At 59.0% G+C, this 57,147-nt stretch carries 51 protein-coding genes and 2 tRNA genes (1 of these 53 only partly in view); 27 read left to right on the plus strand and 26 right to left on the minus strand.

The window, feature by feature from the left end:
• The first annotated feature begins 2 nt into the window (after window positions 1-2).
• A tRNA-Pro gene (locus AOA61_RS02775) sits at window positions 3-79 on the plus strand.
• A 177-nt stretch (window positions 80-256) separates the two neighbouring features.
• Here the strand turns inward: AOA61_RS02775 and AOA61_RS02780 are convergent.
• Genes AOA61_RS02780 through AOA61_RS02790 form a run of 3 tightly spaced genes read right to left on the minus strand, consistent with a single transcriptional unit; the run spans window position 257 to window position 2,476 of the window.
• Window positions 257-1,555 (minus strand): NAD(P)/FAD-dependent oxidoreductase, encoded by a 1,299-nt coding sequence (locus AOA61_RS02780; protein WP_032886187.1) that lies wholly within the window; start codon window positions 1,553-1,555, stop codon window positions 257-259.
• 60 nt (window positions 1,556-1,615) lie between these two features.
• A complete protein-coding gene (locus AOA61_RS02785; protein ID WP_032886188.1) occupies window positions 1,616-1,789 on the minus strand; it encodes a DUF3094 family protein in 174 nt (57 codons plus the stop codon).
• A gap of 57 nt (window positions 1,790-1,846) precedes the next feature.
• Window positions 1,847-2,476, minus strand: coding sequence for a DUF1780 domain-containing protein (locus tag AOA61_RS02790; protein ID WP_032886189.1), 630 nt, complete (start codon window positions 2,474-2,476; stop codon window positions 1,847-1,849).
• A gap of 104 nt (window positions 2,477-2,580) precedes the next feature.
• Here AOA61_RS02790 and AOA61_RS02795 point away from each other — a divergent pair, with 104 nt between their 5' ends.
• The 3 genes from AOA61_RS02795 (at window position 2,581) to AOA61_RS02805 (ending at window position 4,026) form a co-directional block, all read left to right on the plus strand.
• A complete protein-coding gene (locus AOA61_RS02795; protein WP_099601096.1) occupies window positions 2,581-3,048 on the plus strand; it encodes an FAD/FMN-containing dehydrogenase in 468 nt (155 codons plus the stop codon).
• A complete protein-coding gene (locus AOA61_RS02800; protein WP_032886191.1) occupies window positions 3,045-3,734 on the plus strand; it encodes an energy-coupling factor ABC transporter permease in 690 nt (229 codons plus the stop codon). Before AOA61_RS02795 ends, AOA61_RS02800 begins: the two co-directional genes overlap by 4 nt.
• Before the next feature lie 76 nt (window positions 3,735-3,810).
• Window positions 3,811-4,026 (plus strand): hypothetical protein, encoded by a 216-nt coding sequence (locus AOA61_RS02805; RefSeq protein ID WP_032886192.1) that lies wholly within the window; start codon window positions 3,811-3,813, stop codon window positions 4,024-4,026.
• Here AOA61_RS02805 and yacG read toward each other — a convergent pair.
• The 4 genes from yacG to AOA61_RS02825 are packed head-to-tail and all read right to left on the minus strand — an operon-like array spanning window position 4,023 to window position 6,911.
• Window positions 4,023-4,223 carry a DNA gyrase inhibitor YacG gene (gene yacG / locus AOA61_RS02810; RefSeq protein WP_032886193.1) on the minus strand — a complete coding sequence of 67 codons (201 nt, stop codon included), beginning with the start codon at window positions 4,221-4,223 and terminating at the stop codon, window positions 4,023-4,025. The genes AOA61_RS02805 and yacG overlap by 4 nt on opposite strands.
• Complete coding sequence (coaE, locus tag AOA61_RS02815; protein ID WP_099601097.1) at window positions 4,220-4,843, minus strand: dephospho-CoA kinase; 624 nt, start codon at window positions 4,841-4,843, stop codon at window positions 4,220-4,222. The genes yacG and coaE overlap by 4 nt, the downstream gene beginning before the upstream one ends.
• Window positions 4,840-5,706, minus strand: a complete 867-nt coding sequence (locus AOA61_RS02820) for an A24 family peptidase (protein WP_032886195.1) — start codon at window positions 5,704-5,706, stop codon at window positions 4,840-4,842. The genes coaE and AOA61_RS02820 overlap by 4 nt, the downstream gene beginning before the upstream one ends.
• On the minus strand, window positions 5,703-6,911 hold the full coding sequence (locus tag AOA61_RS02825; protein WP_099601098.1) for a type II secretion system F family protein: 1,209 nt from the start codon (window positions 6,909-6,911) through the stop codon (window positions 5,703-5,705). Before AOA61_RS02825 ends, AOA61_RS02820 begins: the two co-directional genes overlap by 4 nt.
• A gap of 202 nt (window positions 6,912-7,113) precedes the next feature.
• Between AOA61_RS02825 and AOA61_RS02830 the strand changes: the two genes are divergently transcribed.
• The 4 genes from AOA61_RS02830 (at window position 7,114) to AOA61_RS02845 (ending at window position 9,542) form a co-directional block, all read left to right on the plus strand.
• Window positions 7,114-7,515, plus strand: coding sequence for a pilin (locus AOA61_RS02830; protein WP_032886197.1), 402 nt, complete (start codon window positions 7,114-7,116; stop codon window positions 7,513-7,515).
• Window positions 7,516-7,550: 35 nt separating this feature from the next.
• On the plus strand, window positions 7,551-8,951 hold the full coding sequence (locus tag AOA61_RS02835) for an O-antigen ligase (RefSeq protein WP_099601100.1): 1,401 nt from the start codon (window positions 7,551-7,553) through the stop codon (window positions 8,949-8,951).
• 48 nt (window positions 8,952-8,999) lie between these two features.
• A tRNA-Thr gene (locus AOA61_RS02840) sits at window positions 9,000-9,072 on the plus strand.
• Between the two features lie 164 nt (window positions 9,073-9,236).
• A complete protein-coding gene (locus AOA61_RS02845) occupies window positions 9,237-9,542 on the plus strand; it encodes a DUF6388 family protein (RefSeq protein ID WP_032886199.1) in 306 nt (101 codons plus the stop codon).
• A 65-nt stretch (window positions 9,543-9,607) separates the two neighbouring features.
• Here the strand turns inward: AOA61_RS02845 and nadC are convergent, their stop codons facing one another.
• Complete coding sequence (nadC, locus tag AOA61_RS02850; protein WP_032886200.1) at window positions 9,608-10,456, minus strand: carboxylating nicotinate-nucleotide diphosphorylase; 849 nt, start codon at window positions 10,454-10,456, stop codon at window positions 9,608-9,610.
• 244 nt (window positions 10,457-10,700) lie between these two features.
• Between nadC and AOA61_RS02855 the strand changes: the two genes are divergently transcribed.
• The 5 genes from AOA61_RS02855 to AOA61_RS02875 all read left to right on the plus strand — a co-directional run bounded on the left by AOA61_RS02855 (window position 10,701) and on the right by AOA61_RS02875 (window position 17,049).
• Window positions 10,701-12,851, plus strand: coding sequence for a DUF1631 domain-containing protein (locus AOA61_RS02855; protein WP_099601101.1), 2,151 nt, complete (start codon window positions 10,701-10,703; stop codon window positions 12,849-12,851).
• A 61-nt stretch (window positions 12,852-12,912) separates the two neighbouring features.
• Window positions 12,913-13,476, plus strand: coding sequence for a 1,6-anhydro-N-acetylmuramyl-L-alanine amidase AmpD (gene ampD, locus AOA61_RS02860; RefSeq protein WP_099601103.1), 564 nt, complete (start codon window positions 12,913-12,915; stop codon window positions 13,474-13,476).
• The gene (gene ampE, locus AOA61_RS02865) at window positions 13,473-14,309 is read left to right on the plus strand and encodes a regulatory signaling modulator protein AmpE (RefSeq protein WP_095183802.1); all 837 of its coding nucleotides are present in this window, start codon (window positions 13,473-13,475) and stop codon (window positions 14,307-14,309) included. Before ampD ends, ampE begins: the two co-directional genes overlap by 4 nt.
• A 151-nt stretch (window positions 14,310-14,460) precedes the next feature.
• Window positions 14,461-16,491 (plus strand): methyl-accepting chemotaxis protein, encoded by a 2,031-nt coding sequence (locus AOA61_RS02870; protein ID WP_099601104.1) that lies wholly within the window; start codon window positions 14,461-14,463, stop codon window positions 16,489-16,491.
• 126 nt (window positions 16,492-16,617) lie between these two features.
• Window positions 16,618-17,049 carry a hypothetical protein gene (locus AOA61_RS02875; RefSeq protein WP_032886205.1) on the plus strand — a complete coding sequence of 144 codons (432 nt, stop codon included), beginning with the start codon at window positions 16,618-16,620 and terminating at the stop codon, window positions 17,047-17,049.
• Here the strand turns inward: AOA61_RS02875 and AOA61_RS02880 are convergent.
• Window positions 16,996-17,772 (minus strand): TatD family hydrolase, encoded by a 777-nt coding sequence (locus AOA61_RS02880; RefSeq protein ID WP_099601105.1) that lies wholly within the window; start codon window positions 17,770-17,772, stop codon window positions 16,996-16,998. The two genes, AOA61_RS02875 and AOA61_RS02880, sit on opposite strands and share 54 nt — an antisense overlap.
• A 2-nt stretch (window positions 17,773-17,774) precedes the next feature.
• On the minus strand, window positions 17,775-18,770 hold the full coding sequence (gene cra, locus AOA61_RS02885) for a catabolite repressor/activator (protein ID WP_095183806.1): 996 nt from the start codon (window positions 18,768-18,770) through the stop codon (window positions 17,775-17,777).
• Between the two features lie 294 nt (window positions 18,771-19,064).
• Here cra and ptsP point away from each other — a divergent pair, with 294 nt between their 5' ends.
• Genes ptsP through AOA61_RS02905 form a run of 4 tightly spaced genes read left to right on the plus strand, consistent with a single transcriptional unit; the run spans window position 19,065 to window position 26,157 of the window.
• On the plus strand, window positions 19,065-21,923 hold the full coding sequence (gene ptsP, locus AOA61_RS02890) for a phosphoenolpyruvate--protein phosphotransferase (RefSeq protein ID WP_099601106.1): 2,859 nt from the start codon (window positions 19,065-19,067) through the stop codon (window positions 21,921-21,923).
• Window positions 21,924-22,844, plus strand: coding sequence for a 1-phosphofructokinase (pfkB, locus tag AOA61_RS02895; protein WP_099601108.1), 921 nt, complete (start codon window positions 21,924-21,926; stop codon window positions 22,842-22,844).
• Between the two features lie 11 nt (window positions 22,845-22,855).
• Entirely contained in the window at window positions 22,856-24,571 is a 1,716-nt protein-coding gene (locus tag AOA61_RS02900; protein WP_095183809.1) for a PTS fructose-like transporter subunit IIB, read from the plus strand.
• Window positions 24,572-24,615: 44 nt separating this feature from the next.
• The gene (locus tag AOA61_RS02905) at window positions 24,616-26,157 is read left to right on the plus strand and encodes an alkaline phosphatase (protein ID WP_099601109.1); all 1,542 of its coding nucleotides are present in this window, start codon (window positions 24,616-24,618) and stop codon (window positions 26,155-26,157) included.
• A gap of 56 nt (window positions 26,158-26,213) precedes the next feature.
• Here the strand turns inward: AOA61_RS02905 and AOA61_RS02910 are convergent, their stop codons facing one another.
• Both AOA61_RS02910 and AOA61_RS02915 read right to left on the minus strand, forming a co-directional pair.
• On the minus strand, window positions 26,214-28,739 hold the full coding sequence (locus AOA61_RS02910) for a sulfite reductase flavoprotein subunit alpha (protein WP_099601111.1): 2,526 nt from the start codon (window positions 28,737-28,739) through the stop codon (window positions 26,214-26,216).
• Between the two features lie 135 nt (window positions 28,740-28,874).
• Window positions 28,875-31,178 (minus strand): TonB-dependent siderophore receptor, encoded by a 2,304-nt coding sequence (locus AOA61_RS02915; protein ID WP_099601112.1) that lies wholly within the window; start codon window positions 31,176-31,178, stop codon window positions 28,875-28,877.
• 205 nt (window positions 31,179-31,383) lie between these two features.
• Here AOA61_RS02915 and AOA61_RS02920 point away from each other — a divergent pair, with 205 nt between their 5' ends.
• The 4 genes from AOA61_RS02920 (at window position 31,384) to AOA61_RS02935 (ending at window position 33,653) form a co-directional block, all read left to right on the plus strand.
• Window positions 31,384-32,064, plus strand: a complete 681-nt coding sequence (locus AOA61_RS02920) for a Fe2+-dependent dioxygenase (protein ID WP_032886214.1) — start codon at window positions 31,384-31,386, stop codon at window positions 32,062-32,064.
• 2 nt (window positions 32,065-32,066) lie between these two features.
• Window positions 32,067-32,816 (plus strand): tetratricopeptide repeat protein, encoded by a 750-nt coding sequence (locus AOA61_RS02925; RefSeq protein ID WP_099601113.1) that lies wholly within the window; start codon window positions 32,067-32,069, stop codon window positions 32,814-32,816.
• Window positions 32,817-33,013: 197 nt separating this feature from the next.
• Window positions 33,014-33,196 (plus strand): type II toxin-antitoxin system HicA family toxin, encoded by a 183-nt coding sequence (locus tag AOA61_RS02930; RefSeq protein WP_095183815.1) that lies wholly within the window; start codon window positions 33,014-33,016, stop codon window positions 33,194-33,196.
• A gap of 55 nt (window positions 33,197-33,251) precedes the next feature.
• On the plus strand, window positions 33,252-33,653 hold the full coding sequence (locus AOA61_RS02935) for a type II toxin-antitoxin system HicB family antitoxin (RefSeq protein ID WP_095183816.1): 402 nt from the start codon (window positions 33,252-33,254) through the stop codon (window positions 33,651-33,653).
• A 73-nt stretch (window positions 33,654-33,726) separates the two neighbouring features.
• Here AOA61_RS02935 and AOA61_RS02940 read toward each other — a convergent pair whose 3' ends face one another.
• The 5 genes from AOA61_RS02940 to AOA61_RS02960 form a co-directional block, all read right to left on the minus strand.
• Complete coding sequence (locus AOA61_RS02940; RefSeq protein WP_099601115.1) at window positions 33,727-34,890, minus strand: type III PLP-dependent enzyme; 1,164 nt, start codon at window positions 34,888-34,890, stop codon at window positions 33,727-33,729.
• A 471-nt stretch (window positions 34,891-35,361) separates the two neighbouring features.
• Complete coding sequence (locus AOA61_RS02945; protein ID WP_017138294.1) at window positions 35,362-36,519, minus strand: betaine/proline/choline family ABC transporter ATP-binding protein; 1,158 nt, start codon at window positions 36,517-36,519, stop codon at window positions 35,362-35,364.
• Entirely contained in the window at window positions 36,516-37,169 is a 654-nt protein-coding gene (locus AOA61_RS02950) for an ABC transporter permease (RefSeq protein ID WP_027604864.1), read from the minus strand. Before AOA61_RS02950 ends, AOA61_RS02945 begins: the two co-directional genes overlap by 4 nt.
• A gap of 12 nt (window positions 37,170-37,181) precedes the next feature.
• Window positions 37,182-38,075, minus strand: coding sequence for a glycine betaine ABC transporter substrate-binding protein (locus tag AOA61_RS02955; RefSeq protein WP_032886219.1), 894 nt, complete (start codon window positions 38,073-38,075; stop codon window positions 37,182-37,184).
• A 20-nt stretch (window positions 38,076-38,095) separates the two neighbouring features.
• Window positions 38,096-38,812: an ABC transporter permease gene (locus AOA61_RS02960; RefSeq protein ID WP_099601116.1), complete on the minus strand. Its 717-nt coding sequence runs from the start codon at window positions 38,810-38,812 to the stop codon at window positions 38,096-38,098.
• Window positions 38,813-39,143: 331 nt separating this feature from the next.
• Between AOA61_RS02960 and AOA61_RS02965 the strand changes: the two genes are divergently transcribed.
• The 6 genes from AOA61_RS02965 to AOA61_RS02990 all read left to right on the plus strand — a co-directional run bounded on the left by AOA61_RS02965 (window position 39,144) and on the right by AOA61_RS02990 (window position 45,516).
• Window positions 39,144-40,727 carry a peptide chain release factor 3 gene (locus tag AOA61_RS02965; protein ID WP_032886221.1) on the plus strand — a complete coding sequence of 528 codons (1,584 nt, stop codon included), beginning with the start codon at window positions 39,144-39,146 and terminating at the stop codon, window positions 40,725-40,727.
• 249 nt (window positions 40,728-40,976) lie between these two features.
• Entirely contained in the window at window positions 40,977-42,350 is a 1,374-nt protein-coding gene (locus tag AOA61_RS02970) for a DUF6002 family protein (protein ID WP_099601118.1), read from the plus strand.
• A 27-nt stretch (window positions 42,351-42,377) separates the two neighbouring features.
• Entirely contained in the window at window positions 42,378-43,412 is a 1,035-nt protein-coding gene (locus tag AOA61_RS02975; RefSeq protein ID WP_241150089.1) for a hypothetical protein, read from the plus strand.
• Window positions 43,405-44,604 carry an MFS transporter gene (locus AOA61_RS02980; RefSeq protein ID WP_099601120.1) on the plus strand — a complete coding sequence of 400 codons (1,200 nt, stop codon included), beginning with the start codon at window positions 43,405-43,407 and terminating at the stop codon, window positions 44,602-44,604. The genes AOA61_RS02975 and AOA61_RS02980 overlap by 8 nt, the downstream gene beginning before the upstream one ends.
• Before the next feature lie 309 nt (window positions 44,605-44,913).
• Window positions 44,914-45,159, plus strand: coding sequence for a hypothetical protein (locus AOA61_RS02985; protein ID WP_099601121.1), 246 nt, complete (start codon window positions 44,914-44,916; stop codon window positions 45,157-45,159).
• A gap of 96 nt (window positions 45,160-45,255) precedes the next feature.
• Complete coding sequence (locus tag AOA61_RS02990) at window positions 45,256-45,516, plus strand: hypothetical protein (protein ID WP_095183821.1); 261 nt, start codon at window positions 45,256-45,258, stop codon at window positions 45,514-45,516.
• A 98-nt stretch (window positions 45,517-45,614) separates the two neighbouring features.
• Here the strand turns inward: AOA61_RS02990 and AOA61_RS02995 are convergent, their stop codons facing one another.
• The 9 genes from AOA61_RS02995 to AOA61_RS03035 all read right to left on the minus strand — a co-directional run.
• Window positions 45,615-46,586, minus strand: coding sequence for a peptide ABC transporter ATP-binding protein (locus tag AOA61_RS02995; protein WP_095183822.1), 972 nt, complete (start codon window positions 46,584-46,586; stop codon window positions 45,615-45,617).
• Window positions 46,586-47,554 (minus strand): ABC transporter ATP-binding protein, encoded by a 969-nt coding sequence (locus AOA61_RS03000; protein WP_095183823.1) that lies wholly within the window; start codon window positions 47,552-47,554, stop codon window positions 46,586-46,588. The genes AOA61_RS02995 and AOA61_RS03000 overlap by 1 nt, the downstream gene beginning before the upstream one ends.
• A 10-nt stretch (window positions 47,555-47,564) precedes the next feature.
• A complete protein-coding gene (locus AOA61_RS03005; protein ID WP_032886481.1) occupies window positions 47,565-48,476 on the minus strand; it encodes an ABC transporter permease subunit in 912 nt (303 codons plus the stop codon).
• Window positions 48,477-48,486: 10 nt separating this feature from the next.
• Window positions 48,487-49,497: an ABC transporter permease subunit gene (locus AOA61_RS03010; RefSeq protein ID WP_003171721.1), complete on the minus strand. Its 1,011-nt coding sequence runs from the start codon at window positions 49,495-49,497 to the stop codon at window positions 48,487-48,489.
• Window positions 49,498-49,573: 76 nt separating this feature from the next.
• Window positions 49,574-51,172 carry an ABC transporter substrate-binding protein gene (locus AOA61_RS03015; RefSeq protein ID WP_095183824.1) on the minus strand — a complete coding sequence of 533 codons (1,599 nt, stop codon included), beginning with the start codon at window positions 51,170-51,172 and terminating at the stop codon, window positions 49,574-49,576.
• Between the two features lie 80 nt (window positions 51,173-51,252).
• Window positions 51,253-52,668, minus strand: a complete 1,416-nt coding sequence (locus AOA61_RS03020) for an OprD family outer membrane porin (protein WP_032886229.1) — start codon at window positions 52,666-52,668, stop codon at window positions 51,253-51,255.
• Window positions 52,669-52,839: 171 nt separating this feature from the next.
• On the minus strand, window positions 52,840-54,444 hold the full coding sequence (locus AOA61_RS03025) for an ABC transporter substrate-binding protein (RefSeq protein WP_032886230.1): 1,605 nt from the start codon (window positions 54,442-54,444) through the stop codon (window positions 52,840-52,842).
• Between the two features lie 304 nt (window positions 54,445-54,748).
• On the minus strand, window positions 54,749-56,377 hold the full coding sequence (locus tag AOA61_RS03030) for an ABC transporter substrate-binding protein (RefSeq protein WP_099601122.1): 1,629 nt from the start codon (window positions 56,375-56,377) through the stop codon (window positions 54,749-54,751).
• Between the two features lie 258 nt (window positions 56,378-56,635).
• Window positions 56,636-57,147 carry the final stretch of an ABC transporter substrate-binding protein gene (locus tag AOA61_RS03035; protein WP_099601124.1) on the minus strand. The gene runs 1,090 nt beyond the window's last position, so the window shows 512 of its 1,602 coding nt (coding positions 1,091-1,602); its start codon lies off the right edge, out of view; its stop codon occupies window positions 56,636-56,638.

A 57,147-nucleotide genomic window follows, 5' to 3' on the forward strand; every position in this document is an offset into this window, starting at 1 on the left:
ACCGGGGTATAGCGCAGTCCGGTAGCGCGCCTGCTTTGGGAGCAGGATGTCGGGAGTTCGAATCCCCCTACCCCGACCATATTAAAAATCCTCGTATCGAAAGATACGGGGATTTTTTTTGCGCACGCAAAACCTCAAAACACTGCGCATCAAACGTGAGAGGGGGCCTGATCCCGACAGCAGTCTGTCAGCCAATGAAGACATAGCTGACCCACCGCGATCGGGAGCAGGCCCCCTCCAACATTATTTTATGTTGTTAGTGAAGTTTGAGTCGCGGCTCAGTACCACGCCCAATCCTGCTGCCCAGCATCAGCATCGCCGTGCGGAAGAAGCCATAGAGCGCCATCTGGTGCATCCGGTACAGCGACACGTAGAACATCCGCGCCAGCCAGCCTTCCAGCATCACACTGCCTGTCAGATTGCCCATCAAGTTACCCACCGCTGAAAAGCGTGACAGCGAGATCAGCGATCCATAGTCGGTGTACTTGTACGACGGCAGCTCCTTGCCCTCGATGCGTAGCTTCAGCGACTTAGCCAGCAACGATGCTTGCTGGTGGGCAGCCTGGGCCCGTGGCGGTACGTTGCGGTCGGTGCCCGGTTGCGGACACGCGGCGCAGTCGCCGAACGCAAAGATATTTTCGTCGCGGGTGGTTTGCAGCGTCGGCAGCACTTGCAGCTGATTGATGCGGTTGGTTTCCAGGCCATCAATATCCTTGAGGAACCCTGGCGCGCGAATCCCCGCAGCCCACACTTTAAGACTGGCCGGAATCACCTGGCCGCTGCTGGTAATCAGTGCATCGGCAGTGACTTCGCTGACGGCCGAGTTGGTCAGCACTGTCACGCCGAGCTTCTCCAGGGTTTTATGCACCGGCCCGCCAATACGCTCCGGTAGGGCGGGCAGTACGCGTGGGCCGGCTTCGATCAGGGTGATGTGCATGTTTTCCGGCTTGATTCGGTCCAGGCCGTAGGCAGCCAGCTCATGGGCAGCGTTATGCAGCTCGGCGGCGAGTTCGACGCCGGTGGCGCCGGCGCCGACGATGGCGACACTGATCTGCTCGACGACATCAGTCTGTCCGGCATGTGCGCGCAGGTAGTGGTTGAGCAGTTGCTGGTGAAAACGTTCGGCCTGTTTGCGGGTGTCGAGAAACAGGCAGTGTTGCGCCGCGCCCTCGGTGCCGAAGTCGTTAGTGGTGCTGCCTACCGCAATCACTAGGCTGTCGTAGCTCAGAACGCGCGCAGGCACCAGTTCGCGGCCCTCTTCGTCGAGGGTGGCGGCCAACTGAATCTTCTTCTGCTCTCGGTCAAGCCCGCTCATGCGCCCCAGTTGGAACTCGAAGTGGTTCCATTTGGCCTGGGCGACGTAGTTGAGTTCGTCTTCCGAAGAGTTCAGCGACCCGGCGGCCACTTCGTGCAGCAGCGGCTTCCAGATATGGGTCAGGTTGGTGTCCACCAGCGTGATGCTGGCAGTGCCACGCTTGCCCAGAGTCTTACCCAGGCGGGTAGCCAACTCCAGACCGCCGGCGCCGCCGCCGACGATAATAATACGATGGGTCATAGGGATATCTCGCAAGGCTAAAAGAAATCGGAGCAGTTACCCTCGCGAGCGCCAGGCAGCTCATAGCGTTAGGTAACTCAAAAGGCGGCTCAGCAGACCGAGCCCGATCACCACCACCAGCACCACACCAAGGAGCAGCCACGGCCGGAAAGGCTTGCGCTCGACTCGGTTTTGGGAGAGTTGCAGATACTCTTCGACATGCTTTTGGTCGTCGGGGTTCAGGCGACTGGTCATATAAGGCCTCGTCAGGTAGACGTTGCAAAAGGGCGCCACGTTACAGTCGGGGTGGGATCAGAGGCTGATCCCCACGTCGAACACTATGCTGCGCCCCAGGTTGTTGCGCAAGAAATCCGGGGCGTCCGGGTGAGCGAACAGCACTCGCGCGAACGTTGGCCCCACCAGAGACAGCGAGCGCCAGCCTTGGCGCAAGTATTCGGTGGGGGGTGGGAAGTGGCTGTTGAGGTCGAGCACTTCGCGCTTGAGGCTGGTGAACGCGACAAGATCCAGTTCGCCCAGGTCCATCCCGCGCTCTTTGTAGTTGTGGGCCTTCTTGCGCAACGTGGGCGCCAGGCGCAGCAGGAATTCATGAGCGGGGATTCGCCGAGGCTTGGCTTCGCGCCGCACCAGTTGGCTGAGGGAGAATGCGCTACGCCGGCGCAGCAGTTCGTCTCGCCATTCGTCGTTCAGTCGCCGCCCTTCATCAAGTACGAAAAACACCTCGAAACTGGCATCGCGAAACAGCACATCCGGTGGTTCTTGACCTGCGGCATGAAACTCTTCGGCGCGGTAAGGCACGTTCAAACCTTGCAGCAGGCGCTGGCAGACCCAACGCTCACGCTCCCATTTGCGGGCATTGGACAGGAACGCATTGGCTTGTTCGGCTGCTACGGTGAGCAGGCGCAAATAATCTGAGTCATCCATGCATGCAGCTTAGCGTCCAAATGATGACCGCAGGAAGTCCTGCCGCAAAAGCCAGGGTGTAGACTGGCCTTTCAAGCGTAATTCCCCCGAATGAGGAGCGTGCAGTGAAGTTTCTGGTGGTGTTGTTGCTAAGTCTTTTACCGGTATGGGCGCAGGCTGTTGAAGTGGGCGAGCGCCTTACTCCCTGGACCTTGCTCGATCAATTCGACCAAGCCTATACCCTCGATAACCATGCGCAGATTCTGCTGGTGGCGCGCAGCATGGACGCAGCGAAGCTGGTAGATGCTGCGCTGCTAGGCCAACCTAAAGGCTACTTAGAAGCACGGCACGCAGTGTTCGTCGCCGATATCCAGCGCATGCCTCGACTGATCGCCAAACTGTTCGCGGTACCCGCCATGCAATCCTACAACTACCGGGTCATGCTGGACCGTGACGCGCGTATCGCGCCGCGTTATCCCGCAGCGGCGGATAAAGTGCTGTGGCTGCAGCTGGAAAACGGTGCGTTGGTTTCTCAGCACGAATACGGCACTGCTGCCGAATTGCGCCAGGCCCTGGAGCAGGTGAGGCCGTGATCAGCGCCGCAGTGCTGGCGCCCACAACCCTGGGCATCGGCTGGCTGTTGTACGCGCCGGTGCTGCTATGGGCGATCCTGCGCTCGCCCTGGGTCGAGTTGTTTGCCGACCGGCGGCGCCAGCATTTGCTGTTCGGTACGGTGTTCGCACTGTTCATGTTGTGGCTGGTGCGGCGGGATTTCGACACTGGTGTGTCCTACCACTTTATTGGTATGACCGCCGTAACCCTGCTGCTGGATTGGCCCCTGGCCATCGTCGGTGGTTTTGCCGCCCAGTTCGGGTTAATGCTGCTTGGGCGCCAGGACCTGGCGGCCCTTGGCGTCAACGGCCTGCTGCTGGTCGTGCTGCCGGTGCTGATCACCGAAGGCTGTGCGCTTGTGGTCGAGCGGGCGCAGCCGCGCAATCCTTTCGTGTATATCTTTTGCTCCGGTTTTTTTGCTGCCGCGCTGTCGGCCTTGCTCTGCCTGTTACTGGGGTTGGGTTTGCTATGGTTTGACGGCCGTTTTGCCATGCCGGAATGGCTGGAAGATTTCGTCGGCTACCTGTGGCTGATCATCTTCCCAGAGGCCTTTATCAACGGCATGGTCATCAGCGCTCTGGTGGTGTTTTGCCCCGAATGGCTGGAGACCTTCAACCGCACCCGCTACCTCTCTGCGCCTTGGAAGGATGACGATTCGCAGCGTTGATCCAGATCAAACCCAGGGCGAGCGAGCAGGCCCATGCTCTGCCAAATTTTAGATAAGCAGGCGGGGAGCACGGATCATGGGTGTGTATGAGTGGGCACGGCAAGAGTTGCGAAAAAGCCAGGATGCGGCGCAGGAAATCGGTTTCGACCCAGGTCTGACCCTGCGGGCCATGCTCAGTGCGGTTGTGCAGCAGAGCAAGGGCGTGCGCAGTTTTGAAGACCTGGCCGACGAGCTGCAATACCTTGCAGAGAACCTCGACGACCAGCAGGAATATGCCTTTATGCGGCCTTAATGGCGAGGCGGCAGATCTTCGGAAAACAGCTCGTCTTCTGCGTCCGGGGCTACGGGAATCTTGTGTTCTTCAGCGGCCCAGGCGCCCAGATCGATGAGTTTGCAACGGTCCGAGCAAAACGGCCGGTTGAGATTGTCGGTTTTCCATTCCACGGGGGCGCCGCAGGTTGGGCAGTCGACGGTCAAGGGTTGGCTCATGATCGGCCTCCACGCAAAGTAAGGTAAAAGTGGTGCAGTCGCTCGACCTCGCTGTGCAGCCAGGCGAGGTCCTGGTGATTGACCAGTACGTCATCGGCATGGTTCAGGCGGTCTTCACGGCTGGACTGAGCCTTTAGAATCGCCTGTACTTGCTGTTCGCTGATGCCGTCGCGCTGCAGGGTACGCTGAATCTGCACCGATTGCGGCACGTCGATCACCAGGATGCGCTGGGTCATGCTGTACTGGCCGGACTCGATCAGCAGCGGCGACACCAGAATCGCGTAAGGCGAGCGCGCGCGCGCCAGGTGGCTGCGAATCTCCTCGCCGATCAGCGGGTGTAGCAAGCCTTCCAGCCATAGGCGCTCTTCAGGTACTTCAAAGATCAGCTTGCGCAACGCGGCGCGGTCCAGTTGACCGTCGGGCTGCAGCACGTGTGCACCAAAGTGCTCGGCGATGCGTGCCAGTGCCGGCCGGCCAGGCTCGACCACCCAGCGCGCGGCGTGGTCGGCGTCGACCAGGTCCACGCCCAGGTCGATAAAGTGCTGGGCCGCCGCGCTTTTACCGCTGCCGATGCCGCCGGTGAGGCCAAGAATCCAGGGTGTTGCAACAGAAGTGGTCATCTGAAACCGACAGACTGCAAATAGAAGTCGGTTATTTGACCACCCCAGAGCAATGCAATCCAGCCGGCAATTGCCAGATACGGACCAAACGGCATCGGGGCCGAAGCCTGAGTCTTGCGCACGCGCATCAGGATCAGCCCGATAACCACTCCCACCAGCGACGACATCAACAGTGTCATCGGCAAAATCTGCCAACCACCCCAGGCGCCGAGCAGAGCCAGTAACTTGAAGTCGCCGTGGCCCATGCCGTCCTTACCGGTGACCAATTTGAACAGCCAGAACACGCTCCATAAGCTCATGTAGCCGATCACTGTGCCCCAAAGGGCGTCGGGTAAAGTCGTCAGTAATTCAAAGCTGTTGACGATCAACCCCAGCCACAGCAATGGCAGCACCAGCACATCCGGCAGTAATTGGTGGTCCGCGTCGATCAGGCTCATTGCCAGCAACCCCCAACTCAATATCAGCACTGCTGCGGCTTGCCAGCCAAAGCCGAAATGTAGGGCGACCCAGGCCGAGATCAGCCCGCACGCAAGCTCGGTGAAGGGGTAGCGTGTGCTGATGGTTGCCTGGCAGTGGGCGCAGCGGCCTCGGAGTATCAGGTAACTGAGCACCGGGATGTTTTCCCACGGCCGGATCGGATGATCACAGTGCGGGCAGCACGAGTTGGGGTGCATCAGGTTGTAGGTCGGCCCGGCAGGCTCAGCAGGTAAACCGAGCACTTCGTGGGCCTGAGCACGCCATTCCCGTTCGAGCATTTTTGGCAGGCGCCACACGAGCACATTGAGAAAACTGCCGACGATCAGCCCCAGTACCGACGCTATCGCCACAAAGGCCCATGGGTGCTCACTCAACAGCAAATTCAAAATGCGCTCCCCAGTTGGAAGACCGGCAGGTACATGGCGATGACCAGCGTCGCGACAATCCCCCCCAGAACCACCATGATCAGCGGTTCCATCAGGCTGGTGAGGCTGTCGACTTGGTCGTCCACGTCGTTCTCATAGTGGTTGGCGACTTTTTCCAGCATCTGTTCCAGCATGCCCGATTCTTCGCCGATTGCTGTCATCTGAATCGCCATACTGGGAAACAGGCCGCTGTTGGCCATGGAGTGATTCAACTGCATGCCAGTGGATACATCGTGACGCATATGTTCGATTGCCTGTTTGAACGGAGCATTGCCCACGGCGCCGGCGACTGAGTCCAAAGCCTGTACCAGTGGAACACCGGCTGCAAAGGTGGTGGACAACGTACGGGCGTAGCGGGCCACTGCGGATTTTGTCAGCAGTTTGCCTGCCAAGGGCGCATTCAACAAACCGGCGTCGAGCCAGTAGCGAAAACGCGGCGAGCTCCGATAGGCCTTACGCAATCCCATGATTCCGGCGGCAATGCCCAACACCAGAATCCACCAGGCTTGCTGCACGAATGCCGACAAGGCGATCACCTGCAAGGTAAGCGTTGGCAGCTTACCGTCAACCCCGGCGAACAGGGTCTGGAACTGCGGAACTACGTGAACCAGCAGTATGCCGGTGACCAGGCTGGCAACCACCAGGACCGCAACGGGGTAGGTCATGGCCTTTTTAATCCTGGCATTGAGTTGCTCGCTCTTTTCGCGGTGGATCGCTACCCGGTCCAGCAGGGTCTCCAGCGCACCCGCTTGTTCGCCCGCGGCCACCAGGTTGCAGTACAGCTCATCGAAGTAGCGCGGTTGTTTACGCAACGCCTCGGCCAGACTGGTGCCGGCTGCGATGTGCTGTTTCAGGTCTTGTACCAGCTCACGCACCGCGCGGTTGTCGAAGCCTTCGTTGATGATGTCGAAGGCTTGCAGAAGGGGTATTCCGGCTTTGAGCAGAGTGGCCAGTTGGCGAGTGAGCAGCGTGATGTCAGTGGCTTTAACCGAATGAGTAAGGCTTGGCAGCATCGGGGAGTGCTTGCGCACACGGCCAGGGCTGATGCCTTGCTGGCGTAGTTGTGCCTTGACCAGGGCAGGGTTGTGCCCCTTGGTTTGCCCGGACACCCTGCGCCCTTTTCGGTTGATGCCTTCCCAAGCATAAATCGTTGAAGCGTTGTTCATGTCGCGGTTCCGCATATAAACCTTCGAAGATTTATAGCGTAGTCAGGTGACGGATTCGGGCGTGTCGAGGGCGCAGGATAAAATGTCAGAATGTGCGTCTTGTGCGCGATTGCCCGCTTACGGGTGAGTACACTGGCGCCGCTGAAAAAAACGGGGTGCAGGACGCGCCTTGTCATGAGTTCTATTCTGGAGAGTGAATGTGATGAGTCAAAAAGGCTTTACCTTGATCGAGTTGTTGATCGTCGTGGCAATCATCGGCATTTTGGCCACCATCGGCCTCCCGATGTACACCACACACCAGGCCAAGGCCAAGTTCACTGCCGGCCTGGCTGAAATTACTGCCTTGAAGGCCGGCTACGAAGACACCTTCAATCAGGGCACCGTACCCACCTTGGCCTTGATTGGCGGCACGACCCCGACCGCCAACTGCAAGATCGATGTAGCAGGCGACGTCACGACGGGCGTGGGCTCCATCAGTTGCGAAATACTTGATGCGCCAGCGCCTGTGCTGGGCAAGACCATCAGCCTGACGCGCAGCGCCACCGGCTGGAAATGCACTACAACTGCTGAAGAGAAATATGCCGGCAAGGGTTGCGGCGCATAACTGCTAAACCATCCACAGGGAAGTAGAGGTGGCCGATGGCGTTATCCGTACAGCAGCGAGGCGGTGTGTTCCTGGTAGCAGTGGTGTGCTTGCTGACGATTGGGATCTGCGCACCGTTCAGTGGGCACGATCTGCAGCGCGTAGTGCAGATTGCCATCGGGGTCTGTGCGGTGCTGTATGGGCTGTCGGTTACCAGGCTTGAACCCTTGGTGGATAGGTTTACGGGCTGGGGCCTGGCGCTGGTTCTGGTGATGGGCATGGTGTCTTCGGTACTGGCCCATCAGCCGCTCTGGGCCTTCACCGAGGTGGCATTGTTTTTCAGTTGCGCTGCGATTGCCGTAGCGTTTGCCTTACTCCGGCGCCACGGCGGTGAGCCGATGGATCGTGTGCTGATACTGGTTGTGGTGCTGCTGTGCCTGATCAAAACCATCCAATATCTGTATGCCGGTGCGCTCGCATTCACCAGTGGTGCACGCACGCTGGATCCTGACCTGTTGCTGTCCGGCTTTTCCAACAAGCGCTTCTACGGTCAGTTCCAGACATTCACCCTGCCGTTACTGGCGCTTCCCCTGCTGATACCCAATATCTCCCGCGCCCTGCGAGGTGCGGCGTTTGCTTTGTTGTGCGTCTGGTGGCTGATTGCGATAAGCGGTGGTACGCGCGGTACATGGCTAGGGATGGGCGCGGCGGGTTTACTGCTGGCGCTGCTGGGGCCCTGGGGGCGACGCTGGATGGGGTGGCAGTTGGCCGCTGTCGCAGGCGGCCTGTTGTTGTACTGGCTGGTATTTACGGCGCTGGCCGACCACTTGGGGATTGTGCTTTCCAGTGGCGCCGGTGATCGCCTGACCACCTCGCTGTCTGGGCGTGGTCCAATCTGGTGGCAGGCATGGCATATGCTTGTCGAGCGGCCATGGCTCGGGTTCGGGCCGATGCATTTTGCTGATATTGCCAACGAGATCGCCGCCCATCCGCATCAGTCCGTTTTGCAATGGGCCAGCGAATGGGGTGTGCCGTCGGCACTCTGCGTGGCGGTGTTGGCGTGGCGTTCCGGATGGGCCACGCTTGGTGTGCTGCGTGAGAGGGCGCTGTCTGCCGAGCGCGTTGATCTGCTGCGCTTATGTCTGTTTGCAGCGTTGGTCGGCGCGTTGGTGCAGTCCATGGTCGACGGCGTGATCGTGATGCCCATTTCCCAAGTCTGGCTGGCACTGACAATCGGCTGGCTAATGGCGCTGCATGTGTGGGGTGCCTCGGCAACGGTTGCGCTACCGCTGGTTGGGTGGGCTTGGAAAGTACTGAGTGTGCTGGCCGTTGGTCTGTTGATTGCGATTGCACTGCGCGATGTGCCTCACATCGCGCAAGCCCAGCAGCAATACCTGAGTGACCATGGAAATCACCTGCAACCACGTTTCTGGGCCCAGGGGGTCATTGCTCGCTGAGGGGTGTAAGTTGCCGGACGCCCGATGCGGTGCTAGCTTTAGCCCACCGCCCGTGTAGCTCAGTTGGTAGAGCAGCGCACTCGTAACGCGAAGGTCGCAGGTTCGATTCCTGTCTCGGGCATAAAGGCGCTACTGTTTTAGATGCAGTGTTTAAACGGCAACGTTTTCAGATGATCCCAGAATGGTTCTGAAGGCCAGACGAGTCGGCATTCATGCCCGCTCTTTTGTATCTGCGCAACCTTGATGACCCAGATGCATCCCCATTCCTCGATCTAAGAGAACAACATGACCACGACTGAAATGACCCAGGAAGTTCGACATCAAGCAGCCCTCGAAAAATACATCGGGGAATCGCCGCAGCTCAAAGAAGAGATCAAGGACCTGAGCGCCGATGATCAGCGCGACCAGATCCAGTGGGCATTCGAGGACGAGGCCGAGAGCCAGGGCCTCCAGCCTTGGGAGTTGACCCTCAAGTACACCTCGACACCGGAAGAGTTCGAAGCCGCGCGGCTGGCCTTGCACAAAGAGGCGGCCGAGGTGCTGGGTGTGGATTGGGAAGAGTATTGCGAGATGAATAACCTGGTCGTCTGACGCCGACGTACTTGTGTGGTGTGCGGGGCAGCCCGCTCACCACAATCAAGCATCAAATATTGACCTCAGATGCTCAGTCGCATAGACAAGTCCACCGCCTTAACATCCTTGGTCATCGCGCCGATGGAGATGTAGTCCACTCCGGTTTCAGCGATGGGCAGCAGGGTGCTTTCATTGATCCCGCCACTGGCTTCCAGCTTCGCCTTGCCGCCGTTCAGGCGCACGGCTTCACGCATATCTTCCAGGCTCAATTCATCCAGCATGATGATGTCGGCGCCCGCTGCCAGTGCTTCGCGTAGTTCGTCCAAGCTTTCCACTTCGATTTCCACCGGCTTGCCGGGCGCGATTTTGTGCGCGGCGGTAATGGCTTGGGCGATACCACCGCAGGCCGCGATGTGGTTTTCCTTGATCAGGAACGCGTCATACAAGCCAATCCGGTGGTTGTGGCAGCCACCACAGGTCACGGCGTATTTCTGCGCCAGGCGCAGGCCGGGCAGGGTTTTTCGGGTATCCAGCAGCTTGACCTGGGTGCTGGCGACAAAATCTGCGAGGAACCGGGCGCGTGTAGCGACCCCGGACAGCAACTGCAGGAAGTTCAGGGCAGAGCGTTCGCCGGTGAGCAACGAGCGCGCCGGGCCTTCGAGGTGGAACAGGGCTTGGTTGGGGCTGACGCGCTCGCCGTCGGCCACTTGCCAGTGCACGGCGACCCTTGGGTCCAGTTGGCGGAAGACTGCGTCTACCCAGGCCGTACCGGCAATCACAGCGATATCGCGGGTAATGATGGTGGCGGTGGCCAGCCGTTCGGTCGGGATCAGCTGCGCGGTGATGTCGCCGCTGCCGATATCTTCCAGCAGTGCACGGCGCACGTTGGCTTCGATTTCGGCGGTGAGGTCGGCAAGACGGAGGTTCGGCATAACAGGCTCCACAAACAAAGTGTCCCGATTATAGGGGTAGCGTGCATTCGAACCCAGAGTCACCGCTGATTTACCACGCAATGTCAGAGGGTGCTGGCGCAACGGCCCTCATTTGCAAGATAATCCTGCGCCTTGCAATTGGCGTCATAGCTTTGACGTCCTGGTGATGAGCGGTTTCCACAGCGTCCAACGGGCCTGTACCCGATCTTTCCCCAACTCAATACCGCCGTTTCAGGAGGCCAGGATGCACAATGACGGAAAGGTGGTGCCAATCAACAGGGCACACGCCACGCCATCGCCGCTCGCGCGCCTGCCGGTGGTACTGCTGCAGGTTCGCGACAGAGCCGCGCAACAGTTGCAGCAGGGGCTGCAGGAATTGTTCGATAACGCTGACGACACGTTGTTCGAGATGGCCGACAAGGCCCGCAGCAACGTGGATCACCATATTTTCTTTGAAGCCATGCGCGACCTGCGCCTCAAGCGCAAGAATTTCGAGCGCGTGTTCATGGAGCGGTTATTCCAAGCCTTTGGCGGCCTGGGTCAGGCGGGGAGGGGCGAGCTTCAGATGGTGCCGGTGATGTCCTATGACACGGCGCCAAGTTCATCCAAGGATGAATTGGAAAAAGCCGTGGCACTTGAGGCTATGGTCGGCCGGGTGCGCAACCGAGACGGCCTGGCGCTTGGGCAGTTGACCGCGCGCTTGAGTGCCTTGCTGGGCAATAACCTGGATGATCGTGAAAACCCTTTGGGCCCGGCGCTACTGTGCGAATTTTTCCTGCGTGCGGGGCGCAGTTTGGGTGTGGAGATCCGCGTCAAACTGATCATGCTCAAACTGTTTGAAAAATACGTGCTCAGTGACGCCGACCAACTCTACGGGGAAGCCAACCAGTTGCTGGGCGCCACCGGCGTATTGCCGGAACTCAAGGCTGTACCCTCCCGTCGTCCCGGCGAGCGCGCCGCTCGTGATTACCAGCGTGAAGCAGCATTGCCCAGCGCGGAGCAACCCGTCGACGAGAATGGCCAGCAAGCCTTCGCCGCTTTGCAGGCGCTGTTGGCCCCCGTGCGCGGTAGCGTGTCGCCTACGCTTGAGGCCAGCGCAGAACCCCAGCCCATCGCCACCCGCGACCTGTTGCGGCTGTTGTCCCATTTGCAGCAGTACGTGCCGGAGCCGGAAGTCGAAGATGATTTCGACCTGCGTAACCAGCTTGAGCAATTGCTCACCCGTGTCAGCGTCAAAAGTGGCAAGTCGCGGGTCGTGGAGGATGCGGACGAAGATGTAATCAACCTGATCGCCTTGCTGTTCGAATTTATCCTCAACGACCGCACCGTGCCGGACGCCTTCAAGGCTTTGATCGGCCGACTGCAGATCCCACTGCTGAAAGTGGCAGTGCTGGACAAGAGTTTTTTCAGCCGTGCCAGCCACCCAGCGCGCCGCCTGTTGAATGAAATTGCCACGACCGCCATGGGCTGGAGCCCGGTCGCTGACTACCAGCGCGACAGTCTGTATCTGCGCATCGAGCAGGTGGTTCAGCGTTTGCTCAATGAGTTTGTCGAAGACCCGGCGATTTTTTCCCTGTTGCTGACTGAGTTCAATGCGTTTACCGCTGATGAGCGTCGGCGCTGCGAGTTGCTTGAGCAGCACACTCGCGACGCCGAAGAAGGGCGCGTGCGCACTGACGCGGCGCGAGCACGGGTGGCCGAGGTGCTCAATCGACGGCTATTGGGCAAGGTTTTACCGCGAGCTGTGGTGCTGTTTCTGCAACAGGCCTGGAGCCAGGTGCTGTTGCTGGCCAGCCTTAAGTACGGCGAGCAGTCGGTGCAATGGCAAGCAGCGCTGCGCACCATGGATGAGCTGATCTGGAGTGTGAGCCTGCAGCAAGACACCGAAGCCGGGGGCCATTTAGTAGAGCAGTTGCCGGGCTTGCTCAAGGCCCTGCGCGACGGGTTGACCAGCGCAGCCTTCGACCCCTTCAGCACCCGTGATTTTTTTGTTCGTTTGCAGGCCCTGCATGTCCAGCCGACCGAGGGTGTCGATGGGTTGATCGAAGTGCGCGAACCTTTAGTGCTCAGCACAACGCCGCCTGGTTCAGTTGAAGATCTCCCGGCGGATGATCCGGACCTGCTCAAGGTTTACAAATTGCGGATCGGTGACTGGGTCGTGTTCCAGCCAGGGCAGCCCAGCGCTCTGCGGTGCAAGCTGATGGCGATCATGGCACCGGCCAATACCTACGTTTTTGTTGGCCGCACCGGGCTCAAAGTCCTGGATAAAAGTGCAGGCCAACTGGCGCTGGCGTTCAAGCGTGGGGCGCTTTACATCCTGGATGATGGACCGCTGTTCGAGCGAGCACTGGCGGCAGTGGTGGGGCAACTGCGTCAACTCAATCGCGGCAAGTGATCGCAACCACGGGGTCGAACGCGGCATACTGGTCACACTTAGTCACGTTCAAGGATCCTGTATGCAGTTGGACCCCGCCAGCGGTTGGTGCCAGGGCATTCGCCATTGCCCTTCGCCCAACTTCAACGAGCGCCCCACAGGCGAAATCTCACTGTTGGTGGTGCATAACATCAGCCTGCCACCGGCGCAGTTCGCCACTGGCAAGGTGCAGGAGTTTTTCCAGAATCGCCTGGATGTCACGGAACATCCCTACTTTGAAGGGATTGCAGAGCTACGGGTGTCTGCGCATTTTCTGATTGAGCGCGACGGCGCGGTGACGCAGTTTGTGTCCTGCATCGACCGCGCCTGGCATGCCGGGGTTTCATGCTACGAAGGGCGTGAAACCTGTAATGACTTTTCCTTGGGTATAGAGCTGGAAGGCACGGATGACCTGCCCTTCACCGACGCCCAATATAGGTCGCTGATCGACCTTACCCTTCAGTTGCTGGCAGCCTATCCCGGTATTACGCCGCAGCGCATATGCGGTCACAGCGATATCGCCCCGGGGCGCAAGACCGATCCCGGCCCCGCTTTTGATTGGACGCGCTTTCGCAGCGCTCTGCAGGATGGAGGACACGCACGATGAGTTTTCTGGTATTGGTGCTGGCGGTGTGGATCGAGAAGTTCTCGGCCATGCGCCAGCGATTGCAGCGTGACGGCGGCTGGTTGCGTGAATTGGCCAAGTTGGAGTCGAGCCCGCGCCTGGGCAAGCAACCTTGGCTGATTCTGGTCCTGTTGGTGTTGCTGCCGGTGGCGTTGCTGGCGTTGTTGCTGCTGGTGCTGGAACCGGTGGCCTATGGCTTGTTGGCGCTGCCGGTGCACCTGCTGGTGGTGATCTACAGCTTGGGCCGTGGTGATCTGTTGGCCGGGCTCGGGCCGTTTCGCGACGCCTGGCGCCGGGGTGATCTGCAAGCTTCCGAGCACGTGGCCGAGCGCGACCTGAAGCTGGGTGCCGACAGCGGTGAGCAACTGCTGGAACGCGTTCAGGGCCATTTGTTGTGGCAGGCTTACCAGAGCTTTTTCGCAGTGATTTTCTGGTACTTCCTGTTGGGGCCGGTCGCCGCGCTGGCCTATCGGCTTTTGGCCCTGGCCAGTGAGCACAGCCAGAACCCACTGGTGGCTGAACGCGCCGGGCAATTGCGTCATGCGTTTGACTGGTTGCCGGTGCGCCTGCTGGCGGCCAGCTTTGCCTTGGTGGGCAATTTCGTCGCAGTCAGTCGTGTCATGCTTCACGAGCTGCTGAACTGGGACATCAGCGCCGCGCAACTGGTGGAAAAAGTCGGCCTGGTCGCTGCTGAAATCCCGCCGCCGGTGGTAGGTGCAGACGGCATCAATAGCCTGGATCGGCTTTGGGAGCTGCTGCTGCGCGCGGCAGTGCTGTGGTATGCCGGTTTCGCCATTTGGACTGTGCTGCCTTGACCCTCCGACAGGAGCGAGTCCTTCGCTCCTGTCGTTAACCTTAAGTTACAAAACTCCCTTTCAAATTGAGCTATATAGACAGAGCGCCAAATAGTGGCTTTCTGCCGCCGCCCTGCGCCTCAATAAAAATAAAAGAAAAGGGAGTTCACCTGTGAAGAGCTTGCTCTATCCCGCCATCGCGCTGATGAATCGCCTGAGCTTCGGCATGAAGTTCAGCCTGATCAGCGTGCTGTTCCTGCTGCCGATGCTCGCGACCAACTATTACCTGGTGCGTGATTCCTGGCGCGAATTCCAGGGCACCCGTGTCGAACTGCAAAGCCTTGATCTGCTCGGCAGCAGCCTGGCCCTGCGCCGAGATCTGGAGACCCTGAATAACCAGGTGCAGATCAACGCAACCCTCGGCCAGTCCGGCAAAGCCGGTGACCTTGAGGCCAAGATCGGCGCCTTGGAGCAGAGCGTGCTCACCCGTTTGCAAGGCCTCAACCCGATGGCCACCGAGCCCGAGCAAATCACTGTGTTTGAAGGCAAGCGCGACGAACTGATCGCCGCCTTCAAGGCCCAGCAACAGGAAACTTCGTTGCTGAGCAAAAGTGCGCTGATCGGCAAGTTGCTGAATAAAGCGCAGATGCTCAGCCAGATCATTGCCAGCCAATCCGGCTTGAGCCGTGACCCGCAGAGCGATTTACGCCAACTCAGCGAACTGATCACCAGTGTCACCCCCCAAGTCACTCAAACCCTGGGAGAGGGGCGGGCGATGGGCGCTTACTCTCTGGGACAGGGCTTCCTCAATTCCTCCTCAAGCACCCGTTTTGACGAACTGCTGCAACAGCTGGAAAAACTCCAGGCCGAATACGGCTTAAAATTGCAGGACGCCCTGGGCTCCAGCAAAGCCGCTCACGCTGCGCTTGATGGCTTGGCGAAGGCCAGCAACGCCAGCCTCAAGCAAGGCAGCGAGTTGTTTGAAGAGCAGGTGGTCATGGCTGAAACCCTCGAAGCTCCTTGGCAGGCTTTCTACGACAGCGTCAGCCAATTGATGGCCAAGACCTATCAGCTCGATGATGCCACCCTGAATTTTCTCGGGCAGCAACTGGATCAGCGCCTGGCGCAAAACCGTACACACATGGTGGTACTGGTCTCGGCACTGACAGCGGTATTTCTGCTGATCTTCTATCTGTACGCAGGCTTCTACGCCTCGACGCGCACCACCCTGCGACGCCTGGGGGCGATGATGGACAAGGTGGCGGCCGGCGACATGACCGTCACGTTTGTCGCCCAAAGCCGCGACGAGTTGGGCGATCTCGGCCAGGTGTTCAACGGCACCGTGACGAAAATCCATGACTTGATCGAACGCGTCGGTCACACCGTCAGCCAGGTCGAATTGCAGGCCGGACAAGTGGAAACGGTTTCGGCCCGCAGCAATCAAGCGGTCTCTGGCCAGCGCACGCAAATCGAACAAGTGGCGACGGCCATGAACCAGATGTCGGCCACCGCCCAGGAAGTGGCGCGCAGTGCGGCCGCGGCGGTCAGCAGTGCTCACAGCGTCAACGATGAAACCGTAAGTGGCCGTGGACTGGTGCAATCCCAGCAGAGCAGCATTGCACGGCTGGCCTCGGAGATAGATTTGTCAGTGGGGGTGATCAACCAACTGGCCACTGACAGCCAGTCGATCAGCAGCGTGTTGGAAGTCATTAAAAGCATCGCCGAGCAAACTAACCTGCTGGCGCTCAACGCGGCGATTGAGGCCGCGCGGGCTGGTGAGCAGGGACGCGGTTTTGCGGTGGTGGCCGATGAAGTGCGCACGCTGGCTCGGCGCACTCAGCATTCCACCGAAGAAATCGAACAGATGATCAGCCGCCTGCACAGCGGTGTCGGCGCGGCAGTGAAGGCCATGGGCACCAGCCATGAAATGGCCAGCGGTACCGTCGGCCAATCGGAAAAGGTCCAGCAGGCGCTGGAAAATATCCTCGGCGCCGTCGGCATGATCGTCGACCAGAACCAGCAAATCGCTGCCGCCGTGGAACAACAGACTGCCGTCGCCCACGATATCGACCAGAACATCGTCGAAATCAATCGGGCCGGCGAACATGCGGCCCAAGGCGCACATCAGACCGAGGCGGCAAGCCGGCAGCTCTCATTGCAGGTGATCGAGTTGAAGCAATTGATCGGGGCCTTTCGCGTGTAAGGGGGCGGAGTAGGATTGGTCTTCTGGTGATGTAGTTCTCGTCTGGATTTCCCTGGGTGCCTTTTTTGTTCGCGGGAATGAGTGAGAATTTATTTCACTCAATCCCGCTCAAGGGGAGGCACGACGATGACCACCGCCGCTGGCATCAAGGGGCACTGCGCCCATTGCGACATCACGTTTGAACTCAAGCCCTGGCAACTGAATGCCATCGCCATCGAAGAACCCTTCGACTGCCCCTACTGTCAGCATGTGTTGGAACTGAACTGCCCACGGCAATTGCGCCACTTCAAAGCGCTGGACCACTGGGCGCTGGTACGCCCGAGCATGGCGATATTGACCAGCGTGGTGCTGATCGTGGCACTGGTGACTGAATGGGTGGGGCTGATCAGCGTGATCGGCCAGCTCAACGTGTCACTGTTGGTGCTGTTGGTGCATTTCCTGGTGCTGCGCTACGCCCGCCATCGGCAGCGAATGACCCTTAACCTGCAAGCGGTGATCCCGGCCTTACCACTTGAACAGCTCCCACGCATTGCGTGTGCTCGCCTCGGCCAGCAATAGCGGGCTGGTGCCCATGCGTTCGGCCAGGGCGGTGCAGATCTCGGGCAGGTGCTCAGGGCTATTGCGCTGGCCTGGGTACATGGCCGGTGCCATGTCGGGGGCGTCGGTTTCCAGTACCACCGCGTCCAGCGGCAATTGCGCCAGCACCTTGTGCATGCGCAAAGCCTGGGGCCACGTGGCGGCACCGCCGAGGCCGAGCTTGAAGCCCAGCTTGATGTACTCGTGGGCTTCCTCCCGGCTTCCGGCGAACGCGTGGATGATGCCACCTCGTGGCAGGCGGATGCGCTTGAGGGTGGCGATCACGGCTGCGTGGCTGCGGCGTACGTGCAGCAGCGCCGGCAGTTGGAAGTCCACGGCCAGTTTGAGCTGGGCTTCGAACAGGCTCTGCTGGCGTTCGCGGTCCAGGTGTTCAAGGAAGTAATCCAGGCCAATTTCACCCACCGCACACAGTTGCCGGTGGCCGTGCAGGCGGCTCAGCCAGTCGCCCAATGCCGTGAGGTCGGCGGGACGGTGGTCGTCCAGGTACACCGGGTGCAAGCCGAAAGCCGCGAACAATCCTTCATCCGCCTGCACCAGATCCCACAGTCGCTGCCAATTTTGCTGATACACCCCCAACACCACCATGCGTTGCACCCCGAGTGTACGGCTGCGGGCGAGGACTTGCGGGCGATCGTTGTCGAAGTCCGGGAAGTCCAAGTGGGTATGGGTGTCGATCAGCTCCACGCTCAGGCCTCGTGGATCCGCTGTTTGAAGGTCCGGCCGATCGCATGCACGCCCGGTTGGTACTGCTCTTCTTCAATCGCGGCCAAGGCCAGGCGCAAGGCAGCGTCGGCAATCAGTTGATGTTGCTGGGCCATGGCGTTGACCGGCAGCGGCAGAAAATCCAGCAGCTGGGTGTCACCAAAGGTGCCCAAGCGCAGCGGGCGCGACTTGAGTGGGAAGTCATGCAGCGCGTCAAACACACCCTGCAAGAGCACGTAGGACGTGGTCACCAGTGCGTCAGGCAAATGCCCCAGTCGTTGCAGAAGTTGCTCCATCAACTGTCTGCCGCAATCACGGCTGAAGGATTCGCCGTGTTCGACGATCACCTCGCCTGTGAAGCCTTGCAGCGCTTCACGAAAACCATCGGCACGCTCCTGGCTGATGTTCAGCTCAGGCCGTGCGCCGATCAGCACGATCTGTTTGGGCAGTGGTTGCAGCAGGCTGCTGGTCAGTTGCTGGCACGCCTGGCGGTCGTCGCTGACCACTGAGCAGAACTGGTCTGGTTCCATCACCCGGTCGATAGCGATCACCGGTAAACCTTTGGCTTGCAGCTCGCGGTAGCTGTTATCGCTGGCGGGCAGGCAACTGGCCACGAACAACGCATCGCAACGCCGCGCGCGGAACAGTTGCAGCAGTTGGCGCTCGCTGTCCGCCTCATCGTCGGAACTGGCGATCAGCAACTGATAGCCGCGCGCGCGGGCGCCTTGTTCCAATAGCTTGGCGATTCGTGCGTAACTGGGGTTTTCCAAGTCGGGCAGAATAAAGCCCAAGGTGCGCGTGTGCCGACTGCGCAGCCCGGCGGCTTGGGGGTTGGGCGTAAAGCCATGGGCTTCGACCACGGCACGCACTCGCTCAACGGTGGCGTTGCTGATGCGTTGCTGTTCGGCCTTGCCATTGATGACGTAGCTGGCGGTGGTCACGGACACACCGGCTAGACGCGCGATATCACTGAGTTTCAAACCGGGATTTCCTTGTTTTTTGGAGCTTGCCCCGACATTTTTTCCAATCGTAACCGATTCCAGCCTACGACCCATGTTCCAGCTCAAGTGCCGAGTGGTCCTTCAAGGATGCACAATTAACGCGTAATCTGCCTTAAATTCTAGATTAAACGTTTCAGCCAGCGTATTTTTACGACGTTCGCTACTGAGTGCCTACTGCCAATTGACTACTCAGTCAGTTATTACCGAACGCCTCTACACTGTTTTATTCAAAACAATACCTAGTGCACCCATTGCACTAACTAGGAGAACGGCATGCTTGAGCTCACTGTAGAGCAGATATCCATGGGCCAAGTGGCTGCGGATAAATCTGCTGCCTTGCACCTGCTCGCTGACAAACTGGTGGCTGATGGCCTGGTCGCCGAGGGATACCTCAGCGGCTTGCAAGCCCGTGAAGCCCAAGGCTCGACCTTTCTCGGCCAGGGTATTGCCATCCCCCACGGCACTCCCGAAACCCGCGACCAAGTGTTTTCCACCGGCGTGCGCCTGTTGCAGTTCCCCGAAGGGGTGGACTGGGGCGACGGTCAGATTGTCTACATGGCCATCGGCATTGCCGCCAAGTCCGACGAACACCTACGCCTGCTGCAACTGCTCACCCGCGCCCTCGGTGAAACCGATCTGGGCCAGGCCTTGCGCCGTGCTGGCAGCGCTGAAGCGTTGCTGAAACTGCTGCAAGGCGCCCCGCAGGAGCTGGCGCTGGACGCGCAGATGATCAGCCTGGGCGTGTCGGCCGATGACTTCGAAGAGCTTGTCTGGAGAGGCGCACGCCTGTTGCGCCAGGCCGATTGTGTGAGCAATGGTTTCGCCGCTGTGTTGCAGCAGGTCGATGCGTTGCCCCTGGGCGATGGCTTGTGGTGGTTGCACAGCGAGCAGACGGTCAAGCGCCCTGGTCTGGCGTTCGTCACGCCCGACAAACCCATGCGCTATCTCGGTCAGCCGCTCAATGGCCTGTTCTGCCTGGCCAGCCTGGGCGAAGCCCATCAGGCGTTGCTTGAACGCCTGTGCGCGCTGTTGATCGAAGGCCGAGGCCAGGAATTGGGTCGCGCCACCAGCAGCCGTGCGGTACTCGAAGTGCTGGGCGGTGAACTGCCGCCGGACTGGCCGAGTGCCCGCATCACCCTGGCCAACGCCCATGGCCTGCACGCGCGGCCGGCGAAGATCCTCGCGCAATTGGCAAAAAGTTTTGAAGGCGACATCCGTGTGCGCATCGTCGATGGCCCCGTGGGCGCCGTGTCGGTGAAGAGCCTGAGCAAGTTGCTCAGCCTGGGCGCCCGTCGCGGCCAGGTGCTGGAGTTTGTCGCCGAGCCGACCATTGCTGGTGATGCGCTGCCCGCGCTGTTGGCGGCAGTAGAAGAGGGCCTGGGTGAAGAGGTCGAGCCATTGCCGACCGCGAGCGCCCAGCCTGCCATCGTTGAGGCCGAACCCACGCTCAGCGCACCGCTGGCCGGCAGCCAGGTCCAGGCCATCGCCGCTGCGCCCGGCATTGCCATCGGCCCTGCGCATGTGCAGATCCAGCAAGTGTTCGATTACCCGCTGCGCGGTGAGTCCTCGGCCATTGAGCGCCAGCGCCTGCAAGATGCACTCGCTGAGGTACGCCGCGATATCCATGGCCTGATCGAGCGCAGCCAATCCAAGGCGATTCGCGAGATTTTTATCACCCACCAGGAAATGCTCGACGACCCGGAACTCACCGACGAAGTCGACACCCGTCTCAAGCAAGGCGAAAGCGCCGAAGCCGCCTGGATGAGCGTGATCGAAGCCGCCGCCAAGCAGCAGGAGTCGTTGCAGGATGCTCTTCTCGCTGAACGCGCCGCCGACCTGCGTGACATTGGTCGTCGGGTGCTGGCCCAACTGTGCGGTGTCGAAACCGCCCAAGAGCCTACCGAGCCCTACATCCTGGTGATGGACGAAGTCGGCCCTTCAGACGTTGCCCGTCTGGACCCGGCTCGCGTTGCCGGCATCCTCACCGCCCGTGGTGGCGCTACGGCCCACAGCGCTATCGTCGCCCGTGCCCTTGGTATCCCCGCGCTGGTCGGCGCCGGTCCGGCCGTGTTGCTGCTGGCCTCCGGCACGCCGCTGTTGCTGGATGGCCAGCGCGGTCGCCTGCACGTGGACGCCGACGCCGCCACCCTGCAACGCGCTACCGTCGAGCGCGACACCCGCGAACAGCGCCTGCAAGCCGCCTCGGCCCAGCGTCACGAGCCAGCTGTCACCCGTGACGGCCACGCCGTGGAAGTGTTTGCCAATATCGGCGAGAGCGCAGGTGTTGCCAAAGCGGTCGAGCAGGGCGCCGAAGGCATTGGCCTGTTGCGTACCGAACTGATTTTCATGGCCCACCCGCAAGCCCCGGACGAAGCCACCCAGGAAGCCGAATACCGCCGCGTTCTCGACGGCCTCGACGGGCGCCCGCTGGTGGTGCGCACCCTTGATGTGGGCGGCGATAAACCGTTGCCTTACTGGCCGATTGCCGAGGAAGAAAACCCCTTCCTCGGTGTGCGTGGCATTCGCCTAACGCTGCAACGCCCGCAGATCATGGAGGCGCAATTGCGCGCGCTGTTGCGCTCGGCGGATAACCGTCCCCTTCGCATCATGTTTCCCATGGTCGGCAGCGTGGATGAATGGCGCGCAGCCCGGGACATGACCGAGCGCCTGCGCCTGGAAATCCCGGTGGCCGACCTGCAACTGGGCATCATGATCGAAGTGCCATCCGCTGCGTTGTTGGCGCCGGTGCTGGCCAAAGAGGTCGACTTCTTCAGCGTTGGCACCAACGACTTGACCCAGTACACCCTGGCCATCGACCGTGGCCACCCGACCTTGTCGGCCCAGGCCGATGGCCTGCACCCCGCGGTACTGCAACTGATCGATATCACCGTGCGTGCGGCCCATGCCCATGGCAAATGGGTCGGCGTATGCGGCGAGCTGGCGGCAGACCCGCTGGCGGTACCGGTGCTGGTCGGCTTGGGTGTGGATGAGTTGAGTGTGTCCGCCCGCAGCATTCCTGAAGTGAAGGCGCGGGTGCGTGAATTCAGTCTGAGCGAGGCCCAGGGCCTGGCGCAAAAAGCACTGGCGGTGGGTTCTCCTGCTGAAGTGCGTGCCCTTGTGGAGGCCGTGTAAATGGCAAGGATTCTAAGCCTGACGCTGAACCCGGCGTTGGACCTTACGGTGCGCCTGCCGCGCCTGGAACCCGGTGAAGTCAACCGCAGCGACACCGTGCTCACCCATGCCGCCGGCAAGGGTGTGAATGTGGCGCAAGTGTTGGCAGATCTGGGGCATCAGGTGACCGTGGGTGGCTTTCTGGGGGAGGACAATCCCCAAGCTTTTGAGGCCCTGATCGCACGCCGTGGTTTTGCCGACGCGTTTATCCGCGTCCCCGGCGAAACCCGCAGCAATATCAAGATTGCCGAGCAGGACGGCCGGGTCACCGACATCAACGCGCCAGGGCCGCTGGTCAGTGAGCAGGCGCAACAGGCGTTGCTCGATCAACTCACGCGAATTGCCCCCGGGCATGACGCGGTGGTGGTCGCCGGCAGCTTGCCTCGCGGCGTCACCCCGCAGTGGTTGCATGGGGTGTTGGTGCAGTTGAAACACCTCGGTTTGAAAGTCGCGCTGGACACCAGCGGCGAAGCGTTGCGCGCCGGTTTGCAGGCGGGCCCATGGTTGGTCAAACCCAATACTGAGGAACTCGCCGGCGCTCTGGATAACGCTGCGGATGCCATCAGCCAACTGCATCAACAAGGTGTGGAACATGTGGTGGTCTCCGACGGTGCCGCAGGCGTGAGCTGGTACAGCTCGGGCGCCACACTGCATGCGACGCCGCCCAAGGTCGCGGTGGCCAGCACCGTAGGCGCCGGCGACTCGCTGCTGGCCGGTATGCTCCACGGTCTGCTCAGCGGCGAAGCCCCCGAGCACACCCTGCGCCGCGCCACTGCGATTGCTGCGATGGCGGTGACGCAGATCGGTTTTGGCATCAGCGATGACGCGCAGTTGGCGCACCTCGAAAGCGGCGTCCTCGTACGCCCGCTGACAGAACAATAAGAGGGTTTGTGATGAAGTTAGCCATTGTTACTGCCTGCCCGAACGGCATGGTCACCAGTGTGCTGTGTGCCCGCTTGTTGGACGCTGCCGCGCAACGCCAGGGTTGGAGCACCAGCGTTGAAGTGGTGGATGTGCAGCACCCGGAACGCGCGCTGTCCCAGGCGACCATCGACGCTGCCGAGTGGGTGTTGCTGGTCAGCAGCACGCCGGTGGATATGCAGCGCTTTGTTGGCAAGCGCGTGTTCCAGAGCACGCCGGCCCAAGCGCTGGCCGATGTTGAAGCGGTATTGCGCCGGGGCGCTGAAGAAGCACTGGTGCATGTCGCCAGCCAAGCGCCAGCGGCGTCGAAGCAGGCACCGCGTATCGTCGCGGTTACCGCTTGCCCCACTGGCGTGGCCCATACCTTTATGGCCGCCGAAGCCTTGCAGCAGACGGCCAAGCGCCTGGGCTATGACTTGCAGGTCGAGACCCAAGGCTCGGTCGGCGCACGCACGCCGCTGAGCCCGGAGGCTATCGCCAACGCGGACGTGGTGTTGCTCGCGGCGGACATTGAAGTCGCCACCGAGCGCTTCGCCGGCAAGAAGATCTACCGCTGCGGCACCGGCATTGCGCTCAAGCAATCCGAAGCGACCCTTAACAAGGCCTTGGCCGAAGGCGCCGTGGAAAACGCGGGCAACGCTGCCGTGGCCAAGAAAGAAAAAACCGGCGTGTACAAACACCTGCTCACCGGGGTGTCGTTCATGTTGCCGATGGTGGTGGCGGGCGGCTTGCTGATCGCTTTGTCGTTTGCCTTTGGCATTCACGCGTTCGAGCAGGAAGGTACTTTGGCGGCCGCGTTGAAAACCGTCGGCAACAGCGCCTTTACGCTGATGGTGCCGCTGTTGGCGGGTTATATCGCGTACTCGATTGCCGACCGTCCGGGTATCGCACCGGGTATGATCGGCGGCCTGTTGGCCGGCACGTTGGGGGCGGGGTTTATCGGCGGCATCCTTGCCGGTTTCCTGGCGGGTTACTGCGTCAAGTTGATCACCCGTGCTGTGCAATTACCGCAAAGCATGGAGGCGCTCAAGCCGATCCTGATCATCCCGTTGCTGGCGAGCCTGATTACCGGCCTGGCGATGATCTATCTGGTGGGCCCGCCTGTGGCGCGCATGCTGACCAGTCTCACGGATTTCCTCAGCACCATGGGCACCACCAATGCGGTGCTGTTGGGCATCCTGCTGGGCGGCATGATGTGCGTGGATCTGGGCGGGCCGATCAACAAGGCAGCCTATGCGTTTTCGGTGGGTTTGCTGGCAGCGTCCAGTGGGGCGCCGATGGCCGCGACCATGGCGGCCGGCATGGTGCCGCCGATTGGCATGGGCATCGCAACGTTCCTGGCGCGTCGTAAATTTGCCCAGACCGAGCGCGAAGCCGGCAAGGCCGCGATGATCCTTGGCCTGTGCTTTATCTCTGAAGGCGCGATCCCGTTTGCGGCTAAAGACCCGCTGCGGGTGATCCCGGCCAGCATCGCCGGTGGCGCGTTGACTGGCGCTTTGTCGATGTATTTCGGCTGCAAACTCGCCGCGCCCCATGGTGGGCTGTTTGTGCTGGTGATCCCGGGTGCGATCAACCACGCGCTCTTTTACCTGTTGGCGATTGTCGCGGGTAGCCTGTTGACCGGTTTGGTCTATGCCGTGATCAAACGTCCTGAAACGGTGGAACTGGCTGTCGCACCGGTGTCATAAGCGCGTGCTTAAGTGGCCCTTTTGATACTCAAGAGGGCACCTGCATGAGCCATTTCGATCTGGGCCGGCGCCGTGTGATGCAAGTCGTCGGCGCCGGCCTTTTGCTGCCGGGTCTGGCGCCGGCGGTGATTGCTTCGGTGAAGGACCGGCCGCAACTCACCGACGGCGTACAGTCCGGCGACCTACTGGGCGACCGCGCCCTGATCTGGAGCCGCAGCGACCGCCCGGCGAGGATGGTGGTGGAGTGGGACACCCGCAGCGTGTTCAGCAACCCACGCCGATTCATCTCGCCTTTGGCCGACAACCGCAGCGACTTCACCGCCCGCGTCGAACTCACCGGGCTGCCCGCCGACCAGGCGATCTTCTACCGTGTGCACTTCGAAGACGCGCAAACCGGTATCGCCAGCGAGCCGTGGTTCGGCCACCTGCGCAGCGTGCCGCAACAGCGTCGCGACATCCGGTTTGTGTGGAGTGGCGACACCGTCGGCCAAGGCTTCGGCATCAACCCGGACATCGGCGGCATGCGCATCTACGAAGCCATGCGCCTGCGCCTGCCGGACTTCTTTATCCACAGCGGCGACACCATCTACGCCGACGGCCCGGTGCCGGCGCAACTGCCCACCGAAGGCGGACGCATCTGGCGCAATATCACCACCGAGGCCAAGAGCAAAGTTGCTGAAACCCTCGACGAATACCGCGGCAACTACCGCTACAACCTGCTGGATGAAAACGTACGCCGCTTCAATGCTGAAGTGCCGCAGATCTGGCAGTGGGACGACCACGAGGTTGTGAACAACTGGTCGCCCAGCAAGCAACTCGATGAGCGTTACCAGACCAAGGACATCAACACCCTGGTCGGTCGTGCGCGCCAGGCCTGGTTGGAATATGCGCCGATGCGTTTGCAGGGCGCCGATGGCGGCGGGCGGATTTATCGCAAGCTAAGCTACGGGCCGCTGCTGGATGTGTTTGTGCTGGATATGCGCAGCTATCGCGGCGGCAACGATGACAATCTGGGCGGTGAAAAACCCTTCCTCGGCCGCGAACAGCTGGACTGGCTCAAGCGCGAACTCAAGGCTTCAAAAGCGCAATGGAAAGTGATCGCCGCCGACATGCCCATTGGCCTGGGTGTGCCCGACGGTGAAGTCAGCCCCGGCGTGCCGCGCTGGGAGGCGATTGCCAATGGTGACCCCGGCCCGGCGCAAGGGCGCGAGCTGGAAATCGCCGAACTGTTGGCATTTCTGCGCGCGCAGAAGGTACGTAATCATGTGTGGCTGACGGCGGATGTGCACTACTGCGCGGCGCATCACTATCACCCGGATCGGGCGGCGTTTCAGGATTTTGAGCCGTTCTGGGAGTTTGTTGCCGGGCCTTTGAATGCTGGCAGCTTCGGCCCGAACCCCTTGGATAAAACCTTTGGCCCTGAGGTGGTGTTCGAGAAGGCCCCACCCGCGCAGAACACCTCGCCGTTTGCCGGGTTTCAGTTTTTTGGCGAAGTGCAGATTGATGGGCAGACAGCGGAGTTGACTGTGACTTTGCGCGACTTGGATGGGGTCTCGGTATTCCAGCAAAAACTGCAACCGGTCTGACTTGAAATGCACTCTAAATGAGGGAGGAGGCTTGCCCCCTCCCACATTGGATCACATCAGTAGACATCCCGGCGGTAGCGGCCTTGTTCGATCAAGCGCTCCACCGCTTCACTTCCCAGTATGTCGACCAGCGCCTGATCCACCCCGGCCGCCATCCCCTGCAAACTTCCGCACACGTAAATCGCTGCGCCATCGGCCAGCCATTTGCGCAGCACATCGGCCGATTCGCGCAGGCGGTCCTGCACGTAAATCTTCTCTTCCTGATCGCGGGAGAATGCCAGGTCCAGCAACGCCAAATCACCGCTGGCCAGCCAGCCTTGCAGTTCGTCCTGGCACAGGTAGTCGTGGGCGATATTACGTTCGCCGAACAGCAGCCAGTTGCGCTGCTGGCCATCGGCAATCCGCGCCTTGAGCAAGCTGCGCAAGCCCGCCAGGCCGGTGCCATTGCCCAGCAGGATCAGCGGCACTGGGACGTCCGGCAGGTGGAAGCCACTGTTACGCCGCAGGCGCAGGCTGATGCCCGTGCCGAGGGCTGCGTGTTCGGTGAGCCAGCCGGAACCCAGGCCCAGGCTGCCGTCGGGGTGGCGTTCCTGGCGCACGATCAACTCGAGCACGCCGTCGCTGGCAATCGAGGCGATGGAGTATTCGCGCATGCCCAAGGGCGCCAATGCGTTCACCAGCGCCTGGGCATGCATGCCCACCAGATGCGCACGGTTTCCCGGCAGTTGGCGCGTGGCCAGGGCTTGAGCGAGTGGAGTGGCCAAACCGTCGATCAACACGCCATCGGTGCCGGTCAGGCCAAGCCCACTCAGGAAGTGCTCAATGGCCCATGGGCAGTTGCGGGGCAGCACTTCTACCAAATCGCCGGCTTGCCAGCTTTGTGGCGAAGGCGGGGTGAGGCCGAGCAGGTAAACGTCCGAGCCCGTGCTGTTGCGGTTGAGCAGGCTGCGTTGGGTGAGTGTCCAGTGTTCGTACTGGGCCGTCGGCCATGCAGCGGCCGGTGCCTGACCGGTTAACTGTCCGAGCTCTTGTTGCCAATGCAGCAGCGCGGCCGTGTCGCCGCTGTCCACTTCCACCGGGGCGAACAGCGGGTTGCCGCCCTGGTTGGTCAGCCAGAAATGCAGGCGCCGGGCAAAGCCGCAGAAGTGTTCGTACTGACGATCACCCAGGGCCAGCACCGAGTAATTCAGGCCCTTGAGGGACAGGTCCTGGCCGAGCACTGAGCGTTCAAAACCACGGGCGTTGTCCGGGGCTTCGCCGTCGCCGAAGGTGCTGACCACGAACAGCGCATTTTCTGATTGGCGCAGGTCGTCCTGGCTCACACTGCCCAAGGACTGCACCTTCACTGGCAGACCAGCCGCCTGCAATTGTCCGGCAGTCTGCCAGGCCAGTTGCTCGGAAAACCCGCTCTGGCTGGCAAAGCCGATCAGCCAGGCCGGAGCGTCGCTGTGGTTGGCGCTTAGGCCGTTGCGGGCGTCGCGCACCTGGCGTTTTTTGCGGCGACGGTCCAGGTACAGCAACCAGCCAGTGATGAAGAACAGCGGCATCAGCAATGAGCTGACGGTAAGGATGATTCGCCCGGCCAGGCCGAAGTAACTGCCGGTGTGCAGCGCATAGATGCTGGTCAGCAACTGCGCCTTGAAGCTTTTGCTGGCGTACTGGTCATGGGATTTGACCTCGCCGGTGGCCGGGTCCAGGTTGATCTGGTTGAGGGCACGGTCATGGGGCGAGTCTTTCAGCAGGTAGTAGACGGTCGCCGGTTGCCCTGCAACGGCGGGCATGCGGATGTTATAGGCATTCAAACCCGGGCCGGCCTGGCTGTAGATGCTGCTCCACATCGCGTCATAGTTGGCGACCGGTGCTGGGCCTTCCGGCGGCGGGCCGCGCTTGCGCATCCGCTCGGTTTGCGGCGCATCGGACAGCAGTTTGTTCAGGCCCTGGCTGTACCAGTCGTAGGACCAGGACAACCCGGTGAGCGCCGCGAGCAAGTAAGCCAGCAGGCACCAGGTGCCGAATACCGAGTGCAGGTCCCAGTTGAAACTGCGGCCTTTTTTTCGCCAGTCCAAGGTCAGCCACACGCGCCAGTTTGCCACCTGGCGCGGCCAGCGCAGGTACAGGCCGGACAGGCAGAAAAACACCAGGATCAGCGTGCAGGCGCCCGTGATATTTCGCCCGGTTTCACCCATGGCGAGAAAGCGGTGCAGTTGCAGGATAAAACCGAAGAAGTCCTGGCCGACCGCATCGCCCATGTAGTCGCCGGTGTAGGGATCGAAGTAGCGCAGTTGGCCACGTCGCTCACCCGGCGGTGGGGTAAAGAACACGCGCGCGGCGTTGCCACTTTCGCTTTCCACGAACAGCATGGACACGGTCTTGCCTTCGGTGGCTTCCAGTTTGCGCACCAGTTCGGCAGGCGGAAGCACGCCGGCTTCGCGTTTTTCTACGCTCAGTACGTGGGGGTTGAGAGCCCGCAGTAGTTCATCCTGGAACGAGACCGCAGCCCCGGTGATCCCCATCAAGGCCAGCACCAGCCCGGCAGTAATGCCGAAAAACCAGTGCAACTGGAACAGGGTTTTCTTCAACACGTCTGACCGCCTCGTCTGTCTGGGTATGTAGGGCACGGCGTGCATTATGCCGTGGCCTGTCGAGAAACATTCTGTTTAACACGCAAAAGCCCCACGCATCCGATGCGTGGGGCTTTTTGCTATGTGGAGCGGTGGTTAGAAGTGGAAGCTGGTGGACACCAGCGCCGTGCGCCCAGCCGCCTGGTTGGCGAAGTGCGAGGCGTAGGCCTTGTCGTAATAAGTCTTGTCCGTGAGGTTTTGCACGTTCAACTGCAGGTCGACGTTTTTGGTCAGCTTGTAGCTGGCCATGGCGTCGTAGCGAGTGTAGGACGGCACGTACACGGTGTTGGCCGCATCGCCATAAACCTGGTCGACGTAGAACGCGCCACCGCCGACGGTCAGCTTCGGCGTTACGTCGTACGTGGTCCACAGGCTGAAGGCGTTCTTCGGGGTGTTGGGCATTTGGTTGCCTTTGTTGGAACCGGCCTGGACCACGCCCTGGCGGTTACCGTTTTTGCCTGGGTCAACCAGTTCGGCTTTCAGGTAGCTGTAGCCGGCGAACACTTGCCATTGATCGGTGATCTTGCCGCTGGCCGACAGTTCCAGGCCATCGACTCGCGACTCGCCCGCGGTTTCGTAGGTGTTGGAATCCACCAGGATGCGGGTGTTTTTCTTCTCGGTGCGGAACACCGCTGCAGCCAGGGACAGGCGGTTGTGGAAAAGGTCCCACTTGGTGCCCAGCTCGTAGTTGACGGTTTCTTCGGGTTTCAGGTCGCTGGTGTTGATACCGGTGGGGATCGCGTTGTTGTCGACGCCTTCACCCACCAGGCCGCCGGCCGGCGATGCCGAAGTGGCGTAGGAGGTGTAGATGCTGCCGTTGTCCAACGGCTTCCAGACCAGGCCGGCCTGCCAGTTGAAGAACTGGCTGTCGTCCTTGACCTTGCTGCGTGCCTTGACCGTCGAGGAGGGGACGGCATTGGTGTTGGCTTCGGTGTCGAAGGTGTCGTAGCGCAGGCCGACGTTCAGCAACCATTTCGGGTCCAGCTCAATGGTGTCGAATATGTAGGCGGCGCGGCTGGTGGCCTTGGTGTTGGTGCCGTTGTAGTTGCGCGCGATGCTGCCGGTCCAGGCGTCATCCGGGTTCGGGTTGCTCAGCGAGGTGCACTGACCGCCCAGGCTGCCGGCGGCCACGGTACAGGTCGGGTTGGTGTTCGGGCTGACGGTGTAACCGCTGACGCGGGTTTCTTCGCCGGTGAATTCCAAACCGGTGGAGTAACTGTGCTTGAAGCCCAGGGCCTGGAAGTTGCCGAACAGGTCGGTCTGGTTGGTGGTGGTCGTGGTGGTCGACACGCGGGTGTTGGCGCGGCGCCAAACGGTACCGAAACGGTTGACGTTGCGCTGGCTGTCGTCGGGCTGGGTAAGGACGTAGTCCTGGCCGGTGCTGCCATGGCGCAGGGTGTTTTTCAGCGTCATGTCGTCGTTCAGGTCGTGCTCAATGGAGATTGTGCTGATGTCGGCGCGGGTCTTTCGGAAGTCACGATCCTTGAGGCCGTAGAAGTTATTGCTGTCGCCGCCGTCGGTGGGCTTGTCATGGCCGTGGGTGGTGGCGGTCGACGAGCTATAGCCGTAGGGAATGCCCGAATCCGGCAGGTCGTTGCTTTCCATGTGGTAGTAGCTGAGGTTGACGCGGGTCGGGGTGCCCAGGCCAAAGGTCAGCGACGGGGCCACGCCCCAACGGTCGTAATTCACGGCGTCACGGCCGGCCACGTTCTGCTCATGGGTCATCAGGTTCAGGCGGAACGCGGCGCTGTCGTCGAGGAACTGGCGGTTTACATCGAGCACGTAGCGACGGGTCTGGTCGGAACCGTAGGTGAAACCGCCGTTGGTGAAGTCCCGGGCTTGCGGGGTTTTGCTCACCAGATTGAGGCTGCCACCGGCCGAGCCACGACCGCCGAAAGAGGAGTTCGGGCCTTTGCTGACTTCAATGGACTCGATGTCGAAAATCTCACGGCTCTGGCCGCCGGTGTCGCGAACACCGTCCAGGTAGGTGTCACCCTGGGCATCGAAGCCGCGGATGAATGGCCGGTCACCTTGAGGGTTGCCGCCTTCGCCGGCGCCGAAGGTAATGCCCGGTACGGTGCGTAAGGCATCCTGCAACGAGGTAGCGGCGGTGTCCTTGAGTACTTGTTGCGGCACGACGGTGACGGAACGTGGCGTGTCCACCAGAGGCGCAGTGTATTTCTGCGAAGAGGCTTTCTCGACCTGGTAGGAGGTAGCGTCCTGTTCTTCCCCGGTAATGCTGGTGGCGCCCAGGGAGATGCTGTTGCGCTGGCCTTTTTGTTCTGTGTCTTCGGCCGCTTGCGCCATATGGGCGACAGAACTGGCACCGAGGGCGACGCCGATGGCCGAGGCCAGCAAACGCGGTGAACTGGCAGTTGTTTTTAGCGTAGTGCGCGACATGACGTGTCCTTTCCCCAAGGATGTGAGGCCGCGGAATATAGGGTGAACAAGTATTCATATCAATTGCGATACATTGCTAATTGCGCTGAATTTACATTCTTTACACTTTTTGCTTACGGTTTTTACGGACTCGTCCGTCATTGCGTTTTACAGGGCGGATAAGAATCAATACCATTGGCGCCTCTCTGCCTACAGGTATTGCCCCATGCTGTTGCACATTCCCGGCCTGTTCTCTCGCGAGGAAGTGCAGCGCATCCGCCAAGCCCTGGAAAGTGCCGATTGGGCCGACGGAAAAATTACCGCTGGGCATCAGTCCGCCAAAGCCAAACACAATCTGCAATTGCCCGAAGGCCACCCGCTGGCCAAGGAAATCGGCGCGGCGATGCTCGAACGTTTGTGGCAAAACCCTCTGTTCATGTCAGCGGCGTTACCACACAAGGTGTTCCCTCCGTTGCTGAACTGCTACACCGCCGGTGGCAGTTTCGACTTCCATATCGACAACGCCGTGCGTCAGCCTAAAGGCAGTCACGAGCGGGTGCGCACCGACCTTTCATCCACGCTGTTTTTCAGCGACCCGGATGAATACGACGGCGGCGAACTGGAGATCCAGGACACTTTCGGTCTGCAACGGGTCAAGTTGCCCGCCGGCGACATGGTGCTGTACCCCGGCTCCAGCCTTCACAAAGTCAACGCCGTAACCCGTGGCGCGCGCTATGCCTCGTTCTTCTGGACCCAAAGCCTGGTACGCGAAGACAGCCAGCGCACGTTGCTGTTCGAGATGGACGGCGCGATCCAGCAACTGACCCGCGACGTGCCCGATCATCCCGCGCTGATTCAGCTCACCGGCACCTATCACAACCTGCTGCGTCGCTGGGTAGAGGTCTGAGCATGGGCTTTCTATTGCGCCGCGAAGAGGTGCTCAACGTCGAACAACTGCAAGGCATGCTCGACGACTCACCGATACGCGCCGCCCAGGCGATTCTGATCGCAGCGAAGGAAGGTGTGGTGGATGCCCAGGCCTTGCTCGGGCAAATCCTGCTGGAGGGACGCGGCATTGCACGCGATGAAGCGCTGGCATTGCGCTGGTTCCGCATCGCGGCTCAGAGCGGGCATTTGATGGCTCGTAATATGGCCGGGCGTTGCCTTGAGCATGGCTGGGGCTGTGCCGTCGATGAAGCGGCGGCGGTGCGGGAGTACCGCTTGGCGGCGCAGGCCGGATTGGATTGGGGGCAGTACAACTACGCCAACTTACTGGCGACCGGCCGTGGTGTTGCTGAAGATCAGCAGCAAGCACTGATGTGTTATCGCCAGGCGGCGGAGCAGGGGCACGCCAAGTCGATGAACCTGCTAGGGCGCTACCTGGAAGAAGGCCAGTTTTGCCCGAAGGACCTGGATGCAGCCGTTGAGTGGTACCGCCGCTCAGCCGAAGGCGGGGATTTTCGCGGGCAGTTCAGTTATGCGGCGGTGTTGGCCGACAGAGGCCAGATCGAGGCGGCGCTGGAGTGGCTGCGCAAGGCGTTGGCGGGCGGTAATCTGAAGTTCCTGCGCACGGCGCACAAGGCGCTGGCAGCGGCGAATGATCCGCGTATTCGTGCGATGGCGCAGGCCTATCAACAGCGGGCTGCGATGCTTTCATAGTGCACAAAAGCTTTTAACAGTCCGTGGCATAGAAACTGACATTACTTCGCTGGTGAAAAGGATTTACACATCGTCATCATTGCCTCACACGAGCCTGCTTATACGTTAAGCGGGCTTTTTCATTGGTGTGTCTCGTGTGTATAAAAAAGCGCATTGCCTAATGGTGGTGTGTAATATACACACTGAAGGGTGAGGCGATGAGAAGTCGAGAGGTGATTGAGCTGCTGGTTGCGGATGGTTGGTTTGAGGTGGCAGTAAAGGGCAGTCATCACCAGTTCAAACACCCGGTGAAGCGAGGGCGAGTGACCGTTCCTCATCCCAAGTCGGAAATTGCAAAGGGCACTTTGCACAGTATTTTCAAGTCAGCAGGTCTCAAGTGATGGCCCCGATTGATGAGTTGAATGAGTTCTGTGAGGCTCGTTCAAAGGAGGAACAATGAAGTTTCCCGTGGTAGTACATAAAGATGCTGACTCGGACTACAGCGTGACAGTCCCCGACGTACCAGGGTGTTTTTCGGCTGGTGGGTCGTTTTCCGAAGCGCTGGATAATGTCCGTGAGGCACTCGCACTGCATCTGGAAGGGCTGGTTGCAGACCAGGAAACACTTCCCCATGCGCAGGAGGTTGATGCCCATTGGGATAACCCGGATTTTGCCGGTGGCGTATGGGCGATAGTCGACTTTGATCTCACCCCTTATCTGGGGAGATCGGTGCGGTTCAATGCTTCTTTGCCGGAACAGTTGTTGCAGCGCATTGATGAGCGAGTGCAAAAGGATCACCGCTATGCGTCGCGGTCAGGGTTTCTGGCGACGGCGGCGTTGCGTGAGTTATCTGCGTGACGCAACGGGTGATGACAAATCACAGGCATAAAAAAACCCATGACACGTCATGGGTTTTTTATTGGCCGGCTACTTACACGTAGAACGACTTCAGCGGCGGAAAGCCATTGAACTCAACTGCGCTGTAGCTGGTGGTGTAGGCACCGGTCGACAACCAGTACAAACGATCACCGATGGCCAGGTTCAGCGGCAGGCCGTACTTGTAGTTTTCGTACATGATGTCGGCGCTGTCACAGGTTGGGCCGGCGATGACCACTTCTTCCATCTCGCCTTTCTTCTCGGTCCAGATCGGGAACTTGATGGCTTCGTCCATGGTTTCGATCAGGCCGGAGAACTTGCCCACATCCGTGTACACCCAACGCTCGACGGCGGTACGGGACTTACGTGCAACCAACACCACTTCGCTGACCAGGATACCGGCGTTGGCGATCAACGAACGGCCTGGCTCCAGGATGATTTCCGGCAGGTCGTCGCCGAAGTCTTCCTTGAGGAAGCGGATGATTTCTTCAGCGTAGGTTTCCAGGCTGTTGGTGCGGGTGATGTAGTTGGCCGGGAAGCCACCGCCCATGTTGATCAGCTTGAGGTGGATGTTGTCTTCTTCCTTCAGGCGCTCGAAGATCACTTTGACCTTGGCGATTGCCGCGTCCCACACGCTGATGTCGCGCTGCTGGGAGCCTACGTGGAACGAGATACCGTACGGCACCAGGCCCAGGTCACGGGCGAGGATCAGCAGGTCCATGGCCATGTCGGTCTGGCAGCCGAACTTGCGCGACAGAGGCCAGTCAGCGGTGGTCGAGCCTTCGGTGAGGATGCGCACATACACTTTCGAACCCGGCGCGGCCTTGGCGATATTGCGCAGGTCGGCTTCGGAGTCGGTGGAGAACAGGCGCACGCCCTTCTCGTAGAAGTAGCGGATGTCCTTGGATTTCTTGATGGTGTTGCCGTAGCTGATACGGTCGGCGCTGACGCCACGGTCCATGACCTTGTCCAGCTCATAGATCGAGGCGATGTCGAAGCTCGAACCCTTGTCTTTCAACAGGTCGATGATCTCGACGGCAGGGTTGGCCTTGACCGCGTAATACACCTTGGCGAATTCGAAGCCGGCGCGCAGGTCATCGTAGGCCTGGCTGATCATCGCGGTGTCGATTACCACGAACGGGGTTTCTTGCTTGTCGGCGAACGCCTTCATTTTGTCAAAAGTGGCGTGCGCGAAATAATCTTCGACGTTGATCGACATGCTGGGAACTCCTAAGGGCAAACTAAAATTAGCAATGGGTGCAAATGAACGTCCTCCGTATCCCCACTTTGGTTCGCCTACTTCCCAAGGCATGTCGCCGAAAGCAAAAAGGCCATGGGATCAACTGCGTCCCTTGGCCTTGCTGTCTCGTCGTCAGTACTTGAGCCGGATGGATCGTTTCCAGCATGGACGTTCGGCGCGAACTTTAGGGCGTGAGGGGCTTGAGATCAACTAAAAATGTCGCGTTTTTGCACGCGTTCGTCGCGCGATGGCGTGCAGCTACTTATGTAACCGACACGTATGACGGAATGATGTTCCCCGCTGAGTGGTAATCGAGGCGATTTCCCTGACTCACCGAAGGGGAAATGTGGGAGGGGGCTTGCTCCCGATAGCGGTGGATCAGTGACAGATGAAGTGACTGACACACCGCCATCGGGAGCAAGCCCCCTCCCACATTTTTACCGCGTTGTGTCAGGCCAGGGCTGTCTCAGCCGGCGAAACGATACTGGTCTTGCCCCCACGGGACTTACCGGAGCTCAGGTACTCGGCAATCGACTCCTGGGTCACTTCACCCAGGAACACCCGCTCGGCATCCATCACCGGCAGCCACGAACGGTTGAACTCGTACATACGCGACAACAGGATGCGCAAGTGCTCGTCATACGCCGCCGTGGCGTTGAATTCGCGCAAGTACTGGCCACAAGTGCCGGTCTGACGGTGCAGGTCGCGACGTCGTACATAACCCAGCGCTTTGTTCTCGGCGCAGGTGACGACCACATAGCGGCGGTCGGTTTCGTCCATCAGCTCCAGGGCATCGGCCACCGGGGTTTCCGGGCTCACCGACGGGGCGTTGTCCGCCGCGTCTTCGGCCTTCACCAGCAGCAGGCGCTTGAGGGTGCTGTCCTGGCCCACGAAGTTGCTGACGAACTCATCGGCCGGGTGCGCCAGCAGCGTATCCGGATGGTCGATCTGCAGCAGCTTGCCGGCCCGGAAGATCGCGATCTTGTCACCCAGCTTGATGGCTTCGTCGATGTCGTGGCTGACCATGATCACGGTCTTGTTCAGCGCGCGTTGCATCTCAAAGAACTCGTTCTGGATCATCTCGCGGTTGATCGGGTCGACCGCGCCGAATGGCTCATCCATCAGCAGCAACGGCGCATCGGCCGCCAGTGCGCGAATCACGCCGATCCGCTGTTGCTGGCCGCCCGACAGTTCACGCGGGTAGCGGTGCAGATACTGCTTAGGCTCCAGCTTGATCATGCTCATCAACTCGCGGGCGCGGTCGTGGCATTTTTGCTTGTCCCAGCCGAGCAGCTTGGGCACGACCACGATGTTTTCCTCGATGGTCATGTTCGGGAACAGGCCGATCTGCTGGATCACATAGCCGATGTTGCGACGCAGGGTCACTTCGTCGAGGTCGGTGGTGTCTTCACCGTTAATCAGGATCTTGCCCGAGGTCGGCTTGATCAGGCGGTTGATCATTTTCAGCGTGGTGCTCTTGCCGCAGCCCGAAGGGCCGAGGAATACGCAAATCTCGCCTTCGTTGACGGTCAGGCTTACGTCGTTCACGGCCGAAACAGTTTTGCCGTTGCTTTGAAAAGTCTTGGTCAGGTTTTGAAGTTCGATCATTTGAGCAGTCCTTTTGGAGTCAGCGAGCGTTGCAGCCATTGCAAAAGCAGGTCGGCGAAGATGGCCAGGAGACTGACCAGCACGGCGCCAACGATCAGCATCGACATGTCGCTGCGGCTGATGGAAGCCAGAATAAGTACACCCAGGCCACCGGCGCCGATGGTGGCGGCGATGGTCATGACGCCAATGTTCATCACCACGGCGGTGCGCACACCGGCGAGGATCACCGGCACGGCGATGGGCAGTTCGACCATGCGCAGGCGCTGGCCGAAGGTCATGCCGATGCCTTTGGCGGCCTCGCGAATGCCCGGTTCGACGCCGGTCAGCGCCAAGTAGGTGTTACGCATGATCGGCAACAGGGAGTAGAGGAACACGGCGGTGATCGCCGGCATCGGCCCCAGGCCCTGGCCAAACTTGGAGTAGAACGGCAGCAGCAGGCCGAACAGCGCGATGGACGGTACGGTCAGCAGCACCGTGGCGCTGGCTTGCAGCGGGCCAGCCAAGGTCGGGAAGCGCGTCATCAGCACGCCCAGGGGCACACCCACGACAATTGCCAGAATTACCGCGATGCCGACCAGGGTGATGTGCTGCCAGGTCAGGTGCAGGACTTGGGCCCAATCAAGATGGGAAAAGGCGTTCAGGAATTCCATGTCTTCTCCTTCTTAGTTGATGGGATGTTGGCGCAGGAAATCGGCGGCAACAGCGGATGGGCTTTCATGGTCGACGTCGACCCGCGCATTTAGCTGGCGCATGGTTTCGTCGTCGAACAGAGTGGCCAGCGGCTTGAGCTCGGCAGCCAGTTGCGGGTGCTTGTCGAGGTATTCCTGACGCACCACCGGCGCGGCGGTGTAGTCCGGGAAGTAGTGCATGTCATCCGCCAGCAGCTTGAGCTTGAAGGCGTTCAGGCGACCGTCGGTGGTGTAGACCAAACCGGCAAACACCTGGCCATTACGCAAGGCGGTGTAGACCAGGCCGGCGTCCATCTGCCGCGTGTTCTTGCGGGTCAGGTTCATGTCATACAGCTTGACCATGCCGGCCAAGCCATCGGAGCGGTTGGCGAACTCGGTGTCCAGGGCCACCAGGCGGTGTTCCTTGGTGTCTTGCGCCATGGCTTTGGTGAGGTCGCTGATGCTGTTGATCTCAGGATGCTCTTCAGCCACTTTCTCTGGCAATGCCAGGGCGTAGGTGTTGCTGAAGCGCGATGGCGAGAGCCAGACCAGGCCTTTTTTCGCGTCGAGTTCTTTGACCCGAGCGTAGGACTGTTCGCTGTTGAGCTTCTCGTCGATGTGGTTGTAGGCCACCAGCGACACGCCGGTGTATTCCCAGATCAGATCCAGTTGCCCGCTTTCCTGGGCACTGCGCGCCAGGTTGCTGCCCAGGCCGCCGGTCACGCGGGTGTCGTAACCCTTGGTGCGCAGGTACTGGGAAGTGATTTCGGCCAGCAGGGTCTGTTCGGTGAACACCCGTGCGCCGATGCGGATCACCGGTTTTTCAGCGGCTTGCGCAATACCTGCCAACAGCAGGGCGCAGCTCAATATCAAGGTCAGTTTTTTCATGTGAATTCCTTTGCAAAGCCTTAAGACGGACGCAACCCGCGTTCCAGCCAGAGGCGGCTGGCCATGGTCACCAGACCGTCAAGCAGCAAGGCCAGCAACGCGGTGCACGCGGCGCCGAGCAGCAATTGCGGCTGATTGTTCAGGGCGATGCCGGGGAAGATCAGACTGCCGAGGCTGTTTGCACCAATCAGGAACGCGAGCGGCGCAGTACCCACATTGATCGCCAGGGCCACGCGCACGCCGCCGATGATGATCGGCACGGCGTTGGGCAATTCCACACGAAACAGCACCTGGTGAGGCGTCATGCCGATGCCGGTGGCCGCTTCTTTCAGTGAGCCTTGAACGTTTTTCAGGCCTTCGTAGGTGTTGCGCACGATGGGTAGGAGGGACGCGAGAAACAACGCGAAGATGGCCGGACCACTGCCGATGCCGAGGACGCCGAGGGCGATGGCCAGTACGGCCAGGGGAGGGACGGTGTTACCGATGTTGAAGATCTGCATGAAGCGTTCTGCGCGCCCGACCATGTTCGGTCGGCTGAGCAGGATACCGGCGGGGATGCCCACAATCAGGGCCGCCAGCATGGACACTAGAACAAGGATCAAATGAGCTTGCAGGTAAAACAACAAATCGTCGCGGTACAGTTCGATCGTGTTGATGCCGATCCAGTGGACCAGCAGGGCCAGGAGAGCGACGACAACCACTCCTCCTATCAGCCCTTTGCCATAGCGAATAGCCACAGGCGGACTCCTTTTTTCTTTTGTCGGCGAACACATTTCCGAGCGGCAATGCCATTCCTGGCTGTCGGCGAATGTGGTCGCGAAAAGCAGCTCGTCCATACCGGCAACGCGGTATCAATCCGAGCCATGAGCGCAGCCTCGTCAGGCTAACTTGCTGATTTATCAGCCCCTGTTCCGAGTGCGGTAGCAGGGGAGTGGACGTCTCTACCTTTTAAAAGGTTCCATACTTGGCAGCATTTAGCCACCCCCAATCGGGTGAACGGTGGTCCGGCCCCCGGGGTTTGCGCTATACTCGCCGCCCTTTTTTGACTCACCTGCCAGGCGATTTCCCATGACCCACCAGGCCGCCGAAGTCGCGAAACGCCGCACTTTCGCTATTATTTCCCACCCCGATGCCGGTAAAACCACCATCACCGAGAAGCTCCTGCTGATGGGCAAGGCGATCGCTGTGGCCGGCACGGTGAAATCCCGCAAATCCGACCGCCATGCGACATCCGACTGGATGGAGATGGAGAAACAACGGGGTATTTCCATTACCACGTCGGTCATGCAATTCCCGTATCGCGACCACATGGTCAACCTGCTCGACACCCCGGGCCACGAAGACTTCTCCGAAGACACTTACCGCACCCTGACTGCGGTGGACTCGGCCTTGATGGTCCTCGACGGCGGTAAGGGCGTTGAGCCACGGACCATCGCGTTGATGGACGTATGCCGCCTGCGCGATACACCTATCGTCAGCTTCATCAACAAACTCGACCGCGATATCCGCGACCCGATCGAGCTGTTGGATGAAATCGAAGCAGTCCTGAAGATCAAGGCCGCGCCGATCACCTGGCCGATTGGTTGCTACCGCGACTTCAAGGGCGTGTACCACTTGGCGGATGACTACATCATTGTCTACACCGCCGGCCACGGTCACGAACGCACCGAAACCAAGATCATCGAGAAGCTCGACTCCGACGAAGCCCGCGCCCATCTGGGTGACGAGTACGACCGTTTTGTCGACCAGTTGGAACTGGTGCAGGGCGCCTGCCATGAGTTCAATCAGCAGGAATTCCTCGACGGCCAACTGACTCCGGTGTTCTTCGGTACTGCGTTGGGTAACTTCGGTGTCGACCATGTACTCGACGCCGTCGTGGACTGGGCGCCGAAGCCTTTGGCCCGTGTCGCCAACGAGCGCACGGTTGAGCCGGTCGAAGAAAAATTCACCGGTTTCGTGTTCAAGATCCAGGCGAACATGGACCCGAAACACCGCGACCGTATCGCCTTCATGCGCATCTGCTCCGGCAAATACGAAAAAGGCATGAAGATGCGCCACGTGCGCACCGGCAAGGACGTACGCATCGGCGACGCCCTGACGTTCTTCTCCTCCGAGCGTGAACAACTCGAAGAGGCTTACGCCGGCGACATCATCGGCCTGCACAACCACGGCACCATCCAGATTGGCGACACCTTCACCGAAGGCGAAGCGCTGGGCTTCACCGGTATCCCGCACTTCGCCCCGGAACTGTTCCGCCGCGTACGCCTGCGTGACCCGCTGAAATCCAAGCAACTGCGCCAAGGCCTGCAGCAACTGGCGGAAGAGGGCGCCACCCAGGTGTTCTTCCCCGAGCGCAGCAACGACATCATCCTCGGGGCCGTCGGTGTGCTGCAGTTCGATGTGGTCGCCAGCCGCTTGAAAGAGGAATACAAGGTCGAATGCTCCTACGAGCCAATCACCGTGTACTCCGCGCGCTGGATCGATTGCAGCGATAAGAAGAAGTTGGAAGAGTTCTCCAACAAGGCGGTGGAAAACCTGGCGGTCGACGGCGGTGGTCACCTGACCTACCTGGCGCCGACACGGGTCAACCTGGCGCTGATGGAAGAGCGTTGGCCGGATGTGAAATTCCGGGCTACTCGCGAGCACCATTAAGGTCTGAGCGGTAAGAAGAAGGGCGAAGCTGTGATGGCTTCGCCCTTTTTTGTGGGACCTCCCGATGAGTGCCATAGTGGTTTTCTAAATATTTATCTGTGGTTTTTTTCTTATAAAGCAGTAGTCCAAATCCTTCATATAAGTAGCTCTATTCTATTTCTTTGTTCGTCTTGATTTTCATGATGACAAGGGTTTTTCCTACGTCTAGCTTCCATGTCGCGCTACCCATATTTTATGGAGTAACTACAGATGGATAATGCTAACCCGGCAGCGGCGTTAAGAAGCGTGGAAGGAAGAGTCAATGAAAGGGTCGCTATTCTAGAACGCTACTACGATTTACTTTCACAAAGTTCTGCCGGTTTTGAATCGCCTAGCTCTAATGGCGGGTTCGAACCTTCAATGGAACTGCCGTTATTAAATGAGCCTATGCGCCAATTTCTTTCAGTAGCGACAGCGCAGTTTTTTGAGCTTGGAGCGTATAGGGACGTACCACTACGCTTACTTGATCTGAGAGGAAATCCAAATACACAAACAACGAAAACACTTGCATCGACCCTGATAGTTGCTCGCGCTATCTGTCATATCCAGAAAACAGGGGAGAGGATTTTACTGTTTTCACCTTCCTCGGGAAATAAGGCAATAGCATTGCGCGACGCTGTACTGCGTGCCCTGCAGGAAAAATTGGTTGATGAAACACAACTGAGGATTATTACACTGACCCCAGCCCAAACTGTCGAAAAACTTAGATCTACAGAACTATATGACAACCCGAGGCTTCGTGCTCTAAATCCAATTTTCGTGCTAGATACGGACTCGCCAGAACGAGTGAAGGTGATCGGTCAGGATTTTAAGGAGGCGTTTTCTAAGGCAGGGATCAGCGACCTAAAGTTATGGCATTCGCTACGCCTTGAAAACTACCGCTTTTCTGACCAAACCCGAGCTTTTTTTGACTTCGAATACGGAGACGCCTGGGATGTGGGCAGAAAAACAGTACATGTGCATGCAGTCTCAAGCGCATATGGACTCTTAGGCTATTTGTCAGGGGTAAAATTTTTAAGGGAGAACAAACACGCTGTAGCATCGCCATCATTTCTATTGGTCCAGCATTTGGCTACAAGTGACATGGTACTCCACATGCTGGATGGTGATTTTTCCGGAACGTCTACGCCTCGCTATTCACGTTTGGTCGGCGGACTATGGGGGCAATCAGCATCCCCACATTTCCCTACTACGACTTGGAGTCCAAGTGAGGTCCTTGAACCAACTTTTTATACACATCAGCCTACTACTGCTGATGAGATGACTGCAGCAATAAGAGAAGGCGGCGGTTCAGGTATTGTTGTATCTCTTCATGAATGCTTGCAGCGTTATAGCGAGTGCGTGCAATTATTAGCGAATACCCCGGTGAAGCTACCCTCAGACCTTCGGGATCTCAAGGAGTGGTCATTAGTCATGGCGCTCTGCGGGTGTTTGAATGCAATTGATCGTGGATTATTAACGCCGAGTAACGGATGTACCATACATGCTTCTGGCTCCTACTCATGTCAGGATTATAAACGCATCCCTGCAAATGGTTTGACTTATATAAACACTGCTGAAGAAATGCTGGCTTTTTTTCGCTAGCGTTAAGCATAAAGTTGGGTTGTGAGTATGTCGGTAGATAAGTTATGCCATTTTCGCGTTGTCAAGGGGTACTCTGTATTAGGTGAAGAGGCTGAAATTACATATGTGGGTGTCAGAGAGGGGTTGGTCTATATTGCGCCGTTTATAGAAGAGCGTTTTTTCGAACGCTCATCTGTAGTCCGTCAAGGCGCTTTTGAATGGAGAGAGCTTGAATGCTTTCTGCAAATAGTCAAAAGCGAGATGTTATGTCTAATGGCCCCTAAGACGATCATTAGCCACTTTGCGCTGGACAGTGATGTTGTGGGTGTAAGTCGTATCCATCAGGCGGTTGATGTGTCTGGACCCTGGGATGACATAAAGAGCCAGCTGTCTAAGAGAGAGGGTAAGCGGCGAGAGCAATGTGTCGCTCAGGGATTTCATTACAATGTTTCGTTTGAAGATCATGATTTTTTTGAGTTTTATCACTCGATGCATTTGCCAACGATGAAGAGTCGCTATGGAGATCTGGCGCGTAGCGTCGAGGAAAAAGAAGCATACGCTCGCTTGTTCAAACAAGGCGTGTTGTTTCGGATATACGATGCCAAGGAGTGGGTCGCGGGAAGCGTTTCGCAAATTGATAAGTCTGGTCGGATACTAAATGCTCGGCTAATCGGAGTTAAAAATGGGAGCGGTACTTATCGGGTTAACGGCTCTCAAAACTTTGTTTATCACTCAATTATAGAGTGGGCGGCGAATAGTTCAGCTATTGACTATGTTGATTTTCAGGGGTGCGAGCCATTTCTGACTAAGGGGACGTTTCAATATAAAAAACGGTTTGGTACGAGAGCTGTTATTCCGGAAAATAATTTCGGTGATTGGCGTTTGCTTATTCGGATTGCAGCACTTAGCCCCTCAGTCAGGTATTTTTTAATAAATAACCCTCTGTTAATAGAGGCTGGGTGTAAGTCGTTAAAGGCGCTATATTTTTACGATGCAAATAATGTTGCGCGCTTAGATATTCCGTTCGAGTCAAGCGGAATAGATGGGGCGGTGTTTCGGGATTTGGATTCGCTATATGGTTAGGTTTAATTTCTTTGCCTCTCGACTTAATCATTATTTCAGTCAAGTGGCTTGGGTGCTTGCATCACTGATTTTTATTAATCGAGTGAGCGCCATGGTCAAGCTGTTTATGGCGCTGTATCTCCGTCAAATTCTGGGTTTGCCTATTGAATGGGTCGGCTGGTTGTTGTCGGGTTATGGTGTCGGCCTTTTAGTAGGTTCGTTGGGTGGGGGCTTATTAAGTGATCATGTCCCTTGCGCAAAACTTACTCTAATACTTTTATTCGGATGTGGCATCGTACTGGTTCTCTTGGGGCTTAGTACGAATATGTATGTGCTTGCTGGGCTTCTGGTATTAGGCGGTGTATTTGATGGGGCCGTTCGAACACTGCACCAACGTTTAATCATGGAATATTGTGATGTGATGGAAAGGCCTCGGGCCCAGGCATTGAATCGCGTCGCAGCGAATTTAGGAATGGCGGTTGCAGGGGTGATGGGCGGTGCATTGGCACAAATCGACTTTCGATGGTTGTTTTTTGTCAGTGCTGCGGTGATGTTTTCTGGGCTTCTGTGGTTTGCCTATTCGATTTTACATAGAGCTGTAGAAGTGTCGTGTGTTCCAGACGACTTCAATAAGACTTCCCAAAAGCCCTACAGAGACCGATCTTTTCTCTGGCTATTGGCGGCCAGCGTTTTACTTGGACTTGCCTTTGAACCGATCTACAGCATGCTTGGGAATTACTTGATCGACTACTATCACCTCGGTGCGGACTTTATAGGATGGCAATTTGCATTGAATGCTGGGTTGATTGTGGTACTGCAAATTCCAATTTCTCACTGGACTGAGCGCTGGGGGGCTCGTCGCCAGATTTTAACCGGCAGTCTGCTGCTTGCTGTTGGGCTAGGTATGTTGCCTTTTGGCTCTGATCCATTTTATGTTTTTATATCAACTGCACTTTGGACGCTTGGCGAAATTCTATTTTTGCCGACCCTCAGCGTACTTGTTATGCAGTTTGCGCAATCTGGTAAAAGCGGGCATTACTTCGGGCTTTTTTCTGTTTGCTGGAGTGCCAGTGCCGTTTTTGGTCCGGCATTGGGCGGACAAATTTACGGTTTGTTCGGTGGGCATAGCATTTGGGTGGTAACAGCTACATTGGCAATGTGTTCAATGCCCTTTATCTATCAAGCTACTCGTTTCGAACCCGAACCCTTATAGATTCCTGGCATTTATGGAGGCGCGTTGGCCGGATGTGAAATTCCGGGCTACTCGCGAGCACCATTAAGGTCTGAGCGGTAAGAAGAAGGGCGAAGCTGTGATGGCTTCGCCCTTTTTCTTGGGCGTTGCAAAACAAAATGTGGGAGGGGGCTTGCCCCCGATAGCATTGTGTCAGCCAGGACATTCGGGGCTGACACTACGCTATCGGGGGCAAGCCCCCTCCCACATTTTTGCTTTCAACAGGCATGGGATTGGCGAGAAGCCTGCATCGGGTCTAGCGTTTACCCACCGACTGTAAAGGAGACCACCGTGCGAAATGTTCAACGCGCCATCCCCCTGGTGTTGCTGGCCGCTCTGGGGCTGACGGCCCTTCCGGCACTGGCGGGCGCAGGAGCGCCGCAGTGGAAGGACACCGGTCCTGTCACCAAGAAGAAGCAAAACGAGGTCAACTCCGGCAGTTGGCAGCCGCAAGTTCAGCCTGCGCCAAAGGAGGATGCGGAAAACCCTTACAACGAAGGCGAAGACAGCGAAACCTACGACGACGGCGACACCTGAGCCCTGGCGCAAACACCGTATCGGGGCTAGCGTCAACGCTGGCGGGGCTGAACAGCTGCCGCGCGGGATTCACCTACTGACTGGACGGAATCAACCATGAGTATTTTTCAACGCGTAGTGTTGTTGATAAAGGTGCTGGTGCTGTTGTCGTTGGGGATGTCGACGGCCTGGGCGCATAACCCGGCGCAGGGCGGTGTTGCGCTGTCGGCGGTGCACAGTGCACAGGATCTGCAACTGGCCAAGTCCGAGGCTGAACCGGGTGATCAAGACCAAGGCGGCAGCAAGGATGATGATGACTCCACCACCGACGATCCGGACAGCGATGACCCGGACGATGAAGGCGACAGCCAGACATAAAAAACCCCTCCTGCCAGGCTGATGCGCAACCTGGCGGGAAGGGCTGTAGAACTCAAGCAAGGCTCTGGAGTGAAACCCCAGGGCCTTTTTTGTGGGGATCAGGCCACGAACTGCTCGGCATAGTGGCAAGCCACCTGCCGGTTATCCAAGGCGCGCAATTGCGGCTCCTCGCTGCTGCACCGCGCCGTCGCGTACGGGCAGCGCTTGTGGAAAGCGCATCCTGACGGCGGGTTCAGTGGATTGGGCAACTCGCCGACGATTTTGATCTTCGGTTTGTTCGGATCCGGATGAATGGTAGGGGTGGCCGACAACAGCGCCTGGGTGTACGGGTGCAAAGGGCGCGCGTAGATGTCTTCTTTAGGGCCCACCTCCACTGGACGGCCGAGGTACATCACCATCACGTCATCCGCGACGTGCTGCACCACCGCCAGGTTGTGGGAAATGAACACGTAGGCCGTGTTGAATTCCTGCTGCAAATCCATGAACAGGTTGAGTACCTGCGCCTGGATCGACACGTCCAGTGCCGAGGTCGGTTCATCCGCCACCAGCACTTTCGGTTGCAGCATCATGGCGCGGGCCAGGGCGATGCGCTGGCGCTGACCACCGGAGAACATGTGCGGGTAGCGCTGATAATGCTCAGGGCGCAGGCCCACTTGCTTCATCATCGCCTGCACTTTTTCGCGGCGTTCGGCGGCGGACAGATTGGTGTTGATCAACAGCGGCTCGCCGAGTTGATCGCCGACCTTCTGGCGCGGGTTCAACGAGGCGTACGGGCTCTGGAACACCATCTGCACGTCTTTGCGCAATTGCTTGCGCTGGGCCTTGTCGGCGCCGGCCACTTCCTGACCGGCGATTTTCAAGGAGCCGGACGACGGTTCTTCAATCAGCGTCAGTGCACGGGCCAGGGTAGATTTGCCGCAACCCGACTCGCCTACAACCGCGAGGGTCTTGCCGGCTTCCAGTTCGAACGACACACCATTGAGGGCGCGCACGGTGGCGTGGCCCTTGAACAGGCCACGGGACACTTCGTAGTGACGGGTCAGGTCGCGGGCGGTAAGAACGACGGCCATTACGCCACCTCCTGGTTCAAGGGGTAGAAGCAGCGTGCAAGGCTGTTGGATTTAGGGTCGAGGCCCGGGCGTGTCTGACGGCAGCTGTCCTGCACATACGGGCAACGCGGCGACAGCAGGCAACCCTGCGGGCGGTCATAGCGGCCGGGCACGATACCCGGCAGCGTGGCCAGGCGCGTAGCTCCGAGGCTGTGTTCAGGGATCGCCTTGAGCAGCGCTTCGCTGTACGGATGTGCCGGAATGTCGAACAGTTGCGGCACTTGGCCGACTTCCACGGCTTGGCCGGCGTACATCACGCACACGCGCTGGGCGGTTTCCGCCACGACTGCGAGGTCGTGGGTGATCAGCACCAGGCCCATGTTCTGCTCTTTCTGCAGGGCCAGCAGCAGGTCCATGATCTGCGCTTGAATGGTCACGTCCAACGCGGTGGTCGGCTCATCCGCAATCAACAGTTTCGGTTCGCCGGCAATGGCCATGGCGATTGCCACACGTTGGCTCATGCCGCCGGACAGTTGGTGCGGGTAGGCGTCCATACGGCTGGCGGCGCCTGGGATTTCGACCTTTTCCAACAGCTCGATGGCACGCTTGCGCGCTTGCTTGCCGGACATTTTCAGGTGCAGGCGCAGCACTTCCTCAATCTGGAAACCCACGGTGTAGCTCGGGTTCAGCGCAGTCATCGGGTCCTGGAACACCATCGCCAGGTCTTTGCCGACGATCTGGCGGCGCTGGCGGTTGCTCAGCTTGAGCATGTCCTTGCCGTCAAAGTTCAGGGCGTCGGCGGTAACGATGCCGGGATGCTCGATCAGTCCCATCAGCGCCATCATGGTCACGGATTTACCCGAGCCCGATTCGCCAACGATCGCCAGGACTTCGCCTTTGTCGACCGAAATGTCGAGGCCATCGACCACTGGCACGGCGGTCTTGTCGCCGAATCGTACGTTGAGATTCTTGATTTCTAACAGTGACATGGGAATCTCCTCAGGCGGCGTTCTTGAGTTTCGGGTCCAGCGCGTCGCGCAGTCCGTCACCCATCAAGTTGATTGCCAGCACGCTGAGCAAAATGGTCAAACCAGGCAAGCTCACCACCCACCAGGCGCGTTCGATGTAGTCACGGGCCGAAGCCAGCATGGTGCCCCACTCAGGGGTTGGCGGTTGAACGCCCAAACCGAGGAAGCCCAACGCGGCAGCATCGAGAATCGCCGAAGAGAAACTCAGGGTCGCCTGCACAATCAGCGGTGCCATGCAGTTAGGCAGCACGGTGATGAACATCAGGCGTGGCAGGCCGGCACCGGCGAGGCGCGCGGCGGTCACGTAGTCACGGTTCAACTCGCCCATCACCGCCGCGCGGGTCAGACGCACATAGGACGGCAGCGAGACGATAGCGATGGCGATCACGGTGTTGATCAGGCCAGGGCCGAGGATTGCGACAATGGCAACCGCCAGTAGCAGCGACGGCAGGGCCAGCATGATGTCCATCAAGCGCATGATGGTCGGGCCGAGCAGGCGCGGGAAAAAGCCGGCGAACAGCCCCAGCAGGATGCCCGGAATCAGCGACATCACCACCGACGACAAACCGATCAGTAACGACAGGCGCGAACCCTGGATCAGGCGCGAGAGCAAGTCACGGCCCAGCTCGTCGGTGCCAAGCAGGAACTGGATCTGCCCGCCTTCCAGCCACGACGGCGGGGTGAGCAGGAAGTCACGGTATTGCTCACTCGGGTTGTGGGGTGCAACCCACGGCGCGAAGATCGCGCAAAACACGATCAACAACATGAAGAACAGGCCGGCAACCGCGCCTTTGTTCTTGGAAAAGGCTTGCCAGAATTCTTTGTACGGGGACGGGTACAGCAGGCTTTGATCGACTGCTGACACGGGAGTAGGTGTGGTCATGGTCATGATCTCAGCGCTGGTGACGGATGCGTGGGTTGGCGAAGCCGTAGAGGATATCCACCACGAAGTTCACCAGGATCACCAGACAGGCGATCAGCAGGATGCCGTTTTGCACCACCGGGTAGTCCCGCGCGCCGATGGCTTCGATCAGCCATTTGCCGATGCCGGGCCACGAGAAGATGGTTTCGGTCAGTACCGCACCGGCCAGCAGGGTGCCGACTTGCAGGCCGACCACGGTCAGTACCGGGATCAGCGCGTTACGCAGGCCGTGCACGAACACCACGCGCGCCGGCGACAGGCCTTTGGCCTTGGCGGTACGGATGTAGTCTTCACGCAGCACTTCGAGCATGGATGAACGGGTCATCCGTGCGATCACTGCCAGCGGAATGGTGCCGAGCACGATGGCCGGCAGGATGAGGTGGTGCAGCGCATCCCAGAACGCGTCCGGCTCGTCAGCCAGCAGGGTGTCGATCAGCATGAAGCCGGTGCGCGGCTCGATGTCGTAGAGCAGGTCGATACGCCCGGAAACCGGGGTCCAGCCCAGGCTCACCGAGAAGAACATGATCAGGATCAGGCCCCACCAGAAGATCGGCATCGAATAGCCCGCGAGGGAGATGCCCATCACCCCGTGGTCGAACAGGGATCCTCGCTTCAGTGCCGCGATCACCCCGGCCAACAGGCCCAGGATACCGGCGAACAACAGGGCGGCCATGGACAGTTCCAGGGTCGCCGGGAAAAGGGCGGTGAATTCGGTCCACACGCTGGTACGGGTACGCAGCGATTCGCCAAGGTCGCCTTGGGCGAGTTTGCCGACATAGTCCAAATATTGCGCATACAGCGGCTTGTTAAGGCCAAGGCGCTCCATTGCCTGTGCGTGCATCTCGGGGTCGACTCGTCGTTCGCCCATCATGACTTCGACGGGGTCGCCGGGGATCATGCGAATCAACGCAAACGTCAGCAACGTGATGCCGAAAAACGTGGGGATCAATAACCCCAGTCGGCGGGCAATAAAACTAAACATCTTGGTGTGTACCTCAATCAGCCGGTTAGGCAGGTTCGGCACCGTCCTGGTGGACGGCGCCGAGCGTTTCTCTTATTTACTTCACCTGGGTGGTGGCGAAGTTATTTGTACCTAGAGGGCTTTGGGTAAAGCCTTCTACGTTTTTACGCATGGCGGTGAACAGTTTCGGGTAAGCCATGGGAAGCCATGGTTGGTCCTTTTCGAAAACGTCCTGTGCTTGTTCATAGAGCGCAGCCCGAGCCGCGGGTTCATCAATTGCGCGGGCTTTGTCGATCAGGGCTTGAAACTCTTTGTTACACCAGCGGGCGTAGTTTTCGCCGTTTTTAGCGGCATCGCAACTCAGGTTGGGCGTGAGGAAGTTGTCCGGGTCGCCGTTATCGCCTACCCAGCCAGCCGAGACCATGTCGTGCTCGCCGTTTTTAGCGCGCTTGAGCATCTCGCCCCATTCCATGACTTTGATATTCACTTTCAAGCCAACCTGCGCCAGATCCGCCTGCATGCGCTGGGCGCCGAGCATCGGGTTGGGATTGGTTGGGCCGCCGCCGTTACGGGTAAACAGGGTGAACTCGGTGCCTTCCGGTACACCGGCTTCCTTGAGCAGGGCGCGGGCTTTGTCGAGGTCGCGGGGCGGGTTTTTCAGGTTCGTATTGAAACCCAGCAAAGTCGGTGGATACGGGCCGGTGCCCACGACCGCATTGCCTTTGCCGAAGAGGGCTTCGGTATAGCCTGCTTTGTCGAACGCGATATTGATCGCGTGGCGAACCCGTGCATCGCTCATGTACTTGTGGGTGGTGTTCATTGCGGTGTAACTGGTGGTCATCGCCGCCAGTTCATCGACCTTGAGGTTCGGGTCTTTCCTGATGCTTGGAATGTCATCGGGCTTGGGGAACAGCGCGATCTGACATTCGTTCGCCTTGAGCTTCTGCAGGCGTACGTTGTTGTCGGTAGTGACCGCGAGGATCAGCGGATCTGCTGCCGGCTTGCCACGGAAATACTCCGGGTTGGCCTTGAAGCGTACCTGGGCGTCCTTGGCGTAGCGCGTGAAGATGAACGGACCAGTACCGATCGGCTTGGCGTTCAGGTCGTCGGTCTTACCGGACTTGAGCAGTTGGTCGGCGTATTCGGCGGAGTGGATCGAAGAGAACGCCATACCCAGGTCGGCCAAAAACGGTGCTTCAGGACGAGTCAGGGTAAAGACGACGGTGTGATCGTCAGTCTTCTCTACGCTCTTGAGCAGTTCCTTGAAGCCCATGCTTTCAAAGTAGGGATAGCCCACGACGGACTTGTTGTGCCAAGGGTGATTCGGGTCCAGCTGGCGCTGGAAGCTCCACAGCACGTCATCGGCATTCAGGTTGCGCGTGGGTTTGAAGTAGTCGGTAGTGTGGAACTTGATGTCGTCACGCAGGTGGAACGTGTAGGTCAGGCCATCGGCGCTGATCTCTGGCAGGTCTTTGGCCAGTGCAGGCACCACTTCGGTGGTGCCTGGCTTGAAGTCGACCAGACGGTTGAACATGGTTTCAGCGGCGGCATCGGCGGTGACGGCGGTGGTGTAAAGGACCGGGTCAAAACCTTCCGGGCTGGCTTCGGTGCAGACCACCAGGGGTTTGGCCGATACGCCGATAGCGACGCTTAACAGCGCTGCGGCAACGGCAGCTTGTAGCGGGAGCATTTTCATTCAGAGCCCTCTGCAATCGATGGGACCAGACAAGCGTAGACGGCGGGCTCGTCCTGAGCCCGCCGTTTACCTGGCGCTAATTAAAGAATGTTGAACGGGATGGTGGTAACCAGACGGAATTCGTTCAGGTTGCCGTCAGACTGTTGTTCACTAGCACGGTGCGCTACGTAGGTGGCGCGAATGGTGGTGGCTTTGAGCGGGCCACTTTGCAGGGCGTAAGACGCGCCAACACCGTATTCATAGTGGTGTTCGCCATCCTGAGCCTGGACACCGTCGTAGCCTTTGTTCTCTACACCGCGGTTGCCGGTGTAGTGCGTACCGTCGATGCCCCAGCCGCGAGCGGTGTAGATGTTGAACTTCAGGCCAGGCACGCCGTATTCGGCCATGTTGATACCGTAGGCAACCTGGAAGGACTTCTCGTTCGGGCCGTTGAAGTCCGACGTCAGGGAGTTGGCCAGGTAGATACCGTTGGTTTCGTGCAGGTAGTCGAAGTACTCGTTACCGTTCACTTGCTGGTACGAGAACGTCAGGCTGTGGGCCTGGTGGGTCAGTCCCAGGGACAGGGAGTAGGTATCGTTGTCGATATCCCCCATCAGCTTTTTGCCTTCATCGACGGTTTTGTAGTAGTTGAAACCGGTGGTCAGGCCCAGTACCGAGCTGTCACCCAGCTCGTGGGTAGCGCCGAAGTAGTACTGGTTCCAGAAGTCCTTCACGTTGGCTGCGAAGAAGCTGGTTTTCAGGCTCTTGAGCGGCTGGTAGTTAGCGCCCAGGGTGTAAACCTTGTCAGTCTCGACGCCCGCTGCGCCCTTGCTGTTGTACTCACTGCGGAACTTCGACAGGCTCTGTTCGGTACGTGGCGAAACGCGATCGAACACGCCGCCCTGGAACGACAGGTTGCTGAATTCTTCGCTGTTGAAGCTCACACCTTCAAAGCTCGACGGCAGGGCACGGTTGCCGATGGTGTCGACGATGCCGCTGCTGAAGTTCTGGCGACCGGCGGTCAGCGTGGTGTTGGATACGCGGAACTTGACGTTGGCCAGGCCCAGTTTGCTCCACTGGTCCACCGCGTCACCGCGGTCGTGGGCCAGGGTGCGGTTGGAGCCGCCGCCGATGTCTTTTTGATCACGGATCAGAGCGATCACGTTGTAGGCCGCAACTTCGGTGCTGACCCCAACGGTGCCTTGGGTAAACCCCGAGGTGTAATTGAGGATGGTGCCTTGGTCCCAGTTGTAACGACGGGAAATGCTGGTCTTGGTCAGGTCGCCTTTATCCTTGAAATAGGTGATGCGGGTGTTGCGGTTGAATTTTTCGTTCGAGTACCAGTTACGCGTGGTGCCGCCCAGGCTTTGACCGTCAATAAAGCCTTTGGCCTCGCTTTGGGCGCTGGTGCCGGCCAACGTGGTAGGAACGAAGTCCTGGCTTTGGGTTTCAGCGTAGGCGGTTGCCGTGATGGTGCTGATGGCCAGGGCCAGAAGCGCTTTGCTGCTCAGTTTCATGGGTGAAGCTCCTTTGGTTCTCTTTTTTTATGCCGGTCTTTTTAGGTGAACCGACTATTGGTGTGTAACTCGTTCAGGCACTTGCAAACGTTTGCCGTAGGAAAAATCCCAATAAAAGGCTGCACGTTTGCCGGAGAGCTGACTTCGCTCTCCTGCAATCCGGTTATTTTCTTATGGGGTAATACTGACGCCCGAGAACACGTTGCGGCCGAAGGGGCTCACTTTGAACCCTTCGACTTTGGTGCTTAACGGCTGGTTGACCGTCGAGTGGGCGACAGGCGTGATCGGCACTTGCTGCTTGAGCAATTGCTGAGCCTGCTTGTAGAGAACAGTCCTTTGTTCGCGGTCGGTGACGACCTTGGCTTGCTTGATCAGCTTGTCGTACGCCGGGTCACACCACATGGAGTAGTTGTTCCCGCCGATAGCGTCGCAGCTGTAGAGGGTGCCCAGCCAGTTGTCCGGGTCACCGTTGTCGCCGGTCCAGCCGATCAGGCTGATATCGTGCTCACCGTTCTTGGTGCGCTTGATGTACTCGCCCCATTCGTAGCTGACGATCTTCACTTTCAGGCCGATCTTGGCCCAATCGCTTTGCAGCATTTCGGCCATCAGCTTGGCGTTGGGGTTGTACGGCCGTTGCACCGGCATCGCCCACAGGGTGATCTCGGTACCTTCCTTCACACCGGCAGCCTTGAGCAGTTCCTTGGCTTTTTCCGGGTTGTAGGCGGCGTCTTTGATGGTGTCGTCGTAAGACCATTGCGTCGGCGGCATGGCGTTGACCGCCAGTTGCCCCGCGCCTTGGTACACGGCATTCAGGATGCTCTGCTTATTCACCGCCATGTCCAGCGCCTGGCGCACTTCGAGTTGGTCGAATGGCTTGTGGCGCACGTTGTAGGCGATGTAGCCGAGGTTGAAGCCCGGTTTGGTCAGCAGTTGAAGCTTCGGGTCGGCCTTGAGCGCATCGACGTCAGCCGGACGCGGATGCAGGGTCACCTGGCATTCCCCGGCCTTGAGCTTCTGCACCCGCACCGAGGCGTCGGTGTTGATGGCGAAAATCAGTTGATCGAGCTGAACGCGACTCGGGTCCCAGTACTGTTTGTTGCCCGTGTAACGGATCTGCGAGTCTTTCTGATAGCGCTGGAACACGAACGGGCCAGTGCCGATCGGTTTTTGGTTGATGTCGCTGGGCTTGCCGCTCTTGAGCAACTGCTCGGCGTATTCGGCTGAGAGGATCGAAGCGAAGCTCATGGCGATGTTTTGTATGAACGCGGCGTCCACCGTGTTCAGGGTCATCACCACGGTGTTTGCGTCGGTTTTTTCGACCTTGGCAATGTTCTTGTTCAGGCTCATCCCGTTGAAGTACGGAAACTCGGTGGGGTAGGCCTTACGGAACGGGTGGTCGGGGTCCAGCATGCGGTTGAAGGTGAACAGCACGTCGTCGGCGTTGAAGTCGCGCGTCGGCTTGAACTCCTTGTTGCTGTGGAATTTCACCCCTTCACGCAAATGGAAGGTGTAGGTCAGACCGTCTTCGGAAATATCCCATTTGGTCGCCAGCCCAGGCTGTACGTTGGTTGCACCTTTTTCAAACTCGACCAGCCGGTTGTACAGCGGCTCGGCCGCGTCGTTGTCGGTGGCGGTGGTGTATTGCGCGGTGTCAAAACCTGCCGGGCTGCCTTCCGAGCAGAACACCAGGCTCTTCTTGTCGGCGGCGTGGCCCATGGTGGCCATGGCCAGCAGGCTGGTGCCAAAAATGGCGGATAGAACGGTGGTATGGCGCATGACGATCCCGATCCTTGTTTGTAGTTGTCATCAGCGAGCAATCACCCAGGCGCAAAGCCAGGGAGACATCACTGATCCCACACACAGCAAGTGCCTTTCCCAAGTCGGAGCCTCTGCTGTCCTACGACGTTATGGGTCGCGGACTTCACAGTAAATGCGCCAAATTGGATTGACCCTGTAGGCAACGGAGTCCCGTTTCGCAGTTCGTTGCTGTAGGAAGCATCGGCTGCGAACGTGGTCAATTTCCTAAGGGCCAGGCGGATGTAATAACGGCGACGTTACGAAACGTCGCCGTCAATGATCCTTACTTGCCGCTGACGCTCACGCCGTAGAAGGAGTTCAAGCCAAACGGGCTGATCTTGAAGTCCTGCACGGTGTTGCGCATGGGTTGATACACCGTCGAGTGCGCGATAGGTGTCATCGGGACTGCATCTTTGAGGATATGTTGCGCCTGCTTATACAGCTCGGTGCGTTTGGCGACATCCGATGTGGCCTTGGCTTCTTTCACGACGCCGTCGAATTTCTTGTCGCACCACTTGGAGAAGTTGTTGCCGGACAGGGAATCGCAGCCAAACAGCACGTTCAGCCAGTTGTCCGGGTCACCATTGTCGCCGCTCCAGCCAATGATCATGGCCTGGTTCTCGCCGCCTTTGGAACGCTTGATGTACTCGCCCCACTCGTAGCTGGTGATCTTGACCTTCAGGCCGATCTTGGACCAGTCGTTCTGCAGCATTTCAGCCATCAGTTTGGCGTTCGGGTTGTACGGACGCTGAACCGGCATGGCCCACAGCACGATTTCGGTACCTTCCTTGACGCCCGCTTCCTTGAGCAGCGCCTTGGCTTTCTCGGGGTTGTAGGCGGCGTCCTTGATGGTGGTGTCGTAGGACCATTGAGTCGGCGGCATGGCGTTGACGGCCAGTTGGCCGGCGCCCTGGTAAACGGAGTCGATGATCTGCTGCTTGTTGACCGACATGTCCAGCGCCTGGCGTACGCGCAGGTCAGCCAGTGGGTTGGGCTGGTCGCTGCCCTTGACCTTGTCCATGACGTTGTAGGCGACATAACCCAGGTTGAAACCGGCCTGGTTCGGCAGTTTCAGGTCCTTGTCTTCGCCCAGCGCCTTGAGGTCGGCCGGACGCGGGAAGAGGGTGATCTGGCATTCGTTTTTCTTGAGCTTCTGGATACGCACCGACGGGTCGGTGGTGATAGCGAAGATCAGGTTGTCGATCTTCACGTCTTCAGGTTTCCAGTAGTCCTTGTTGCCGGTGTAACGAATGTTCGAGTCTTTCTGGTAGCTCTTGAACACGAACGGGCCAGTGCCGATTGGCTTCTGGTTGATGTCCTGAGGCGTACCGTTCTTCAGCAACTGGGCGGCATATTCGGCCGACTGGATCGACGCGAAGCTCATCGCCAGGTTTTGGATAAAAGCGGCGTCCACGGTGCCAAGGGTGAACTTGACGGTGTGGGCATCGACTTTCTCGATGTTCTTGATGTTGGTGTCCATACCCATGTCCGTGAAGTACGGAAACTCAGTGGGGTAGGCCTTACGGAATGGATCGTCTTTGTTGATCATTCGGTTGAAGGTGAACATTACGTCGTCAGCCGAGAATTCACGAGTGGGCTTGAAGTACGGGGTGGTGTGGAACTTGACGCCTTCGCGCAGGTGGAAAGTGTACGTCAGGCCATCCGGGGATACGTCCCAGCTGGTGGCGAGGCCAGGAACAACAGCGGTGCCGCCACGTTCGAACTGGCTCAGACGGTTGAACATGGTTTCGGCCGAAGCATCGAAGTCTGTTCCGGTGGTGTACTGGCCTGGATCGAAACCGGCCGGGCTCCCTTCGGAGCAGAACACCAGGTTAGTCGCCGCTTGGGCGAAAGGGGCTGCGGCCATAAGGCCAGCGCTAACAATTAACGGAATGACTGCGTGTTTAAGCATGTTGGCCTCATGATTTGTTGTCATTTTTGGTGGTGAGGGCGACCTCGTGAGTCGGCCTGCGGATACTTATGCAGGCGCCATACCCATTGCAAGATGCTGAACCGTTGCAGGCGGGAAAGAGTGGTACGAACGTACAGGAATGTCGCAATTATGAAAGTTTTGACATATTTGTATCTGTTTTGAGGGTTTTTTCGGTGCGCAGGGCGCACCAAAAAAGCCCAACCAAGGCGTCTAGCGCACTTGGTTGGGGCGTCGCTGTTACTTATCTAGACTCACGCCGTAGAAGGGCGTCAGGCCAAACGGGCTGATCTTGAAGTCTTTGACTTCTTTGCGCAGGGGTTGGAAAACCGTCGAGTTTGCAATAGGCGTTATAGGTACTTGTTCTTTAAGAATTTTTTGCGCCTGTTGATACCACTTGATGCGCTGCTCACGGTCACTGCTGACCTTTGCTTGCTGCACCAGCTTGTCGTAGGCCGGGTTACACCATTTGGCGTAGTTGCTGCCCTTCACCGCGGCACAACTGTAGAGCACGCCGAGCCAGTTATCCGGGTCGCCGTTGTCACCGGTCCAGCCGTAAATCATCGCGTCGTGCTCGCCATTTTTGGCGCGCTTGATGTACTCGCCCCATTCATAACTGACGATATTGGCCTTGATGCCCACTTTTTCCCAATCCTGCTGGATCATCTGCGCCGACATGCGCGCATTCGGGTTGGACGCCCGTTGTACGGTCATCGCCCACAGGTTGATGGTGGTACCGGGTGCAACCCCTG

Origin of the sequence: Pseudomonas sp. 2995-1 (assembly GCF_002742505.1) — a bacterium.
GTDB classification, from domain to species: domain Bacteria; phylum Pseudomonadota; class Gammaproteobacteria; order Pseudomonadales; family Pseudomonadaceae; genus Aquipseudomonas; species Aquipseudomonas sivasensis.

Coding starts and splice junctions, on each gene's coding strand:
- AOA61_RS03025 (WP_032886230.1), bottom strand. CDS start 54,444: ATGCGCCATACCACCGTTCTATCCGCCATTTTTGGCACCAGCCTGCTG.
- AOA61_RS02830 (WP_032886197.1), top strand. CDS start 7,114: ATGAGTCAAAAAGGCTTTACCTTGATCGAGTTGTTGATCGTCGTGGCA.
- AOA61_RS03005 (WP_032886481.1), bottom strand. CDS start 48,476: ATGACCACACCTACTCCCGTGTCAGCAGTCGATCAAAGCCTGCTGTAC.
- AOA61_RS02905 (WP_099601109.1), top strand. CDS start 24,616: ATGAGCCATTTCGATCTGGGCCGGCGCCGTGTGATGCAAGTCGTCGGC.
- AOA61_RS03010 (WP_003171721.1), bottom strand. CDS start 49,497: ATGTTTAGTTTTATTGCCCGCCGACTGGGGTTATTGATCCCCACGTTT.
- AOA61_RS02975 (WP_241150089.1), top strand. CDS start 42,378: ATGTCGGTAGATAAGTTATGCCATTTTCGCGTTGTCAAGGGGTACTCT.
- AOA61_RS02930 (WP_095183815.1), top strand. CDS start 33,014: ATGAGAAGTCGAGAGGTGATTGAGCTGCTGGTTGCGGATGGTTGGTTT.
- AOA61_RS02945 (WP_017138294.1), bottom strand. CDS start 36,519: ATGATCGAACTTCAAAACCTGACCAAGACTTTTCAAAGCAACGGCAAA.
- ptsP (WP_099601106.1), top strand. CDS start 19,065: ATGCTTGAGCTCACTGTAGAGCAGATATCCATGGGCCAAGTGGCTGCG.
- AOA61_RS02920 (WP_032886214.1), top strand. CDS start 31,384: ATGCTGTTGCACATTCCCGGCCTGTTCTCTCGCGAGGAAGTGCAGCGC.
- yacG (WP_032886193.1), bottom strand. CDS start 4,223: ATGAGCCAACCCTTGACCGTCGACTGCCCAACCTGCGGCGCCCCCGTG.
- AOA61_RS03000 (WP_095183823.1), bottom strand. CDS start 47,554: ATGTCACTGTTAGAAATCAAGAATCTCAACGTACGATTCGGCGACAAG.
- AOA61_RS02855 (WP_099601101.1), top strand. CDS start 10,701: ATGCACAATGACGGAAAGGTGGTGCCAATCAACAGGGCACACGCCACG.
- AOA61_RS02875 (WP_032886205.1), top strand. CDS start 16,618: ATGACCACCGCCGCTGGCATCAAGGGGCACTGCGCCCATTGCGACATC.
- AOA61_RS02965 (WP_032886221.1), top strand. CDS start 39,144: ATGACCCACCAGGCCGCCGAAGTCGCGAAACGCCGCACTTTCGCTATT.
- AOA61_RS02925 (WP_099601113.1), top strand. CDS start 32,067: ATGGGCTTTCTATTGCGCCGCGAAGAGGTGCTCAACGTCGAACAACTG.
- ampE (WP_095183802.1), top strand. CDS start 13,473: ATGAGTTTTCTGGTATTGGTGCTGGCGGTGTGGATCGAGAAGTTCTCG.
- AOA61_RS03015 (WP_095183824.1), bottom strand. CDS start 51,172: ATGAAAATGCTCCCGCTACAAGCTGCCGTTGCCGCAGCGCTGTTAAGC.
- AOA61_RS02950 (WP_027604864.1), bottom strand. CDS start 37,169: ATGGAATTCCTGAACGCCTTTTCCCATCTTGATTGGGCCCAAGTCCTG.
- AOA61_RS02955 (WP_032886219.1), bottom strand. CDS start 38,075: ATGAAAAAACTGACCTTGATATTGAGCTGCGCCCTGCTGTTGGCAGGT.
- AOA61_RS02915 (WP_099601112.1), bottom strand. CDS start 31,178: ATGTCGCGCACTACGCTAAAAACAACTGCCAGTTCACCGCGTTTGCTG.
- AOA61_RS02825 (WP_099601098.1), bottom strand. CDS start 6,911: ATGAACAACGCTTCAACGATTTATGCTTGGGAAGGCATCAACCGAAAA.
- AOA61_RS02780 (WP_032886187.1), bottom strand. CDS start 1,555: ATGACCCATCGTATTATTATCGTCGGCGGCGGCGCCGGCGGTCTGGAG.
- AOA61_RS02970 (WP_099601118.1), top strand. CDS start 40,977: ATGGATAATGCTAACCCGGCAGCGGCGTTAAGAAGCGTGGAAGGAAGA.
- AOA61_RS02785 (WP_032886188.1), bottom strand. CDS start 1,789: ATGACCAGTCGCCTGAACCCCGACGACCAAAAGCATGTCGAAGAGTAT.
- AOA61_RS02900 (WP_095183809.1), top strand. CDS start 22,856: ATGAAGTTAGCCATTGTTACTGCCTGCCCGAACGGCATGGTCACCAGT.
- AOA61_RS02990 (WP_095183821.1), top strand. CDS start 45,256: ATGAGTATTTTTCAACGCGTAGTGTTGTTGATAAAGGTGCTGGTGCTG.
- nadC (WP_032886200.1), bottom strand. CDS start 10,456: ATGCCGAACCTCCGTCTTGCCGACCTCACCGCCGAAATCGAAGCCAAC.
- AOA61_RS02835 (WP_099601100.1), top strand. CDS start 7,551: ATGGCGTTATCCGTACAGCAGCGAGGCGGTGTGTTCCTGGTAGCAGTG.
- AOA61_RS02805 (WP_032886192.1), top strand. CDS start 3,811: ATGGGTGTGTATGAGTGGGCACGGCAAGAGTTGCGAAAAAGCCAGGAT.
- AOA61_RS02980 (WP_099601120.1), top strand. CDS start 43,405: ATGGTTAGGTTTAATTTCTTTGCCTCTCGACTTAATCATTATTTCAGT.
- pfkB (WP_099601108.1), top strand. CDS start 21,924: ATGGCAAGGATTCTAAGCCTGACGCTGAACCCGGCGTTGGACCTTACG.
- AOA61_RS02935 (WP_095183816.1), top strand. CDS start 33,252: ATGAAGTTTCCCGTGGTAGTACATAAAGATGCTGACTCGGACTACAGC.
- ampD (WP_099601103.1), top strand. CDS start 12,913: ATGCAGTTGGACCCCGCCAGCGGTTGGTGCCAGGGCATTCGCCATTGC.
- AOA61_RS03030 (WP_099601122.1), bottom strand. CDS start 56,377: ATGCTTAAACACGCAGTCATTCCGTTAATTGTTAGCGCTGGCCTTATG.
- coaE (WP_099601097.1), bottom strand. CDS start 4,843: ATGACCACTTCTGTTGCAACACCCTGGATTCTTGGCCTCACCGGCGGC.
- AOA61_RS02995 (WP_095183822.1), bottom strand. CDS start 46,586: ATGGCCGTCGTTCTTACCGCCCGCGACCTGACCCGTCACTACGAAGTG.
- AOA61_RS02940 (WP_099601115.1), bottom strand. CDS start 34,890: ATGTCGATCAACGTCGAAGATTATTTCGCGCACGCCACTTTTGACAAA.
- AOA61_RS02790 (WP_032886189.1), bottom strand. CDS start 2,476: ATGGATGACTCAGATTATTTGCGCCTGCTCACCGTAGCAGCCGAACAA.
- AOA61_RS02845 (WP_032886199.1), top strand. CDS start 9,237: ATGACCACGACTGAAATGACCCAGGAAGTTCGACATCAAGCAGCCCTC.
- AOA61_RS03020 (WP_032886229.1), bottom strand. CDS start 52,668: ATGAAACTGAGCAGCAAAGCGCTTCTGGCCCTGGCCATCAGCACCATC.